Consider the following 57,671-nt stretch of genomic DNA (forward strand, 5'->3'; position numbering starts at 1 on the left):
GTAGAGCGTTGCGTCGTTTTCTGGATCACACCAGCGCACCCGGGCGCAAAAACCCATCTTGCCTTCACCCATGGTATTGCGCGGCAGCTCGACACTCAGCGCCAGGCGAGTATCGGGGGCGTAGGCGGTGTTGCCGATCAACATCATGCCCTCGAGCGTGACATCGACCAGATGCCCACTGAACCAATGCCCCTGATCGTCTTGGGCTTCGGCGCGCAGACGATAGATGAAGCGAGCTCGGTCCTTTCGCCTTGAGTCCATATCAGGCCTTTTGCGATGAGGGGTAGGCCAGCGACAGAGATCCATGCCGCGCTGAGGCCCTGCCTTTGTGGCCCAGGCAACGCCGTACCACCAGCGCCGTCATGTCATCGTCCTGATCCTGCTGATACGCCTTAACACCATCCAGTATGGTTCGGGCGATGGTATCCGGTTCACCCTGAATGCCTTGCCGGAACAACTGCTCCAGGTTCTGTTGGCCGAACATTTCACCACTGTCTTCGCCCGCCTCAGTCAGACCATCGGTGAACAGCAGTAAAGTATCACCCGGTTCAATGGTCAAGGTGAGGGAGTCGATCAGGCCGCGCAGATCATCGGTAATGCCCAGCCAGGTACCGGTCGTTGGCTGAATCTCCAGGCTGTTGCTGGCATAACGGTGCACCAGAATATCCTGATGATGGCCGGCAATTTCGATGATTTCATCACCCAGCTTGAGGATAGTCATCGTCATATAGTGATCTGAGCCCAGGCGGCCGACGTTCTCGCGCAAAGCCGCGTTGATGGTTTCCAGCGCTCGCACTGGCGAACAATCCGGTTCCGCTTTGAGCAGGGTCATTAAGCTGGTTTGCACCATCATCATGATCAAACCGGCGTTCAGGCCATGGCCGGCCACGTCACCAATGGCGACATAACGCGCGCCGGTTTCGGTCTCAAACACTTCGTAATAATCGCCGCCGACTTCCTGCGCGGGCTCCATTAAGGCCGCTATGTCATAACCGGAGATGTTCAGCTGGCGGGGCAACAGCGACATCTGAATGCGCTGCGCCAGTTCCATTTCGCCCCACAACGAATCTCGGGCTTCTTTCAGTTTGATCAACAGAGAAAATTCGTTGGCAATTAAGCGATGGCGCAACTCGTTGATGGACACCGCCAGAATGCCGCTGCTGCATAAGAAGAAGAGGTTGTTGACCAGCAGCCGACCGTCGTAGGGCTGCGGGTAGGCAAAATTCAGCCCCAGATACATGCCAATAATGATCAGCGTGTTCAGCCCGGTGTGCTTACCGCGCCAGGGCAGCAGCAGGTTAACGCCAATGATGACCAGAATCAGACCGACGTAATAGCCGTTATCAAAACCGCCCAGGTGAACCGTCATTAAGGCGATAAAGCCGCCGATCTGGAACGAGGCGAAATAACCGTGGAAGTACGACAGTGTGCCGGGCTGAGTGCGGCTGAGAATAACGAACTGCAGTAAAATCAACGCAGTCGACAAGCCGCGATACAACGCAAAGAGTGGAATTAATTCATGCGGTAACAGAATAACGTCGAGGACAAAAAACAACGGCACCAAACCGGTCGCCAGAAAAGCCACGGTGCGCAGCCATCGGTGGACCAGTTCGGTTTGGTAGGCATCGAAGTCGGTGTGCTTAACTGCTTCGTCGACGTCCGGGCCGTATTGTTTTTCTAAGTCTCGGCTCAAGATTCCCGTTTCCGTATGCGTAGCATCATTTGGACGCCGGTATCGTCAAATTCGATCCAGGTTTGCGCGCCCTCAAGGCCTTCTGCCAGCGCCGTAAAACTGTCTTCGGTGCGGTAGATAATGGGCCAGTCTAGCCAGTAATCCATATAGTAGCGACTCGGATTACTTTCGTGAAAGTTTCCAATCGCCATTTCACCACCAGGCAGTAATAAAGCATAGAGCTTTCTTAAGACGGCGCTGGCGACCGGTGGCGTTAAATAGTCGAACAGTCCCATCGAATAAATAAAGTGGAAATCGCCCCAGCGAGCTTTCAGTTCACGCGTGGATAACAGCGTACGCACCGATTCGCGGATGAAATCCACCGACAGCTTACCATTGAGCTGCGTTTCAATCGATTCTACCGTTTTGCCGGCTTCAAACAGCGCGGCCGGGTCCTGATCGAGCAAGGAGGCGTGAATGTTGTCGGCGTCGTCGGGATTAATATAGATATCTGCCAATTCCCGAGCCGGACCACAGGCCACTGATAGGAACTTGAAAGGCGCTTCGATGTTGCATTGAGGCCAGCGGGGCAGCTGCGCGCGAATTAATTGCGGGATGATTTCGCGCCGGTTGCGCACGGCCTGTGCGCCGGGTGCGGAAACCGGGTGCTTGTGCAATAACTTGCCGAAGGTGGATTCACCTTCATAGGTATTGCGATAGCACATGGCCATCATTTCTGAATCGCCGATATAGCCGCGCGGTTTTAAATTGGTTCGGGCAATAAAGGGCGCACACAATAAGTCGCCCCAGATCAGCTTGCGCAGATAATAGCCATGATGGCTGTGCTGCTCGCCATCAAAGCCCGCAATCAGACCTTCCAGGCGTTGGATGTGGTGGTCAATGCAGTCATGCAATTGCGGCCCCAGGCTGGCGAGAATGCCCGCCTGAATGCGCTCGGCGACTTCGGGAGGTTCGTTGGCGTATTCCTCATCGAGACGGTCGAAGAGGTTGTGATAAATGCTCAGGTCGTATGCGATGTCGGCGACGTGTTCGCGGAACGCCGGGTCGATGTTGTCTTTATAACCCAACACCAACGGCAGATTACGAGCGGTGTTATCGAGCACGTCGATGCGGCCGTCGAACAGCAACTTTTTAAAGTCGTGAATGTTCTCCAGCGCGACCAGCCGGTAATCCGAGTCCTCGTTCTTGGGTGCAATAATTTCACAGCGACCGGTTTCGATGGTGAGAATTTCTGCGTTCAGCGTGAGGTGGTCATACAACCCCAGCGGCGATGGTGGTTGGTCGTCGACAAAGCGCAACCAGAGTGAATATTGGGAGGCATAGCGCAGCTCAACGCGGTAGAGATGATCGCCGCGACCCAATTGGCCACTGAGCGTCGGCCGTTGGCTGTTGTCCACAGTCTGACTGTCCGCTTGTGGCGTGGTCATTAGGCGGCGCCTCCGTCGATGCGAATGCGCTCATCGGGTGTTTTAAAAATGGTCATCGCAGAGAACGACACAGTTTGCCATTTTTGATGGCGGTCGTAACAAATGGTCAACGCCTGCTTACCCAGCCGAGCTTTTTCCAACACCTTGATGACCGGTGCAAACGAAGAGGAATTCATGTAAGTCACTTGACGGAAGTCCAACACCAATCGACGGTCGTTGTCGGCACTTTCTTCCATCGCCGTTGCGAAGATGGGCATCAAGGTATCATTGGCATCGCGAATGATGCATTTGCCAATCAATTCCAGGGTCAGTATTCCGTCTTCGATGATGCGGGAAATCTTCAGGGTGCCATCGTCGAAAACTGCGTCCATTGTACTCATAGCGGAACCTCCGGTTGGCGGTTGAGCGGAGCGCGGTTCAGTGGCGCCAGGGCAGATACGCTCAGTCGGTCGTTATCGTCCAAAATAAAATCAATATTGGCGCGGCCTTCGTAGGCAATGCGCACCAATCCCAAGCAGCTGCGTGCCATGTTGAGCGGTTCACGGGAGATTTCCCGAATGCGTTCCAGGTACGCCTGATAAGGGTCCTGAACGCCGCGGATCCATTGCAGTGTGCGATCCAGTTCGGCCAAGTGCGGTCGAGTGTTGCTGTTCACAGCGTTGTCGACCTGAATGCTGATGTCGGCTTCGGTGATGGTCACACTGACGTCAATGGTTTCACCTTCGCTGCCATATTTGATGCTGTTTTCCAGCAGTTCGCAGATCACCATGGTGTAGGTATCGATGGCTGTTTCCGGCAGATCGGTTTGACGCAAAAATGCCTGCGTTTGATCGTTGATGCGCGCGATTTCGTGCCAGTCCGGCTGAATACTGAATGTCAGTACATCGTTCATAGCGGCGTGGTTCCTTCAGGATCGACGAGCAAACTGTCGCGAGCCGCCAGCTCTGGAATAGCCGTGGCGGGTTCGGGGCGACAAAACAAGAAACCCTGGATATAGCGGCAACCGTATGACTGAAGTTGCGTCAGTTGCTCCTGACGCTCAACACCTTCAGCAACCACGGCCAACCCGATGGCGTCGGCCATGGACATAATTGAACCAACGATGGCGGCGGTGACGGGGTCGGTGGCAATGTCATCGACGAAACTTTTGTCGATCTTCAGACGATCAATCGGCAAGTGTTTCAGGTAGGCCAAAGAGGCGTACTTGGTTCCGAAGTCGTCGATCGATACGGTAACGCCCAACTCGCGTAAACGATGAAGGTGATCGATGACGTCTTCCCGGCCTTCTATCCAGATGGTTTCACTCAGTTCCAAGTCCAATCCATCGGCCGGGTAACCGGTTTCCTTTAGGATATCCTGAACGCGTTTAACAAAATGGGTGTCTCGTAATTGTTGAGCTGAAACGTTAACGCTCAATCGGTCGAAATGAAGACCGGAGCGGCGCCAGGCAGCGCCCTGTTGGCAGGCGCTGCGTAAAATATGCTCACCCAGGGGGCGAATCAATCCGGATTCTTCAGCGATGTCGATAAAGGTGCCGGGTCCCAATAAGCCTTCGCTGGGGGAATCCCATCGGGCCAGCACTTCCAGTCCACTCAGTCGACCGGTTTTCACATCCACAATGCCCTGGAAACGGGTCACGATTTCGCCATCTTCGATCGCCCGGCGTAATTTAGCCTGGCGGGTCAGGCGCTCACCCATGTGTTCGACCAGACTTTCAGAGACACGCTGATAGCCATTTTTGCCATTCGCCTTGGCGGCATACATGGCGCTGTCGAGCAGGCGCAGCAATTTCTCGCTGCTTTGACCGCGCTGATAATCGCTGATACCAATGCTGGCGGTGAGGAAAAATTCCTGGTCTTCCAGCGTGACCGGTTCGGCAATGCGAGCCAGAATTTGTTCGGCAATCTGGTTGGTACTATCGAGGTGATCCAGGTGACGCAGTAACAGTAAAAACTCATCACCACCCATGCGGGCGACGGTATCGCTGTCGCGCACGCAGTCGACAATGCGCTCGGCGACGATGCGCAACATTTCGTCGCCGGATCGATGGCCGAGGTGATCGTTCACCAACTTGAATCCATCCAGATCGATCAACATCAGGCCGATGCATTCACCGCTGCGATCAGCCGATGACATCGCCTGTGACAGACGGTCGTCGAACAATCGCCGGTTGGATAAGCCGGTCAACTGGTCGTAGTGCGCCATCTGAAACAGTTGCTCTTCAGCTTCTTTTTGACGCGTAACGTCCGTGAGTACGGCAATGTACTGACTGAGGCTGGCGTCGTCTGCGCGCACCTCAGTAATGGAGAGCCACAATGCATAACGACTGCCATCTTGGCGCTCACCCCAGAGTTCACCCTGCCAGCTGCCCTTGGCCAGCAAAGACTGGCTGACGGACGCCATAAACTCAGGATTCTCTTCGACTTCGGCGTGAAAGGTTGCGGTCTCGCCCAGTACGTCGCCCGGTTGATAGCCGGTAATGTGCGTGTAAGCCGGGTTCACGTCGATGACCCGCAAGTCCGGGTCCATGATCAAAATGCCTTCCAAAGCCGATTCAAAGACCCGGGCATTGAGCTCAATTTTTTCTTCAATTTGTCGGCGGGAAGTGACGTCGATGCCGATAACACTGATCTGATTTGAGGCGGGAAGGGGCAGAAATAACAGGGCAATGCTGACCATGCCAGCCGAGAGCGTGGCTTCTTGAGTTTCGCCGCTGTGCAGTGCACTCAAGGCGGTGCTTAGCCAGGGATCGGTCAAGCGTTCCCCGGGACTGACCCCCCATTGATGCTGCACCAACCAACTGCCAGCATTGGCGTCGAGCAAGGTGCCGTCGGCGTCAACGAGTAACACGGGGCAGGGATTATTCTGGGCGTCCTGAACAAGACTGACGGGCAACTCATTCAGCCGATTGGCGCCTCTACTCGTGTCCATGCCCGTCCTCCGAACTGGACCATCCAATTACCCAGTTCAATATTGTCAGTTGCTAATAAAAAGTAGCAGAGCTTGACCTCTCCGACAACGATCATTGGTCGAACCCAGCGTCATGTGGGCCGGTCAAAGGTGACCGGCCCACAACGATCAGCGCTGTTGAATGAGCAACTGTTCCATCTCGTTCAGGCTTTCCATGGCAGGCAAGCACTGAGCGACGCTGGCATTGGGTTCACGGCCTTCGCGAATGGCATTAATGAATTCACGATCCTGCAATTCGATGCCGTTCATTGAGACGTCAACCTTGGACACGTCGATGGGGTTTTCGTTGCCGTCCACCAGGTCGTCGTACCGCGCGATGTAGGTGCCGTTATCGCAGATGTAGCGGAAGAAGGTGCCGAACGGACCGTCGTTGTTGAACGACAGCGACAGCGTGCACAGCGCGCCAGAAGGCACCTTCATACCGATGCTCATGTCCATAGCGATGCCCAGTTCCGGGTGGGTTGGGCCTTCCATCGCCTGAACGTGGTTGGCTTTTTCACCGGTCTGGTACTGGAACAGATCGACCGTGTGGCAAGCGTGGTGCCACAGCAGGTGGTCGGTCCAGGAGCGTGGCTTACCCAGTGCATTTTTGTTGGAGCGGCGGAAGAAGTAAGTCTGGACATCCATTTGCTGGACCTTCAGTTCACCGGCCTGGATTTTGTTGTGAATCCATTGGTGGCTCGGGTTGAACCGACGGGTATGGCCGGCCATGGCGACCAGGCCGGTTTCCTGCTGAACTTTCACCAGCTCGCGGGCGTCTTCGATGTTATCGGCCATGGGGATCTCCACCATGACGTGCTTGCCCGCTTTCAGGCACTGGATCGCCTGACTGGCGTGCACCTGGGTCGGCGTCGCCAGTACAACGGCATCGACGGCGTCGTCTTTCAGCGCTTCGCCAAGGTCGGTGTGGAAGTTGTCGATGCCGCGCTCTTTGGCGAACTCAGCGACACCGTCTTGATCACGGCCGACAATGGAATGGACGTCGACACCGTCGATCTTGCTGAGGGCGTCCAGGTGTTTCATACCAAAGGCACCAGCGGCACCGGCTACACAGATTTTCATATCAATCCTCCGTTAAAGGTTGGAGTTTCAAGGCGGAAATCAGGGCGTCGGCGGTAACGCGCACATCGTCGTTCGCCGCCTCGGCCAGGTTCAGCTCACCCAGCCGGCGTTGCCAGCTGACCGTCCGTTCGGACAGTGGCTCGGCCATGCCCAGTTCATTCAGGAAATGACACACTTCGGTCATCTCGGCGGCGCGTCGGCCACCGTGGTTGAGCATGCGCTCAAAGTTGTAGGCGCTGCGTTGAGCCCAGTCAGCACCCGGATGGGATGCGTTCAATGACGCCAGGACATCGTCTTCGACACCCGCCAGCCGTCCTGCCAGCACACATTCGGCGGTCAGCGCTTCCAGGCCTTTAACCATGATCGATCGCACCATCTTGACCGATGAGGCTTTGCCAACCGGTCCAGCCTGGATGCTGGCGTTCAAGTTCAGGCGGTTCAAGGCGTCCAATGCCGAATCACAGTGCTCGCCGCTGATCAGCAGTGGCGTCCGGTTACGCGCGGGCAGTACCGGCGCCATCACGGCGACATCGACGTAGCGGCCACCGGCTGCGGTAATGGCTGCGGCTGATCGTTGCTTGGTTTGAGGCGCGCACGAGTTGCAGTCGAAAAACAACGCACCCGTGCTGAGCAACGCCGCCGCTTCGATGGCCACGGCATTGGCCTGGTCGGCGGTGACGACGGAAATGACCCAATCAGCACCGTTCAGCGCCTCAGCTAAACTGGCGCAGCCAATGACCTGAGCGCGTTGCAGGCGTTCGGTCAGTGCGCCGTCCGACTGAACATCGAAGGCGCGCACGTCGGCCAGCCCACTGCGATCCAGGCTGCTGGCGAAGGCCTCACCGGCTTCGCCGAAGCCGATAAAGGCAAGTGTTAATGCGCGGCTGTCCATGGCGGCGTTCGCTCAGCGCTCCCAGTAGAGGCGCATCGGGTTGTCGATCAGCAGTTTCTGGCGCGCAGCTTCAGTGGTGGCAATGCGTGGAATCACATCGACCAGCACGCCGTCGTCCGGCACATGCGATTTCATGTTCGGGTGCGGCCAGTCGGTGCCCCACAACACGCGATCCGGGAAGCGTTCAACCAGGGTGCGGGCGAAGGGTACGACGTCGTCGTATTCCGGACCGTCGATGGTCAGACGTTCCGGGCAGCTGACTTTGGTCCAGATGTTGGGGTTGTCTTCCAGCAGTTGGATAAACGACTGGAAACCCGTGCCATCGACGCCTTCGCTGACGTCTGGACGGCCCATATGATCAACCACAATGGTTGTATCAAACTGGGCTAACAGCGGCTTCAGACCTTCCAGATCGGGCGCTTCAAAGTAGACAACGATGTGCCAGCCCAGCGGTTTGATCTTTTCGTAGATGGTCAGGAAATTTTCCCATGGTGTGTCGTCGACCAGCCGTTTGACGAAGTTGAAACGCACCGCGCGTACGCCGGCGTCGTCCATCTTCTGCAATTCTTCGGTGGTGACTTCTTTGCCGACAAAGGCGACACCACGCGCCAGCTCGCCAGCGCTGTTCAGCGCATCGACCAGAGCGTCGTTGTTCTTGCCATGGCAGGACGCCTGGACAATGACATTGCGGCTGAAACCGAGGTGATCGCGCAGCGCGAACAGCTGGTCTTTGCCAGCGTCGCACGGCGTGTATTTACGCTCCGGCGCGTAGGGGAATTTATCTTCCGGACCAAACACATGACAGTGCGCATCGACGGCGCCAGCCGGTGGTTGATAGTCAGGTTTTTTCGGGTTGGGGTGAAACGGCAGATAGCCTTCGCTCATAGGCATGCGTTTTTGCTCCTAACCGGACAAGTTGCCGGTTGTTGTATCAATGCTGTGGATCCGGCCCGGTCGGCCATCACTCATTAGGGGTCGGCGTAAATCCGTCCATGGAGCCTAGGCCTCGGCATCCATGCCTCGGACTCCCCCTAATGAGTGATGGTCAACCTGACCTCAGTTTGTGGCGCTTGTTCAGGCGAATACGGTGCCGTCCATCAACTTGCGCGCGGTGCGCAAAATGGCGGCGCTGTCGACATCGCCCTGCTCGTTGCGCTTCAGTACCACCGTGGTTTCGCCACTGGGGTGTTCAATGGCCATATCGTCGCCGCTGATCTGCGCGACTTCGTGCGCGACCGAGCCTTCAATAGCGCAGGCCGTCGCCACCGACACCGCGCCCAGTACGCCAATGGAGGCGTGGCAGCGATGCGGAATAAAGGTACGGGTGGAGATCACACCACCGTTGGTCGGCGCGCTGACCAGACTCATCTTGGGCACGGTTTTTTCGGTCACGTCGCCCAGGTTCATCAGGTAGCCGGCTTGCAGGCGGATTTTTTCCAGACGCGCTTTTAGCTCGTCGTTGGCGTCCATTTCCTCACGGGTTTCTGTGCCGCTGATGCCGAAATCACGGGCGCGCAGCAGCACCGTCGGCATGCCGTTATCGATGCAGGTGACGCGCGTGCCTTCGATGGTGTCGTAGGCGTTGCCCGTAGGCAGCAGCGCACCGCAGCTGGAGCCTGCGGTGTCTTTAAAGGTGATCAACACCGGCGCTGAGGTGCCTGGCACACCATCGATTCGGGCATCGCCGTCGTAGCTGACCTGGCCATTCGGGGTTTGAATATCCGCGACCGCTACTTGCCCGGTGTTGGCCATAAAGATGCGCACCGAGGTTTCATCGCCCTGGGTTTCGACTAAGCCACGTTCAATGGCAAACGGGCCGACGCCGGCGAGCATGTTGCCGCAGTTTTGGGCATCGGTGACGATGGCTTCGTCGATCAGCACGTACAGAAACAGATATTCGACGTCGACATCCGGCTTGTCCGATTGACGGACCACGGCAATTTTCGAGGTCAGCGGGTCAGCGCCGCCCATACCGTCAATCTGGCGCGGGTCGGGCGAACCCATGATCTTCAGCAAAAACGCATCGCGTTCGGCGGTGTCCGTGGGCAGGTCGTCCGCCAGGAAGTAGCCGCCCTTGGAGCTGCCGCCGCGCATCCACATGCAGGGCGCCGACTTAGACATATTTCAGCCCTTTTTCTTTCAGGCGCGGGCGCATGTCGTAAATGTCCAGGCCCAGTTCGCCATTGGCCAGACGGACGCGTTTTTCTTCCTCTTTGGCCATGCGCTCGCGGGATTTTTCCAGTACCTCGGCGGCTTCTTCGCGGCGCACGACGCAGACGCCGTCGTCGTCGGCAACGATGATGTCGCCCGGATTGACCAGCTCACCGGCACAGACGATGGGCACGTTCACAGAACCGAGGGTTTCTTTCACCGTGCCTTGTGCGAAGACCGCCTTGGACCAGACGGGGAAATTCATCTCGGTCAGGTCTTTGGTGTCGCGAACGCCCGCATCGATGATCAGACCAACGCCGCCGCGCGCTTGCATGGAGGTCGCCAAGAGGTCGCCAAAGTAGCCCGCGTTGGACGGCGAAGTGGGTGCCAGCACCAAAATGTCACCGGCTTTTACCTGCTCGATGGCAACGTGCACCATCCAGTTGTCCGCCGGCGGTGCAGAGATGGTGACGGCCGAAGCCGCCAGCATTTTGCCCTTGAAAATGGGTTTCATGTAATCAGCCAGCAGACCTTTGCGGCCCTGGGCTTCATGAACGGTAGCGACGCCACATTCGGCCAGACCGTCAATGATGGCCTGATCGGCGCGTTCGATGTTTTGCACGACAACACTCATCGGAAATGCTCCTGCGTTGAGTTCACCGCGGTCGGAAAATACTCGGGGAGTCCACCCGGCCGCCGGGTGAAAAGAACCGGCGGTGGCCGGTTCGAACTGTCAATAGAAAGGCCGGCAGGCAGCGCCGGCCGGACTCTAAATTAATCCCAGTGCCAACACCGGGAAGGCGATCAGCAGCGCCAGACGAACGATGTCCGACAGTACGAACGGCACTACGCCTTTGAAAATTTCGGTAATGCGCACGTCTTGTGACACCGATTTAATGACGAAGACATTCATGCCAATCGGCGGTGTGATCAGACCCAATTCCACGGTGATCACGGTGACGATACCGAACCAGATCGGATCGAAACCGGCCTGCATCGCCAACGGGTACACAATCGGTACCGTCAGCAGCAACATCGCGATGGAGTCCATCACCATGCCCAGCACAACGTAGAGCGCCAGAATGGCGAGCAGAATCATGAAGGGCGACAGATCCAGGTGCGTGACGATTTCGATCAGCGTCTGGGAAATGCGTGATACCTGCAGGAAGTAACCGAACACTTCGGCGCCGATGACCATAAAGAAAATCATCGTCGACATGATCAGGGTTTCCTGAATGGCATCGACAAAATCTTTCCAGCCCATGCCACGGAATAAGGCAATCACCAGCGCACCGGCGGCACCCACAGAGGCGGCTTCGGTGGGCGTGAAAATACCGCCGTAAATACCACCGATGATCAGCGCAAAGATGGCGCCGAACGGAACCAGACCTTTCAAACCCGCCAGTTTTTCGCGCAGGTTAGTGGCTTCACCCGGGGTCGCCAGTTCCGGCTTCAGCGCCACGGTCACAGCAATGGCCACCATGTACAGCACCAGACCGAGCAAGCCGGGAAGGATACCGGCAATGAACATATCGCCGACCGACTGTTCGGTCATCAGACCGTACAGCAGCAGCGCCAGCGATGGCGGAATCATAATGCCCAGGGTGCCGCCAGCGGCCAGCGTACCGGTGGCCAGCGAACTGGCGTAGCCGTTCTTTTTCATTTCCGGCAGCGCCACTTTGGACATGGATGCTGCGGTGGCCAACGACGAACCAGAGATGGCGGAAAACACACCGCAGGAGGTGACGGCCGCCAAGGCCATGCCGCCGCGCCAGGCACCGAACAAGGTTTTAGCACCGTGGAACAGTTCCGCCGACATCCGTGCTTTGGAGGCAAAGACCCCCATCAGAATAAACATCGGAATGGGGCTGAAGTCGTAGGAGGAAATGGTTTCAAAAGCGCCGTTTTCCAAAATGGAAATGGCCGGTTTAAAAGCAATGATCCAGCCGAAACCGACAAAGCCGGTGATGCCCATCGCCAGGGCGATGGGCATGCGCAGCGCGATCAGGCCGAACATGCCGGCGACGCAGAGGAAGCCGATGATTTCAGAACTCATGACTCACTCCCGTCGGTCAAAAAGAATTCTTCATACGCCAGCGCCAGACCGCGCAGGCCAAGCAGTAACATGCCGACGGATGCCAGGTAGTAGATGTATTGCATCGGAATCAGCAGGTCCTGAGAGGTTTCGCCGTTCATGGCAGCGCCCTGGCCGGACTTGATCAGCAGCCAGACCATCAGCATTCCAAATACGCCAAATAACAAGGTGTAGAGCCCTTTGAGCCGTTCTTTGATCCACTCGGGCAGGTTGTCGGTAAACAGATCGACCACCACCTGAGCGCGCGGCAGGGTGTAGGGCATGCAGTAGGCCAGAGATAGCAACATGCCCCAGCGCACCAGTTCAAAACTGCCGGTAAAGGTTAAATCCAGGCGGCCACCGGTCAGGCCAAAGAGAGAACGCAGTAAAATTTCAGCGAGCACGACCAGCATGGTCGCGATCAGGATGACGCCAGCAGCCAAGTTCAGGCCGTAGGCGGATTTTCGTATCCAGTCAATCAGGGTTCGCACGGGAAGTCTCCGATCAGCACGAGAGGACGATGTTAAAGGGGCGGCCGCAGCCGCCCCTTGCAACGTCGAGCTGGTTTCGTCGCCTTAGAGGGCGCAGTCGCCGCCAGCCAGTTCCAACGCACGCTCATAGGTAGCGCGTGCCGGCAGACCACGGGATTCCAGGTCGTCCAGGTAGGCCTTGCGACCCGCTTCGATAGCCGGAGCCCAGGCCGGGTTAGACGTGCCGCCTTCGATTTCGATGATTTCATCACCCAACTCAACCGCTTGCGCACGGCCACGAACGTCGAGGTTGTCAAAGACCTGACCGGCTTTAGTCGCCCAGTCCATACCGGAAACCGCATCGATCACGGCTTTGTTTTCAGCCGACAGGCTGTTGTACACGTCCTTGTTCATGGTGACCACGAACGACAGGGTGTACAGACCACCGATTTCAGTGTGGGTATCGGCCAGTTCGTTCAGGCGGAAAGACAGCGCGCCTTCCCACGGCAGAGCCACACCATCGATCACGCCACGCTGCATGGACGTGTAGGATTCCGGCGCGGCCATACCGACCGGCTGGGCACCCAGTTCACGCAGGATGTTTGCAACCACGGTGGTCGGACGGCGAATGCGCAGACCTTCCAGATCGCTCGGCTCACGAATGGTGGTGCCGTTGATGTGGAAACCGCCCGGGCCGTGAGTGAACAGGAAGACCGGGTGAGTATCGGCGTACTCATCCGCGATCAGACCTTCATCCAGCAGGCTTTGCACGACGCACGCGCCTTGCTCGCCACTGTCGACCACGCCCGGCAGTTCAACCACCTGGGTCAGCGGGAAACGGTTGGCGGTGTAGCCTTGAACGGTGGCGGTCACGTCCATAATGCGGTTAGTGACGGCATCGTACTGAGCCGGCGGTGCTGCCAGGGCGCCGCCCGGGTAGACTTCGACTTCGATACGGCCGTTGGACTCTTCCTCGACGGTATCCGCCCAAACTTGCATCAGATCAACGTGCGGGCCTGCAACAGAAGGCCACAAGTGACCAACGCGCAGGGTGACATCCGCTGCCTGGGCAGAAACGGCGGAAGCGGCCAGCAGGCCGATGAGGGTGGTGTGCTTAACAAACTTCAGCATTGTCAGTTACCTCATTGTTCTTGTTATAGGAGCAAGCTCCTACAGTGCTTCGAATGCGCTGTTAACGAAAAAGACGACTGCGACGGTTGGTCGGTTCGGCTGACAATCATCCTTGCTGCCACGTCTAACGACTCCGATCCGGATCAGGCCAACACAGCTACTGCCTTGTCTTAAGAACTCGTTTAAAAGTCTTTCGTTGCCAGCGCCTGCAGTTCCGATTCTTCAGTATTGTCGAAGGCAAGGCAATCAGCCATTTAGTTTTCCTTTAGAAGGTATTAGTTTCTGTTATAAAGTCAGTTTTTGTTCAGTTTTGGGGCAGGCCTGAAAGCCGCTTAAGCAGTGGCGCCTGTCCGATCCGGAGATGTTGGAATGCTCGATCATTTGCCCAACTTGCGCCATTTAAGGGCTTTTAGCGAAGTGGCGGCTAACGGCAGCATCAGTGCGGCGGCCGCACAGATCTTTCTGTCGCAGTCGGCGGTGACTCAAGCGATCGGGAAGCTGGAATCCAATCTGGGAACGGCGCTGTTCTTGCGGCGCCACAACGGCATGTTTCTGACCGATGCCGGGGAACTCTTTTCGACCCGGGTGAATCGGTGTATCTCATTTTTACGGGCGGGTCTGCGCGATGCGGTGCGGATTGGTGAGCGTAAAGACGCCGCTGAACGCCACACCAGCCATCCGCTGTATACCCTGATCACCAACGCTCATCTGCGGGCGCTGCTGGCGTTACAAAATGCCACCAGTTATTCCATTGCCGCCCGTCAGATCGGTATTTCCCAGCCGGCGCTGTATCGTTCGGCCGGTGAGCTGGAGGCGTTGCTCAATACCTGGCTGTTTGAAAAAACTAGTGTGGGCATCAGCCTGACGCGCGCCGCCTTGCGTCTGGCACGGGCCGCGCGGTTGGCCATTAAGGAAGTCGATCAGGGTATTGAGGAGCTGCACGAACTGGAGGGGGCCGATTCGGGCAGTATTCAGCTGGGTTGCATGCCGCTGGCGCGCACCTATGTCGTGCCCGCGACCATTACCCAGATGGCGCAGTTTAAGCCGGACGTCAGTGTCGGAGTGATTGAAGGGGCCTACGACGACTTGCTGGGCCGCTTGCTGCATGGCGAACTCGATATGCTGATCGGCGCCTTGCGTGACCCGGCGCCGAGTCCGGACATTCAGCAGGAACAGCTGTTCATTACCTCCATTTCGGTGGTGGCGCGCTCGGGTCATCCATTGGCCGGGCGCCAGAAATTGACGCTCAATGATCTGCACGGTTATGGCTGGGTAGTGCCCCGGCCGGGTACGCCAGCACGGGGCTTGTTTGACCAGGTGGTCGCCGATCAGGATCCGTCGGTCTTGCGCGGGGTGGTGGAATGCAGCTCGCAGATTGTCATCCGCGAACTGCTCACCGACTCCAATCGGCTGACCTTTATTTCCTCGCATCAGGTTCAGCACGAAATCCAGGAAGGCATTTTGAGTGTACTCGACACCCAACTGCCATTGACCGAGCGGCCCATCGGTCTGACCACTCGCACCGACTGGCGGCCGACGCCGACGCAGCAGTTGTTTTTGTCGATGCTGCGTGAGCTGAGCCGACCCTTGGCCGCCGCCGAAGCGGGCTAACTCAATGGCAGTGTGTGGTCGAGTTGCAGGGCGGCAATAAAGTCCGGGTCGTGTGACACCACCATCAGCGTGCCTTGATAGTCTGCCAGCGCCTGTTCCAGCAACAGTCGCGACTCCAGATCCAAATGGTTATCCGGTTCGTCGAGCAGCAGCAGGTCGGCCGATTGTTCACCAGCGGTGACTGCCAGCAATGCCACTTTTAATCGTTCACCGCCGCTGAGTTGCCCGACCGGGCGCAGCGCATCATCACGACGCAATCGCATGCCCGCCAGCAGCGTGCGCAGATCGCTTTCGCGGCGGTGTGGATGCAGCCGCAGCAGATTCTCGGTGGCTGATTGCTGTGGGTCGAGCAGCGAGAAGTGTTGGTCGAGGTAGCGCACTGTACCGTGTCGGTCGCACTGTCCGTTCTTCGGCTCCAACTGACCGGCGATGATTTTCAGCAGGGTAGATTTGCCGCTGCCATTGGCGCCGTCCAGGTGCCAGCGCTCGCCTCCGTGCACGCTGAGTGTGATGGTTTCATCGCACCCGAAGGGCAATTGCAGGTGATCCAGATGCAATCGCAACCGACCGTCGCTGCTGGCTGATTGCAGGCTGACTCGCTGGGCTTTGATCTGCTCCACCTCGGTTTTTGCTTCCTTCAGTTGATCGCTTAATTGATCGCGGCGTTCGCCTTGTCGACGCTTCAATGAACCCAGGCTGGTTTCGGCGCGGTTCTTTTGGGCGTCGAGTAACAAGGTGCTCTGGCTGCCGGATTTACGCTGCTGTTCGCCACTGCGTCGTCGTTGCGCTGCCTTTTGCAGCTCGGCTTGTTGGGCGCGTTGCAGCTGTTTCTGTTCATTGCCGAGGCGCTCGAGGCGGGCTTCAGCAGCAGCGCGCTGGGCGTCGGTCTGAGCGCGATAGTGATCGTAGTTGCCGCCGTATTCGGCCAGCCCCAGGTTGGTCAACTCGAGAATGCGGTCGACCTGGCGCAACAGCGTTCGGTCGTGACTGGCGATGAGTGCGCCGCCCGGGTGCTGGGCCAGGGCGTCCAATAACCAGGCACGACCGGCCCGATCCAGATGGTTGGTGGGTTCATCGAGCAGCAGATAATGATCGGGACGCAGCAGCGCCCGGCACAACGCCAGACGGGTGCGTTCGCCGCCACTGAGTTCGTCGATGCTCGCATCCAGCGCTTGATGGAGCCCGGCGCGATCGAGCAAAGCGCGCCAGTCGGCCGGTTCGTGCCAGCGATCGGCAAGCCGGTCGAGATCCTCTGGGCTGCCTTGGCCCGCTTCGACGCGGGCGAAAGTATCGAACAGCGCACCGACGTCCAGTGCATCGACCAGGCGCGGACCATTGAGGCGATCGAGTTGTTGCAACCAGAGTGTTGGCACGTTCCAACTGACCGAGCCGCTCGTGGGTCGACGTTCTCCTGCAAGCATCGACATCAAGACCGATTTTCCCTGACCGTTGCGGCCCACCAGGCCGGTCAGCCCCGGTTGCAGGCTGGCGGAAAGATCGGCGAACAGGGGGGTGTCGTCGAAGTTGACGGTGAGGTGGTCACAGTGACCGAGTGTGGATGGCGTAGGCATAAGCGATTCCTGTCAAAAGCGACAGATCGCGTTTAAGCAAGCACAACGGAAAGATAGCAAGGCAGAGCGAAACCGACGCGACCTGTCATCACACAACAACCCGGTGGTGTCACCGGACGAGAGCGAAGATGAGCAGGCTTAGTTCATGGGCGTCGGGGCCTCAGTGATTCAAAACACGCGGCGATACTAGCACAGCCTGGTGATGGCGACGAACTAGAGCGCCGACAGGGTTTGGTATTCCTCCAATGCAAACTGATCGGTCATGCCGCTGACCATGTCTTGCAGCAGCCGGCAGCGACAGTAGGCTTCCCACAATTCAGCATCGGTTTGGGGGTGCTTACGCAGCTGGTGGTAGGCGGCGACGTGCTTGTTGGGCAGTCGCTTAAACAACAGCGATTCGACCAGCAAGCCTTTGCGTTCGCCCTGGCACAACCGATCAAAATCGGCCATGGGCAGCATCAGCAGCGGCCGGTAATGATCGAGCAGGCCGTTAATGATGGTGTAGCCCTGCAGCTCGAGCGTTTCCACTTCCGGCACCGAGAAGATCGATTGTGCGGCCACGGTTTTGAACGTTTCAATCACCGCATGACAGGGCGAATCGTCTTCCAGCAACGCCCGGTTTAAATGGCCGTGATAGATGGCCTCGATGTGATCGACAAAGGCTTGGGCGGCGTGTTTGACCAGCGGGTGAATCAATTGCACGCGCAGCCACAAAAAGAACTGGTGGTCTTTGTTGATGTCTTCGTCATCGGCGCGCTGGACCGCGTAGTCGACGATGTTGCGGAAGGATTTGTCGCCAAAGGCCGACTGGCGGTAGTCGGTGGGTAAGCGCTCGCCAAAGGCGTCGAGCAGTTGGTCGGCGACCTGACGGTAGCTGAGAATGCCTTTGTCGACGCCGTCTTCGATGTCGGCCAGGCAATAGGCGATGTCGTCGGCCGCCTCCATCAGATACGCCAGTGGGTAGCGATGCCCCGGCTCCAAATTCAGCGCGTGTTGCAGCGCTTCGACGTAGGGTTGTTCCGATAAGTAATAGCCGGGTTTTTTCTTCAGGTACGACAGCGGATCGCCAATTTCTGGGCGCTCATCGGTGGCGCGGCGGGTGTATTTCAAAATGCAGGCGGCCTGGCTGTAAGTCAGGTTGAGTTTGAGCAGGTTGCTCACCAGCCGAATCGCCTGAGCGTTGCCTTCGAAGGAACTCAGTTCCGTGATTAAGGCCTTCGCTTCGCTCGCTTCCAGCCGGAAGATCGGCACCGCCTCAAGGTTGCGGGCAAACCAGTCGGAGATAGCCGCCTCGCCAAAGTGTCCGAAAGGCGGATTGCCGATGTCGTGCATCAGACAGGCCATTTCAGTCAGGCTTTCCAGCGCCCGTTCCAGCCCAGCCAGACCGTATTGCTCGGCGTCTTTACCGAGCAGATCGAAGACGGTGCGCACCAGAAAACGGCCGTTCTGCTGCACTTCCAGTGAATGCGTCAGACGCGAGCGAACGGCGGCATTGCGCTCCAGCGGAAACACCTGCGTCTTCTGTTGCAGTCGCCGTACCGCGGCCGACTGAATGATGCGGCCGCGATCGCTTTCCAGTGCGACCTCAAACTGAGCAATGCTTTTGGCGTCGACGCCTTGGTGATCAATACCGGGCTGTTGGCCTTTTTGCAGAAAAGGCCGTTCCTGAGAAAGTTTGTCGCGAAAGTTGATCATCGCACGCTGCCATCAACGGAAGAACCGCCAAGATACCGAAGCTGCTGTCAGAACAACACCGTGCCGGCGTGGATTAAAACAACAGCCACAACACCACGGTCAGCGACAGGAAGGAACTCAATGTCGCCACCACCAGCGTTGCGGCGTAACGGCCGCCCGCCACGTAATGCCCAGCGAGCACCGGATAGATCGACAGCATGGGCATGGCCGCCGCGAGAATGGCGATGGTTTGTAACTGCCCATCGAAGGGCGGTAGCCACCACACCATCAACGCAACCAACGCTGGATGCAGCACCAGTTTGGCCAGCGTAATGATGGCAATGGCGCGTCGGTCCCCTTTTATCTGCGTGCCGACCAGCGAGCCACCGATCACAAACAACGCCACACCCGCTGCGGCTTCGGCGAGAAACTCCAGACTGCGGTCAATGACGCCCGGCAGGGTTAAACCGGTCAGACTGAACGCCAGGCCCGCGAGAATGCCCAGCAGAATGGGCTGAGTGAACAGGCGGCGCACGAAGTTGATCAATACCTGGCGCGTCGAACCGCCTTCGGCCAGTGCCCGGTTCAACTCCAGAATCATCAGCGTCAGCGGCATGATCAGCAGATTCTCCACCAACAGTGTCATGGTGAAGGCCGCTGCTGGCAGGGTTCCGAATACCTGCAGCAAGACGGGGTAACCGATAAAGGCCGAGTTACAGATAGCGCTGCCCAGGGCATTCAGGGTGGCGGCGCTGGTTTGGCTGCCGAACGCGCGGCTTAGGCCAAATACCAGAGCGAACGCCAGTAAGGAGCCGCCGCCATAAGCGGCCAGGTAGAGTGGTTCGATCACTTCCCGAATGGGCGTATGCGCCAGGGTCGAGAAAATCAGCGCGGGCAGGCAGAAGTAGAGAACGAAGCGTCCCATACCCGGAACAGCACTTTTGGGCAGCAGTTCGGTTTTAACGGCGGCGAAGCCGATGGCGATGACAATAAAGATCGGGCTGATGATGGGTAGAACAGCAAACATGGTGGCTCCGCTGGGTCTTTAACGGCGCTCAAAGCAGGCGTCGAGGCCCGGCAGTCTAGCGTAACAAGATGTTAAAACCAGAGGATGAACCGATCGATTTAAAACGACCCTCATTTTTCAAAACGTGGAATGTTATTGAATTGGTTCGCAAAACTGTCTAGCGTTCGCATCGCGAAATGTCGAATCACATACAATAAGAGGACAACAACAATGACCCGCATTTCTGCCCAGGCTGCTGTTGCGGCCATCGCACTGACCACCATCGGCGCTGTTTCGGCCGAAACCATTCGTTTTGCCCATGTTGACCCGGCGGAATGGACGCAATCCAAAAAGGGTGCGGCCAGTCAGGTGTTCAAAAACCTGGTAGAAGCGGAAACCGACATCAGCGTTGAGCTGTATCCGGCTGGTTCTTTAGGTGGTGAAACAGAACTGATCGAAGGCGCTCAGGACGGCAGCATCACCGTTGCCATGGTGTCCGGTGCTTATGCCAATTTCTGCCCGGCTGCGGCCGTCACTGATATTCCCTACACCTTCCCGAACGCGCCTCTGGCCTGGGAAGTCATGGACGGTGAATTCGGTGATGCCCTGGCAGCGCACTGCCTGGAACAAACGGGCTTGCGTACCCTGGCCTACGGCGAAACTGGCTTCCGTAATTTCACCAACTCGGTCCGTCCGGTCGCTGAACCTGCTGATATGGCTGGTTTGAAGTTCCGCGTACAGACCATCCCGCTGTACCTGGAAATGGTACGTGGTTTGGGTGCTGAGCCGCAGGGTATTGCCTGGGGTGAAGTCCCGACTGCTTTGGCGACCGGTGTGGTTGACGGTCAGGAAAACCCGATCTCCGTTATCTACAGCAACAATTTCTTCGAATTTCAGGATTACCTGACGCTGGATCGTCACGTTTATGGCGTCGACCACATCCTGATTAACGATGAATTCTTCCAGTCACTGGACAGTGAACAGCAAGCCGCAGTTCAGCGTGCTGCCATTGTTGCCGGAACCACTGGCCGCGCGATTCAGCAGTTCGGTTCTGCCGATGGTATCGCTAAGCTGGCGGCTGAAGGCATGGAAATCACTCAGCCAAGCGCCGAGCAGATGGATAAATTCCGTGCTGCAGCGCAACCGGCTGTGCAAGCCTACCTGCGTGATGAGCTCGGCAGCGATGCGGTCTGGATTGATCGCCTGGCTGACGCAGTTGACGCTGCTCAAGGCAACTGATTATTTGATGCTGTCTGGGTCGCCCAACGGGCGACCCTTATTATCACTGCCTACTCTCGTTGCGGGAAAATCTGACTCATGTTGAGTGTTTTAACTTCGCTTAGGCGCTGGCTGATGCGCATCAATGCCTTTGGCGCAGGCTTGATGATGCTGCTGGTGTTCGGCATCGTTTTCGCCAATGCGGCCTGGCGCTATGGCGCAGGCAAATCCATTGTCTGGGGTGAAGACATTGCTGTCTTTGCGATGATTTTCGGCATCATGTTCGGCATGGCACTGGCGTATCTTGAAGACGGCCATGTGCGCTTTCACTTTGCCAGCTCACTGGTGCCAAAACGGTGGCGCCTTGGCCATCGTGTATTAATCGATATTCTGGTTTTGCTGGTGGCCATTGGCCTGACCTGGTCGGCGTTTGAGTTTATCGCCAGCCGTGGCGGTCGCATGTCGCCAAGCACCGGTATTCCCATGGGTGTGTTTCAGTCGGCCGTCTTGATTGGCGGTGTATTGTTATCGTTGTCAGCGCTGACTATGGGACTGTGGCGCTTCGTTGAAACGGAGGCCGCGTCACAATGACTTACGCTATTTTATTGCTCACCTTGCTGCTGGGTGTGCCCTTTGCATTCGCCATTCTGGCAGCACTGCTGTATTTGATGCTGACCGGAGATTTTCCGTACCACATTCGCATCGTCGCTCAGCAAACTTTCTCCGGTTTGAATTCGTTTCCGTTGTTGGCCGTGCCGCTGTTTATTCTGGCGGGCGAGCTGATGAACGAAGCGGGAATTACCCGGCGCATTATTAACCTCGCCAATGCCTTGGTCGGGCGCATGAAAGCCGGCCTTGCACAGGTGAATATCTGGGCGTCGGTGATCTTTGCGGGTCTGTCCGGTTCGGCCATTGCCGACACCTCGACGCTGGGGCGTGTGTTTATTCCGTCGATGGAAAAAGAAGGCTACCCACGGGCGTTTGCAGCGGCACTCACGGCGGCGTCGTCGGTGATCGGGCCAATCATTCCGCCCAGTATTCCGATCATTATTTATGCTCTGACGGTTACCGGTGTTTCGGTGCCGGGCCTGTTTATGGCGGGTATCGTGCCGGGCTTGTTACTGGCCTTGGCGCTGTCGATTTATGTCTGGTTGTTTGCCGGTAGAATCGGTGCCAGCAAAACCTTGCAAACCGGTTCGCGTCGCAAGGCGGTATTGTCAGGACTGGTGCCATTGTTTATGCCGATCTTTGTGGTTGGTTCCATTCTCGGCGGACTGGTGACACCGACAGAAGCCGCGTCGTTTGCGGTGGTGTATGCACTCATCGTTGGCGTGGTGTTCTACCGCTCTATCACCATAGGCAGCTTGCCGCGTATTTTCTCGCGCGCCATGCGTGACAGTGCCGTCATCATGATCATCATGGGCGCGGTTTCCGCGGCGAACTGGGTGCTGACATTCAATCGTGTGCCCAACATGATCACTGAGTGGGCATTGGCGACGGTCGATGCACAGTGGACCTTCCTGCTGGCGGTGATGTTGCTGTTGCTGGTCGTGGGTTTATTCCTCGAAGGCATTGCCGCCATTTTGGTACTGGTGCCGATTCTGCATCCGATTGCAGTGGGGCTGGGTATTGATCCGCTGCACTTTGCCATCGTCGTCGTCTTTAACCTGATGATCGGTTTGATTACCCCGCCTCTGGGGCTGTGTTTGTTTGTCTCCGATGCCATTGCGCGAACTGGGTTGGCTGCGATTATTCGCCATTTAATGCCGATGTTGCTGGTGGAAATTCTGGTGTTGCTGGTCATTGTCTTTGTGCCTGATCTGGTGACCTTCCTGCCTCGTCTGGCTGGCTATTGATGCCTTTTATTTTGGATTGGAGCTGACATGAAATGAGCGATTTTCCCGTGACCACTGAAGAAGAATTGCCGCTCTACGAGCAGATGCGTAATGCGCTGATTTATGGCAGTTATGAACCTGGCCAGAAACTGAAAATCGATGTCTTAAAACGTGATTTTTCCGCGGGTCAGAATGCCATTCGCGAAGCCTTGGTGCGTCTGAGTGTTGAAGGTTTGGTGGTGGCGGAAGACCAAAAAGGCTTTCGTGTCGCCCCCGCGGGTTTGAACGAACTGAAAGACCTGGCTTACATGCGCAATCTGTTGGAGAGCGAAGCGGTGGGTCATTCCATCGATGTTGGTGACTTGGAATGGGAAGGCCGGGTTGCCGCGGCCATGCGCAAGTTGCATCGCACCGAAGAAGCGTTATTGAACAACGAAACCAGCGTCGAATTATGGACGCGTTATGATCAGGAATTTCATCTGGCGTTGATGAGCGCCTGCGGTTCAAAACTGATGATCCGTACCTATCAGGATTTGTTTTTAAAATACCGTCAGTACGTGGTGCGCGAACTGAAAACCCAGGGCTTTCGCGGCCGTGAAATCATTGCAGAACATCTGGCGATTGGTGAAGCGGCTCTGGCGCGCGACAAACAACGGTGCCTGGCACTGCTGCGCGATCACGCCAATACCTATCTCAACCGCCAGTTAAAACAGGAGCGGCACTGAGATGTTTCCTTCCATCGCCACGGTTTGCCTCAGCGGTGCGTTGCCGGAAAAACTGGATGCGATTGCGCGCGCTGGTTTTGAAGGGGTTGAGCTGTTCGAGAATGACTTAACCGCCTTCGACGGCAGCGCTCGTGAAGTGGGTGAACTGATTCGTGAACGCGGTTTGAAATTAGTGACCTTGCAGCCGTTTCGAGATTTCGAAGGCCTGGAAGGGGACGATCGCCGGCGCGCCTTTGATCGCGCTGAGCGCAAGTTTGATCTGATGGAAGAACTGGGCACGGACTTATTGATGGCCTGCAGTTCAGTGCATCCGCGTGCCCTGCCGGGCATTGCGCGTGCGGCGGACGACTTCCATGAACTGGGTGAACGCGCCGCCAAACGAGGCTTGCGCGTCGCCTTTGAAGCGCTGGCCTGGGGTCGGCACATTCATGATTATCGCGACAGTTGGGAAGTGGTGCGTCGAGCGGACCATTCGGCGGTCGGTCTGGTACTGGATACGTTCCATATTTTCTCGCGCGGTACCGAACTGGGTACTTTGGCGGGCATTCCCGGTGACCGGATATTTCTGGTGCAGACTGCCGATGCGCCACGCCTCTCGATGGATCATCTGTCCTGGAGTCGTCATTACCGCTGCTTCCCGGGTCAGGGCGAATTGCAGATGCGCGACTTTATGACTGCGCTGGCGGAAACCCGTTACGACGGTCCACTGTCGCACGAAATTTTTAACGATGTATTTCGCACCGGTCGCAGTCGCCAAACCGCTCGCGATGGTCTGCACTCCTATAAATTATTGAAGACCATGACCGGTACGACCGACGTGCCGGCGGAACAACCAATTGAAGCGGTGGAGTTCATCGAGATTGTCACGACGGACGATAAGATCGACGGACTGCGTGATACCTGTCGCGCCCTGGGCCTGGCACCTCTGGGCCAGCATCCGACCAAAACTGCCGAACGCTGGGGTGTCGAAGGTGTCAATCTGGTGCTTAATACCGAGCGCGATTTTGCCGAGCGTTTCCACGGCGGTCGTCAGACCGCGGCCGGTGCTTTTGGTCTGCGCGTGGGCAACAGCTACAACACCATTCAGCGTGCCCGTGAGTTGGGTTACCCATTGATTGAAGCGGCTGACGACAGCACCAGTCATGGCATGACCGCGCTCGACAGCACGGAAGGTTCGCTCGCCTATTTACTCGATGCGCCTCTGGCCAGCCGAGTTTGGGACACCGAATTCAGTGTGGATCGTGCCGCTCCGCAAGCCGGTTTGCTTAAGGCTGTCGATCACCTCAGTCTGTCGTTGTCCTATCACGATTACCTGTCGTTGCTGCTGCAATATCGTGGGTTGTTCCAGTTGGAAACCACGGCCTCTTTTGACGTCGCCGATCCGCGTGGCTTGATTCAAAGTCAGGTCTTACACAGCGCCGGTGGTGACTTCCGTCTGGCTCTGAACGCCAGTGCGTCGCCCGACACTACGAGCAATAAATTTGTGCGCCGTCACGGCGGTTCGGGTGTGCAACACATCGCCTTGGCCAGCAGTGACATCATCGCCAGTGCCGAACGGTTGCAAGCGGCGAACGTTCCGGTGCTGGAGATCCCCGATAATTACTATCGTGATCTACAGGCTCGCTTCGACCTGGACGATGCCAGTCTGGCTGATCTGCAACGGCTGAACATCCTGTATGACGAAGACGACGCCGGTCGTTTCTGGCAGCTCTATACCCAGCCGATTCACGACACCTTCTTTTTTGAAATCGTCCAGCGCGATGGTTACCAAGGCCTTGGCGCTCCCAACGCCTTTGTCCGGGTGGCCGCGCAACGCCGCGCCGAACGCGCGACCATGACTGAGGAACTGTAAGCATGTTGAAGTTGGGATTGATTGGAGAAGGCATTGGCCAATCCAAGTCCCCAGATTTACACCAGCGACTGGGTCGGTTGGTGGGTATCGATACGGACTATCAATTGATCGACTCGCTCAATGAAGCGGATTTCGAGTTTGTCTCGACGGTGGCGCGTGTGCGTCAGGCGGGTTTTCGAGGGGTCAACGTGACCTTCCCGTTTAAAGAGGCGGCGCTGAAACTGGCCGATCATGCGGGCGAAGGTGCGCGTCGAGTTGGTTCGGCGAATACGCTGTTGTTTGAAGAGTCTGGTATTCGCGCTGAGAACACCGACTACACCGGTTTTGTCAGTGCTTACCAATACAGCTTGGGTGAACGCCCGGTGGGAAAGGTGCTGCTCGTGGGTGCCGGTGGCGTAGGCCGTGCTGTGGCCTGCGGATTGGGTGAGTTGGGTGTCGAAGAGTTATTAATCGCTGAGCGTGACAGCACGCGTGGCGAAGCGCTGGTAGCGCATCTGGTTGGCCTGGGCATAAAGGCCCGTTTCGTCAGCGCGGCCGATGGACAGGCCGCGCTGGCGCTTTGTTCCGGCTTGGTGAATTGCACGCCAGTAGGACATCGTAACCATCCGGGGTGTCCGGTGGACCCGAGCCCATTGACGGCGAATCACTGGGTGTTTGATGCGGTGTATATTCCCGCCCACACCGAACTATTAAAGGCGGCCGAGGCTGCGGGGTCAGCCGTGCTCAGCGGTGTGGATTTGTTCGCCTTTCAAGGCATTGACGCTTACCGCTTCTTCAGCGAAGGCGTGGTCGACCCGGCACAGCTCAATAACGCGGCACGCGGCATCCGCGATCATTATTATCAGCAATTAGTGCTGAGCAAGGATCACTCGTAAGGTCGAATCTTGGCCGATTCAAACCGGTATCCGGCGGTGCCGATGTCGGTCTCGGTCTGGGCGATGGTCAGAGTGCCTTCGGCCCAGTAAGGTTCGAACAGATTGTCGAAGGGAATCGCTTCGTCCAGAACCACATGCACGATCTGGTTAGATGGCGGTGGCGGGGTGTGAATGCAGGCGCCGTAGTAAGGCACCAGGAAAAATTCGCGCACCGCGTCACCGGCGTTTTCTAACGGCACCAGGAAGCCCGGCAGTCGACTGTCTTGACCATCGAGACTGGTGACCAGGGGGACGCGTGACATGGCGTCTTGCAGGTCAGAGAACAGCCGTTGCGCTTCCGGATCGTCGTCTTCCAGAGATTGAATATCGTAGCTGTCCAGGTCGATCTGATCGCGGATGCTTTGGAAGTCGAAATCCGCCGGTAATAAGTCATCCCAACTGAGTTCGCGATACGCCAAGTCTTCCGGATTGGCGATGGGCTCGATGGTTTCGCGGGGTTCCAGATCGCGCTCTTCTGCCGATAGCTGAGAAGGTGTCGTACCCAATTCAGGTTCAACGGCGGGCTGATTGGCTTGAGCCTGAATCTCAGCGTCGACGTCGTTTGCCGACTGGCCGCAGGCGCTGAGCAGCACCGTTAAAAATGCCAAACTCATCAGGGAAGAACGGATCGACATCGCACACAACCTGTCTGTGAATATGGGCGATACAGTATAACATTGGCGCTTAGGCGCAAGTCATCACGCCGGCCAGTTGGAGGGTTTACCCGGCCTTGACTGTTTAAGACCGGGTCCGGCGCAAACCGGCTCAGTTGGCTCTGGGGTGATAACGCCAGCCTTGCAGGGAGGACTGGTTGGCCAATTGTAGGTCGAACAATACACGACCGTCGGCATTGGTCAGCTCGGTGATCTCAACGACGCGAGTATAAAGACCTTTTTCCACTCGAATCATCTTAGGCAACGTCACTTCGCCCGCCGCAACGGTGAAGTGTCCATCGATCTCTTCCAGACGAATGCCACGCGCATCGCGACGAATGTCTTCGCGTTTCACAAAGCGGTATTCGCCATTGGGCAAGCGACCCAGAACAGCGTAAGTCTCTCCTTCCCGCACCACCATGCGCATGCGATCCACCTCGCCAGTGGCGACGTTCTCAACGCTGAAAATGTAGTTGTATTCGAGTTCGGCATCGCCTTTAACAACGATGTCGGTACCGAATACCACCAGACCTTCCTGCTCGCCTTCATAAGGCGAGACCGTTGGGCTGATACTGCAGCCGGTGAGAAATAACACCGATACGGCAGCCATCAGGCTGAGTGATTTCAAAGCAGACATAGGGCACTTCCGACAATGGATTAAACGGTGCCGCAGCATAACTCAGGCGCTGGCTGCTGTGCACCTTCCATCAGTCACGATTGCGAAGGGGGTGGCAGGGTCACGACATCGAACCAGTAGGTGTCCATGGTACAAATCAATTCGCGCAGGCTGTCAAAACGCAAGGGGTATCGTAAAACACTGTTGGCGCCGAACTGGTAAAGCATGCGGGTTAAGGCCGGGTTGTCTCCATCAATCAGAACCACCAGTGGAATGCTGCGCCAGCGCGGCAAGAGACGAATTTCTTCGACAGCACTGCGCGCCCGTTCTGAATCACCTAAATAGGCAATCAAACACAGGTCGATGCGTGCCATAGGCTCTGCGGTAACGCCCGGTCCCAGGGCTGCTTCCTGATATTGGTCGATGCTACTGTAGCTGTGGAGATGATGGCTGAGTTGATAGCCGGTTAGCGCCTGCTCAATGTGCTCCGCTAGCGCTGCGTCATCCGTCAGCAGCAGGAGATGGTGATTGCGATAAGCAGGCATGGGCGCTCACCTTGCAGGTGCCGGTAGCCGGGGCTCAAGCTCTGCCAATGGCATCGGGCGATAGTAGTGGTAGCCTTGAAAATACCGGCATCCTTGCTGGCAAAGTAAGTCAACTTGTTGCTGTGTTTCAACCCCTTCGGCGACCACTTCCAACTGTAAGCCTTGCGCCAGTGACAAAATCGATTGGGTGATGGCGGGTTCGGATAATCCAGTGCCATCTTTTCCACTGACGAAACTGCGATCGATTTTAATGCGGTCCAACGGCAAGTCGCGCAGATAGCGCATCGACGAATAACCGGTACCAAAATCATCGATGGCAATGCGAATGCCGGCATCTTTCAAGTGCTGCATCATTTGACTGTACACCGAGCCGCTGTCGATAAAGACCTCTTCGGTCAGCTCGATCTCCAGAGTGCCATCGACGAGCCCATGCTGTTTAACGCAGTCAATCAGATGGTCGGCAAAGCCGTTAAATTTCAGTTGGCGCGGTGAGACGTTGATGGACAGGGGCAGATGAATACCCGCTTTCTGCCACCTACCGAGCAAGGCGCAGGCGGTTTCGATGACCCATTGGCCGATGGGAACGATCAGCCCACTGCGCACGGCAACGGGAATAAATTCATCCGGAGCGATCAGTTGGCCGTCTGGTCGATGCCAGCGAATTAACGCTTCCAGGCCGGCAATCTGTTGGGTTTGAATATCAATTTGAGGCTGAAAATACAGCTCAAACTCATTGTCTACCAGAGACTCGCGTAGCGCTTTTTCCAGTTCCAGGCCGCGCATCAGCCGTTGCTGAAGATTCTCAGTGAAAAAGTGATAGCGACCCGGGCCGAGTGCTTTGGATTCATACAGAGCCATGTCGGCTTTTTGCATCAGCTCGATCGGCAACTCGCCATTTTCCGGATACAGCGCCACCCCAATGCTGACCGATACATCTAAAGTGGTGTTGCTGATGGGGGCGGGGCGACACACTTCGGCGCAAATTTTTTCAACAATTTGCGTTAGGTCATCCGGTGAATTGATGCCATCCAGTAACACCGTGAATTCATCGCCACCGATGCGCGCAACAAAATCACTTTTGCGTACGGATCGTTTAAGGCGGTCGCCCACCAGTGTTAACAGTAAGTCGCCAATGTGATGCCCCAGGCTGTCGTTTACGTCCTTAAAGCGATCGAGGTCCATAAACAAAACGGCTAGCTGAGCGTTGCTGCGTGATGCCCGAGCGATGGCCAGCTCCATGTGTTCCTCAAACAGCACGCGATTGCCCAAACCAGTTAGGTGATCACGTCGTACCAACTCAGCGATTTCTCGCTCAGACGATTTTCGTTCAATGGCATGGCGAATGGTGCGATCAAGAAACGGGGTGCTTAAATCGTCTTTAGGAATAAAATCGGCCGCGCCTTCTTTCATCAACATGTCATCAAGCTCGGCGGAGTTTGTACCCGTCATCACCACGATGGGTTTGGTGCATCGAATTTCCCGCGCCTGACGCAAAATATCTAAGCCCGAATATTCGCCGAGAAAATAGTCGAGCAAAATAATATCGTAGTCGTCATCGATCAGCGCTTGAGTGGCTTGGGCTAAGTTGGTCAGGTGTCGAATATCATAGTGGGCTCGCTCACTGGCACGCAGCGCTGTTTTAATCAGCAGAAAATCCTGATTATCGTCTTCAACAATGATCGCGCGTATGCGTTTCGTTTGTGCTCCGCTCATGCCTGACTCCTGTCACCAAACCAGTACTGATAAACAGAGCTGAGTATGGTGTCTAAGGCTTTTGGGTCGTCGGGTTTGCTGATGTAGGAATTGGCGTTCAATTCATAGCAACGTCGAATATCGTCGGGTGCATCAGAGGTCGAAAAAACCAGAATTGGGAGATCGACCCAGTTGGGGTTTTCTTTTAATCGCTGTAAACATTTACGCCCATCCAGCCGCGGCATGTTCAAGTCTAAAAACACAATCAGTGGCGGTATCTCAGTCGGCAAAACACCTTCCGTGATGGTCTCGTTCAAATACTCAAAAAGCGCATCTCCGTCGTACAGGCTGATCACTTCCAGAGGAACCTCTGCACGGCGAATGGCTGTTTTGACGAGCAGAATGTCCTCAGGATCATCATCAACCATGAGCAGCTTGTGTTTAGTCTCTGTCATCATCAACAACCTCAGGTGGTGCTTCGATGTTTTGTTGCCGCACTGGCAGGTCAATGATGAAGGTTGTGCCTTCATTTTGTCGGCCATTGGCCATAATAATGCCGTTGTGGCGGTCGACGATTTTGCGGCAAATCGCTAAGCCCATACCGGTTCCGGGGTGTTCAGAGCGACCATGAAGCCGTTTGAAAACCTCAAATACCTGTTCGTTGTAACGTGGATCGAAACCAATGCCGTTGTCGCTGATGACCAGTCGATAACGCGATTCGGGTAACGACTCACCTTGAATTAAAATGTGCGGTGGCCGCTCCGGATGACGATATTTCAGCGAATTACTGACCAGGTTTTGCAGCAGTTGTCGAAGTTGACTGCTGTCGGCGTCGATGCGTGGAAGATCGCCAGTGTCGATACTCGCACCGGTTTCTTCGATGGACAGCTGTAGGTCGGCTTTAACCTGATCGACGACCTGGGCAACGTCTGTTTCAGTAAAGTGCCGACCTTGGGATGTGATTCGACTGTAGGACAAAAGGCTTTCGAGCAATTCACGCATGCGCTCGGCGGCACTGACAATGTAGTTGGTAAATTCCTGGCCTTCTTTGGTGAATTTTCCGTAGTCATTGCTTAACAATAGACGTGAAAAAGAGATGATCTTTCGCAGTGGTTCTCGTAAATCATGAGAGGCAATGAAGGCGAATTCTTCCAGTTCTTTATTAGAGCGCTCTAAAGCCTCATTGTGCAGTTGAATGCGTTGCTCATAACTGCGTCGTTCGCTGATGTCGACAATGGATGCAATGATCTCTCCACCATCGCTGCCACTGACGGGGTTAAGGCCGATTTCAAGCGGTACCATGGAACCATCCAGGCAAAGACCGAATAAATCTTTGCGATCGCCCATCATGCGTTTTGAAGGTGATTCTGTGTAACTGACACGACGATCACGGTGATCCAAACGATCCTGTCGGGGTACCAGATCTTCCACAAAATGCCCAACCAGATCGGTGTACCGAAAGATGCTATTGGCGGTGGCGTTTGCCTGTAGGATATGGCCACTGGGAGACACGACGATCATGCCATTGGGTGCAGATTCAAAAATACTTTCCAGTCGTTGTCGAATTCGATGAGCGGCGAGCACTTCCATTTCCAGCGCTTCTTTTGCGTTTTCGAGCTCCCGGGTTCGTTCACTGACGGTCCGCTCCAGGGACTCATTGATGCTGACAACTTCTTGTTCGGCACGCCGGCGTAATTGCATTTCTTCATTGAGTGCCTGATTGCGCTCAGACAAAACGTGAGGACTGGGGATTTGCCGTAATTTCGGCAAGAGTGGCCACAGTAGAATAGCGGTCAATACGGAAATAAGTGCGGTGATTAACTTCACAAACCCTTCGAAATAATAGTTGCCGTTCCAGATATTCCATATCGCTATAAAGTGCGTCGTTCCGCAGGCAACGATGAAGAGCGCAAATAATTTAAAAACCCAGCCGTACTCGATGTTTGGACGCTGACGCCACAGTACCAACAACGCCAGTGGAATGGAGTAATAAGCTAAGGCGATTAATAAATCGGAGCCAGCGTGTAGCAATAGCAAGTCAGGACGCCATAGAAAACACATGCCATGTGGCATGAATGCTATGTCCTGGAAATACGTTGAGAGACTGGACATCTTTACTCCTTTGACGCCTAAAAAAGACGCGACCTGCCGGGCTATCTGTGGCAGTTCCTTGTGGCTTCCGGATGCTATTCGCGGTGCAGAAGCTAAGGCACTGCAACCCTACAGTGCCTTTCGCAGTCTAGTCAGTGTCTGGACGCTTTTCCAAAGTCGGCTTAAATTCCTTTCGTACGGCGATCAAAACCGGACGACCGGCTGCGTGCATTGTTATATGATCACGCGCGGTGAGGATGAACTGGAATTAGGTAGAGGATAATGTCGAAAAACCGAATTTTTGTGTTGGTTTATGCGCTGACGCATCTAGCAATGGCGTTTGCCCTAGAGCGGTCACTGCATTCCGGCGATGTGCAGTTGTATTACCGTTTTGCCTTGGATACCTGGCAGTCGATAACGAATTTTTCTGCCTTTAGCGGTGGCTTTGCTATTGAATACCCGCCGCTGACTGCCTTTTTTGTAACCTTGCCATTGGCGGTGGCAAAGGTATTTGGTAGTCAGGTTGAATTTTCAGTCTGGCATCTTTTTTTTAAATCATTTTATTGGTTGATCGATCTGAGTGTCATGCTGGTGCTGTTAAAGTACCTGGCGCAAAACCCGCTTAAGAAAACCGATCGTTGGTTATGTTTTGCTTCGCTGTATTTGGTGTCATTAGTGTTGACACCCGTCTATTTTGATCGCCTGGATGTGTTGCTCGGTGCGCTGATTTTTGTAGCCCTGGTGTCCACATCATCCGCATCAAAAAACGGCGTCTGGCCCTGGTTCTGGTTATCCGTCGGGGTGTGTTTTAAGTTAATACCGGTACTGCTTGGGCCTTTATTTTTAATCTACTTTATTGCCCAGCGTCAGGTACAAAGTAACGACCTGACATTGGGTCGTACCGTTGTTGCTGAAACCGTCCGAGCCGGTGCTTTCTGTGTCGCTGTTTGCGTTGCGTTGGTGTTGCCATTTTTGTTGTTGTGGGGCGCTGATCTTTTTGCGTTTTTAGGCTACCACAGCGAACGCGGATTGCAGGTTGAATCGGCTTACAGCAACTTGATTCTGTTATTGCATCACTTGGCTGGGTTGCCGGCGACTGTTAGCTTCAACTACGGTTCGTTCAATATTAATGCGCCTTTGGACGAAGCTTTGCTGAAGTTAAGTTCGGTATTGCTACTGACCGTGCTGTTCGGTTGTTATGGCTATGCGGGTCTGGCGTTCTATCGTGCGGGTCAGGCAGGCAAGCTCGATGACCGGCGTAATGCCATTGAACTGCTGGCGGCGCTGGTCTGTCTGTTATTGCTTGGCGCCATTCTGACCGCCAAGGTATTTTCACCCCAGTATATGCTGTGGTTGTTTCCCTGTTATGTGTTGGTGGGCAATCGTGGTCGGGCGGCAACGCTGTTCCAGGTCATGCTGCCGTTGGCTTGCGCATTGACCACGCTGATTTATCCGTTGACGTACGGGAGTGATTTTGTCAAAGACAGTTTGGCCTGGCGCCAGAATGGCCAAACCTTCTGGCCGGCTCCCACCGTGTTGGCGACGGTATTACTGACCTTAAGAAATCTGGTGTTGGTGATTGCCGTGGTTGCTTTGTTAGGCGTTGTCCGGCGCCATGCATGGCAAGCTGAGCGTCCTTCTTAAACGCAAAAAAAAGCCCCGGTACTGTGCCGGGGCTTTTTGGTTTTGGTTGGTTTATTAACCGTGATCTTCCGCTGATTTTGGCAGGAAGCGTCGTGCGAAGTGACCAAACTGTTCGATGTAGGTAACCACAACCGGCACCACCACCAGGGTCAGAATCGTCGAGCTGATCAGGCCGCCAATCACGGCGTGGGCCATCGGTGCATTCTGACCCGCGCCTTCGTGAATGTTCAGCGCCAGTGGCAACATACCGAAGATCATCGCCAGGGTGGTCATGATGATCGGACGAAAACGGGTCATGCCCGCTTCGACCAGTGCATCGTATAAATTCAAGCCGTCTTTGCGACCCTGGTTGGCGTTATCCACCAGCAAGATGGCGTTCTTGACCACCAGGCCCATCAGCATAATAAAGCCGATGATGGAGTAGATGTTCAAGGTACTGCCGCCCACCAACAGACCCAGCATCACACCGATCAGCGATAACGGCAGTGACGCCATAATGGCCACCGGCTGCAGGAAACTGCCGAACTGAGACGCCAATACCAGGTAGATAAAGACGATTGCCAACAGTAAGGCCTGACCGGCAGAGGCGGCTGTTTCGGCCAACTGCTCAGCATCGCCGCCCATGGAAATGCGATAGCCGCTGGGCAAGGTCATATCGTTAATGGCTTGCTGAATGAGCGGCGTGACATCACCCAGCGGCACACCCGCCAGATTGGCACTGAGCGTGACTCGCCGCGACAGATCCATCCGGCTGATTTCCGACGGGCCGGTCGATTCCACAATGTCAGCGACCTGGTCCAAACGCACCACAGATGAACTGCCCGTAGCGCCGCTTTGGCTGATCGGTAAACGCGCCAGGCTGTTGACATCGCTGCGGAATTCTTCGGGCAAACGCACCACCATGGTGTGGTTTTCACCATTGGGTGCGGTCCAGTCAGTGACTTCTTCACCGCCGACCAATGGCCGTAAGGTGGCACCGATTTGCTGCAGGCTGACGCCCAAGTCACTGGCCGCTTCGCGGTCGATGCGAATGCCGATGATCGGCTGGGCAGCGTTCAGGCTCGACTCAATATCGGTAATGCCTTCGATGCTGGCCATGCGTGATGCCAACTCGTCGGACAGCCGTTCCAGGGTGGTGAAACTTTCACCATACAGATTGACCTGAACCGGTGCGGTGACACCGCCACCAAAACCGCCGGCTGCACCCACACGGACGGTGATACCGGCAACCTGTTGCAGAGCCTCGCGCACCGGAATGGTCATTTGTTGCGGTGTGCGATCGCGTTCACCCGGGGCCGTCATCGACACCAGAATGGTGGCGCTGGTTTCACCCTGAGCACCGGCACCGGCGTTGATGGTGGTGTAGGTATCGGTGATCTCCGGGAACTGACGCAGAACGGCATTCACCTGACGCACCTTAGCGGTGGTGTAATCAAGATTGGAGCCATCCGGTGTTTCCAGGTCGACCTGGAATTCGCTGTTATCCACTGACGGTGAGAATTCAAAACCGACGTGAGGCGCCAGGAAAAAGCTGCCAATAAACGCGAAGAAAGCAATCACCAGAGTGATAACGCGATGACGCAAACTCCATTGCAGAACCGTGCGGTAGTGTTGGCGCAGTTTGTCGAACCAACCATCGAATTTTTCCACACCGCGACCGATAAAACCGCGCTTGGCGTTAGTGTCAGTTGAAGGATCGTACCAGACGCTCGACAGCATGGGGTCGAGGGTAAAGGCGACAAACATGGAGATGGCAACCGCGACCGATACGGTAACGCCAAACTGCAGGAAGAAGCGGCCGAGAATGCCATCCATAAAGGCAACCGGCAGAAACACAGCGATGATCGACAGCGTGGTTGCCAAGACCGCCAGACCGATTTCGTTGGTGCCATCGAGCGCGGCCTGTTTGTGGTCTTTATTCATGTGCAGATGGCGCATGATGTTTTCGCGCACCACGATGGCGTCGTCAATTAACAGCCCGACCGCCAGCGACAACGCCAGCAACGTCATCATGTTCAGCGTAAAGCCGAGGAAGTGGAGCGCGGTCATGGTACCGATGATGGAAATCGGCAAGGTCAGACCGGTGATGACGGTGGAGCGCCAGGAATTCAAAAACAGGAAGACGATCACCACCGCCAGTACGGCGCCTTCGATCAGCATGTTGCGCACGGTGTGGAAGGATTGTTCGACCGGTTCGGCGTTGTCACGCACCACTTCAATGTGGACGCCATCGCGCGCCAGTTCCTGCTCCAGTTTGTCGATTTCCTCGCGCACCGCTTCGGCCACGGCCACGGTGTTGGCGCCTTGGGTTTTAACGATGTCGATGGCCAGAGCCTGTTCGTCGTCGAGCAGTGCCAGACTGGTCAGTTCAGAAACACCGGGCACAATGGTGGCGACGTCACCAAGATACACCGGCTGGCCACCCTGACGACCGATGATCAGGTTGAGGAATTGATCCAGCGATTGAATGCGGCCCTCCACCTGAATGGACGTGACTTCGCGGCCTTGGCGAATCGAGCCCGCAGGCAGGTTCATATTCTCCTGATTCAGTGCTGAGACCACCTGGCCAATGCCAACGTTAAAAGACGCCAGCTTGTCCGGGTCGACCAACACATTCAGCTGGCTGGCCTGGCCGCCGACGACGGTGGTATTGCCCACCCCCTGAATGATCGATAACCGTTGGGTGATGGTGTCTTCGGTCAGACTGGTCAGTTCACCGGTGGTCAGTTCGGAAGAGCTGACCGACAGTGACATGATCGGAAATTGCGCCGGATCGAAACGCCAGATGAGCGGATCATCGGCGCCGTCCGGATAGGATGCGGTGACGGTCGACATCCGGTCGCGCACGTCCTGAGCGGCACGGTCGGAGTTCACCTCCAGATCGAACAGAATCACCACCAGCGCCTGGCCCTGACGAGCCGTTGATTCGATGCTGTCGATGCCGTTGATGGCGTTCACCGAATCTTCGATGGGTTTGATGATGTCGTTTTCGACGGCCTCGGGCGAGGCACCCGGATAGGACGTTACGACGGCCACCACCGGCACGTCGATGTCGGGCATCTGCTCAATGGGCAGGCGTTGGTAAGAATAAAAACCAAACACCATGATGGCGACCATAATCATGGTCGCAAAAACCGGTTGGTTGACGCTGATTCGTGTCAGAAACATCAGTTCGACTCCATCAGGCGGACCTTATCTCCGGCCTTTAATTCGGGCAGCGGCGCGGCAACGTATTGTGTGCCCGCGGTCAGTCCGGCGTTGATTGCAACGCGCTCACCGCCGTTCCATGGTTCACCGGCTTCGACGGCTGTGCGTTGCAATTCGTCGTTGTTAAGCGTCAGGACAAAGGTGCCTTCAGCGTCCTCACGCAATGCATCAACTGGGATCGACAAGGCGTCGTCGCGCTGGGCGATGATGATTTCAACACTGGCGAACATGCCGCCACGCAACCGCTCTTCCGGGTTGGGGACGCGCACATAAACCGCTGCCGTCCGAGTACCGCTTTGCGCCACCGGATTGACCCGATCAACGGTACCGTTAAAGCGTTCACGGTTGATGCCGTCGATTTGAATCAAGGCGGTTTGGCCCGGCTCGATGCGGTCAACCGCCCGCAGCGGAACATTGGCTTCCAGCTCCATGGACGACAAATCGACCAAGGTCATTAACGGCGTTCCGGTAGAGACGTACTGACCGGCTTCCACCGAGCGACTGGCAATGCGGCCGGCAACCGGTGCTGTCACCGTGGCATTGGCCAACGCCCGCTCGGCGGTTTGCACGGCCAATTGCTGTGCTTCCAAATTGGCTTCTAAGGCGGTGACCTGAGCGCGCTGTGACTCGATGGATGATTGCGGTGTCAGACCACGCTCACCCAAAGAGCGGTCGCGTTCCAGCTGATTGCGAGCGACCGCCAGGTTCGCTGCGGTGGACCGAACGTTAGCGCGTTGCTGATCCAGGGTTGAGGCCAGATCATCGGTTTCCATGCGCAGCAACACATCGCCGGCTTCAACCGCATCACCGGCACGGACCAGCACCTCAGCGATCGGCGCGTTCACTCGGGCGGCCAGTTGGGTGGTGGCCAGCGGGCTCAGCGTACCGTTGACGCGCACACTTTGGCGGACCGGGCCGCGTTCGGCCGTGGCCACCTCGGTGGCGTTCAATTGCATGATGGAGACGGTATCCGCGTCTTCTTCACTGGCGCCGGTGTCATCACCACCGCCGAGCACGACCATCAGCAGCAGCGCCACAATGACGACCGCAGCGACGATCCAGGGCCAGCGGCGGCGTGGTTGGGGAAAGCCTTGCCGCCGTTGATCGGCCTTGCGTTTTTCACGGCGGCTCATTGCCCAATCGGGCTTGTCGTCGAGGTGTTGGTTGGACATGACGAATGACCTTAATTCAGTGTTTGTTTGCTGACGACCGTAATCGTCAGTCCATTTCCGGCAGCTGATCGAAAATCTGCCGTGCAGTTTCTGCGGAGACCCGGTAACACTGGGCCAAGCCATGGATGCGTTGTTTCACCTTGGAGGGGCCGTCGTCCGGCAGCAGCGACACCATGTTTTCAATCTGCTCCGCACGGACCAGAAAACGTTCGGTCATGGTGAGGCTCATTTGGCGATACAGGTCGGGCACCAAGGCGTAGCTGTCTTGTCGGTGAGAACTTTTGATGTGTTCAATGACACCGATACTGGCCAACCGGCGCGCATTAGTACTGGCACTGGCTTTGCTGATTTCCAGGCGCTCGGCAAAGTCGTTCAGCGTCAGCGCGCGACCTTCCACCAGCAACAGACCGAACATGCGGCCGCCAATGCGAGGTTCGCCGTCGGCCTGGCTGATCAGGCCCATCAGTTCAACGAAATCATCGTAGGTGTTTGTCATAGGGGTTCCTCAAGACTGGCAAAGGTAGGCGCGCGCTATCGTTCAGTCAAGACTGAACGATGAAGCCATAAGTCATGACTTTGCAGGAGCGCGTGAGATGAGCGCAGGCTTTCGAGCTCAACTGGGCGAAGTTGGTGGTTGTGATATCCATGGTGGGAGTGATGGTGCAGATCTGAGTATTGCTACCGGCGAGGTGTGAAAGCAATGCATGGATGATTATCGGAAGATTTCTGGTTGATGGTTTTATACGACGGGATAGAAATTTCCACCAACATAAATTGCCATGTTTTAAGGTTGTTGCTCATCAATAATGTTTACTGAAAGCGGATAACGCGTGAAGGTTGATTCGGAAATGACTGGTCGTGTGATGATACTCTTGCGTGGGTAATTGATTTCAGTACGGCCATTTAACTTTTAACGATAGGCCAGGGAGGCTTACGGTTTGTACGATTTTAGAAAAGGATGCATTAGTGCTTCTGCCATCGCACGCGCGTTAATTTCAGCAGTGATTATGCTGATGTGCGTGGAGGTTAAAGGAGAATTACCCAAACCTGAACAAGAATCGCTCGATCAGCAGCGTCGCTTCGAAGAATGGCAGCGACAACAGAACGAACGCTTTCAGCCTGACCCGGATGTCTTTTTTGATACCCCAGAGTTCCCGTCATTGGATGACGATCAGTTGCTAGACGGAACCTGTTTTCCTATTGCGAAAATTCAGTTGGTATCGGCTGAGAACAAACAATTTCGTTGGCTGGAAAAACATCTCAATAGCCGCTTGGAAACAGACGGATGTCTGGATGCCAAAGACATCAATCGTCTGATGGCTGAGACTCAGAACGATGTGATCAGCGCCGGCTATGTCACGACCCGTCTGGTTGCTGAAGCGCAGGATCTGAATTCGGGGTTGCTGACTTTTACGCTATTACCCGGATATGTTGAGGATATACGCTTTGCTGATGGCGCGCCGCGCCGGGCGACAGTCTGGAATGCACTGCCAATTCGCTCAGGTGATGTGCTGAATTTACGTCACCTGGAGCAAGGTCTGGAGAACCTCAAAAGGGTTCCTTCGGTTGCAGTGAATATTGATATTGAACCGGGGGAACAACCTGGCTACAGCGATTTAGTCATTCAGTGGCAACAGCAAAAACCGCTACGCGTGACCGAAACCCTGGATAACAGTGGCAGCGAAAATACCGGACGCTATCAAAGCAGCGTGACCCTGAGTTATGACCCTTATTGGGCGTTCAATGATCTTTCCTATGTGACCTATGTGCAGTCCATTGTCTTCGCCGTAGGGCAGTTGGGATCGCAAAGCTTCAGCGCTCATTACTCCGTGCCTTATCGCTATTGGCTGCTGAGTTTGAATGGTGGTTACAGCGAAAATTTTCAGACCATAAAGGGCGAGACTGGATCCTACAAATACGCCGGGACCAGTTCGAATCAGAGCGTTAAACTTGAGCGAATCATGTTCCGCAGTGGCCACCAAAAAGTGACCGCTTCTTTCAGCGTTAAAGCTAGCCAATCGGAATCTTTTATCAATGATGTAGAGATAGATGTACAGCATCGGCGGCGCCGAAAAATGGAGTTGGCATTACAGCATCATTGGTTTCTGAGCAAAGCAACCCTGGACGCCAGTTTGATTTATAAAAGAGGCATTACGGCCTTGGGTGCCTCCGAAGATCCGGAAGTGAAAGCCGGATATGGCGTGAAAAATCCGCAGTGGCTGATGCTCGATATAAACTACAGCCAGCCATTTAAGTTCGTGAAGCACAACTGGGTATTAGGCAGTCGTCTTCAGGTACAAGGCAACCTAACCCCATTGATTCCGCTCGATCAAATGCTACTGGGCAGCGACTACAGCGTACGAGGCTTTGACCAGGGCATCAGTGGCGAGTCTGCTGCCTATCTGCATAACGACCTGGTTTTTGTCGTACCAAAGATTTCCCAGCAAATCACCCTGGGTTTCGACGCTGGGACGGTATTTGATCATGGAGCCGTTCTGGCAGGAGCGAGTCTTGGTTTTAAAGGGCAGGTGCTTGGTGTGACTTATGAAGCCAGCATCAGCCGCCCCTTGCTGAGCCCGGCGGGTTTAGAACCAGAATCTTCAATCTATGCTTTCCAGCTATCGAAGGCATTCTGAGTAACCTTGTTGGTCCGGTTGTGAAAATAAGTTGTTACTGGACCCGAATTCAGATCGGTATATTGCGATAAATCTATTATTGATCTGGCATTGTGACGTGCATCTCAAAATTAGATTTCGTACTTGTCAATAAATTGACGGTCGTCTGACAAAGAGCTTATCAAAGGGGGGCTGAATATTGACACTGCCAACCAGGAAGGAGGCAGTGTTCCAGCTCTGAATGGGTGCAACCAAGGGACTGCAGCGATGAACAAGCAATGCTATCGCGTTATTTTCAATGCCGCGCGCGGCCAACTAATGGTGGTGGGTGAGGTAGCCGGGTCGGGTGATTGCGCCAAGGGTACCGCAACCGCAATGCGACCATCCGTCCCATTCCACTTATTCGGGCTGCTAACCCGAGCCCTGGGTAAAGGCCTGATTTTGTTGATTGGCTGTGCCACCCTGGCACAGGCCGAGACCCAGATTATCTCTGATCCCAGCGCCAACCAGGCACAGCAGGCTATTGTGACCGAAACCGCCAGCGGCATGGTCCAGGTTGATATCGCCAAGCCAAGCGCTGGCGGTGTATCGCATAACGTATACAGCCAGTTCGATGTGGGCGCCGACGGCGCCATTCTCAATAACAGCCAGCAAGCGGTACAGACGCAACTGGCTGGCTGGGTAAGTGGCAATGCCAATCTGAGCCAGGGCAGTGCTCAGGTAATTCTCAACGAGGTTAATAGCAACGACCCTTCTCTGTTAGAGGGTTATATTGAGATTGCGGGCCAGCGCGCCGAACTGGTGGTCGCCAATCCGTCCGGCATTCAGGTTGATGGTGCTGGCTTTATCAACGCTTCCAGCGCCACTCTCACCACCGGACTGCCCATGCTGCAAGACGGGCAACTAAGCCATTACCGGGTTACCGATGGCGGCATTGCTATTAACGGCGCGGGTCTGGATGGCCAGCAGACGGATTACACCCAGTTGATCGCCCGTGCCGTCGAGGTCAATGCAGGTATCTGGGCGCAGGATCTATCGGTGGTGACGGGTGTTAATGAAGTAGACGCTGCCAACCTGAATGTCACGGCACTGGAACTCAACGACACCGGCGTTGCACGTCAAGAAGGTGCCGCTATTGATGTCGCAGCGCTGGGTGGCATGTATGCCGGAATGATCCGACTGGTTGGAACCGAAGCTGGCCTGGGCATTCACAATCAGGGCATTTTGGCCGCCAGCAGCGGCGACGTAGTGATCACCGAAGACGGCCAGTTGCTGAATGCCGGTGTTATTCAAGCCGAGCAAGGGGAGGTCAATGTCACGGCTGAGACGCTGACCAACGGCGGTGAAGTAACAGCTGAATCCGCTCTTGTCGCCCGCACCCATACCTTGGACAACACCAACGGCACCCTTCAGACCAACCGCTTTGATATCGAGACAGAAACCCTGGTGAATACCGACGGAACCCTACAGCAATTGGGCAACCGCAAGCTGGAATTGGCTTTGGCCGAAGTGGACAACACCGCAGGCTGGATTGGCCAGTTGGAGCAAGAAAGTGAGCAAGACGATGATCTCGACGTTCCTGATGATATAGATACGCCAACCTCAGGTGATGGTTCGGGGGAAACACCGGATGAAGACGAGGCAGAGGGTGGCGAAGTAGAGCAACCACTAGCGGGCCGTATTGAAGTAAACGGTCAGACCGATAACCAGAACGGAACCATTTCCAGCTCGGGACTTATGAGTTTTTCCGCCCAGGCGTTGGGCAATAGCGAGGGTGAAGTTCAGGTAGATGTCTTGACGTTGTCAGGCACCCAATTAAATAACCAAAATGGCAAGATCCAAGCCCGTCAGGCTGATCTGACATTGGAAGATTGGAATAACCAGATTGGTCAATTTGAAGCGGATAATCTGAATGCTCAGGTTGCAAGTCTTAACAACGACACTGGTCAAATCCAGGGAAATGAATTGACCGCCTATCTGGATACTCTAAGTAACGACGACGGTGATATCCGAGCTGATGCCAATTTGCTACTTGATGTGGATGGTTATTTTACTAATAAAGGTCGACTGGAAGCGGCAGAGAATTTGAAACTCAACGCGACCAATTTGAACAATGCAGCAGTAGGTAAAATCAACGCCGGATATACCTTTATTAACGTGGATAACACATTCAACAATCGCGGCCTAGTGGATGGTGGTGGTACCTATATAAGTACAAATTCTCTGACCAATATTGGAACAGGACGGATTTATGGCAACCTTGTTTCCATAGATGCCTATCGCTTGGGGAATTATGCGGAGTCGACGAATGGATCAAATAATAAAGCCGTGATAGCGGCCCGAGAGCGCTTAGATATTGGTGCTAGTTATATATATAACACAGGTGGATCTACCCTGATGAGCATGGGTGATTTGAATATCGGTGGCGACTTAGACGATAACCATAGAGCCGTGGGCGTAGCGAGCTATATCCGTAATGGCAGTTCTACGATAGAAAGTTATACGGACATGTACATCAGTGCTGATCGAATTCTTAACTATGATGCAGTACGTACTTGACTACGAAACTTATTTGGCCGACGTAGAGCACGTTTATGAGAAAATAAATAGCCACGACTATCTTGATTATTATATTTATGGATATGACGCAAAAATAACCAAAAAATCTCCAGGCAGGATTATCAGTGGCGGAGATATGGTTATTGACAGTCGGGATGCTTTGAATATGGATAGCCATATCATCGCGGGTGACACTATTTATATCAAAGGTAAAGCCGTTGATAACAAGACCACGGAAGTAGTGGTTACGGATAAGCATACTGGTACCTATCGTTGGCGTGAAGAAGATGAAGACTGCTACTGGTGGTCGTTCGGTTTGATTTGCGATACTGAATACAAATACCATTATGAAAATTACTACAAAGAATTTAATAAAACTAAAAAACTCGCGACAACAAGATACGAGGACAATGTATCTGTCGGGTTTGGCTCTGGCATACAAAATAGGACTGCTTATGAAGGCGATACAAATAAACCACAGGCTTTAGCTGAGTTAACCAGCAGTGGTTTATTCAAAACGATGCCTGATAGCTCCAGTGGCTATCTAATTCAGACTGATCCTGACTTTTCAAATTATAAAGATTGGATGAGTTCTGAATACATGCTGGAAATACTGGGCATTGGTGATGATGAAGAAGCGCCAATATTATTAGGCGATGGATTCTATGAGCAGCAACTGATCAAAGATCAAATTATATCCCAGACTGGTCAGCGTTATCTAAATGGCTATACGGATGATGACGCTCAGTACCAGGGTTTAATGGCAGCGGCTATCGATTTTGCTCAAGGCAAAGATCTGAAAATAGGAATAGCCTTAACTGACGAACAAATGAACTCTCTAACAAGCGACATTGTATGGCTGGTTGAACGAAAAGTGACCATGCCTGACGGTCAAATTGTGACGGTACTGGTTCCTAAGGTCTATACCGCAGAAAGATCAGATAACGACGCAGTGAGTGGTGCAGTGTTGGCTGGCCGCAATATCAACATCGATGTCGATGGTGACTTCACTAACACCGGTACCGTCCAGGCCACAGAAACCGCCAAAGTCGATGCCGAAAACATCAACCACGAAGGCGGTGCTATAGCCGGTGAGCAGGTTCAACTCTCGGCTGATGAAGACATCAATGTCATTGGTGCTAGTGTTAGGGCTGACGATCTGTTGGCACTTGATGCGGGCAATGATGTCAACCTAGTTACCTCAACCAACCAACAAGGGGATTGGAACAATCGAAACTGGTACTCAGGTGAAGGCGCCGGCCCGGTGCAAGAATCCACCAAACAGATCGACCAATTCGCCAGCCTGACCGTTACCGGGGAAGGTGGTCAATTGGTGACCAGTGCAGGTAACGACATCAATCTAACCGCAGCACAAATCGAAAGTGCTGGCAGTGCTCAGTTCAATGCCAAGAACGATATCAACCTGAATACCGTTACTGAATCTTCATATAAAAAAGTTGGTTCGGACCATAACTATGTGGAAACAGAAGCAAGCCGTGAGGTAGGTACCCAAATACTAGGCGACGGCAATGTAGTTATGGTCGCTGGGAATGATATCAATGCTCGCGCCGCCGAAGTGCATGCCCAAGAAAATCTGGCGCTGCAAGCGGGTGGTGACATTGCCATAACAGCAGGGGAAAGCACCTATTCACGAGAACAGGAAATCAGGATAAAGAAAAAGGGGCTCTTCAGTTCCAGTACCTACAAGGAGAAAAACAGCTACTCCAGTACCGAGTTGCAAAGTTCTAATCTTTCCGGGGGAAACGTTTCCATAGTATCGGGTAACGATATACTGGTAGCGGCATCTTCGATCAGCAGCCAATCCGATACCCTGTTACAAGCGGAAGGCGATATTGATGTAATCGCCGGCCATAATACTGAGGAAGCCAGTCGGGACGTTTACAGCCGTTCAAAAGGTCTTAGCTTTTCCTTCGACTCGTCGTCCTTTGGTATCTCGTGGACGGATGAAAAATCATCCAATGGCAATGATCTGAACGCTAAAACCTCAGTTGGCAGCACGATAGATGCTGGCGCAGGTAATCTTATTATCAATAGCGGTGGCAAAGTCTCGCAGATAGGTTCCGATTTACTTGCGGGCGCGAAGCAAGACGGTACCGCTGGAAACATATTAATAGCTGCACAGGAGGTTGATGTTCAAGCCAGCTATGACACCTTCGAAAGCACCAGCTACAGCGACAGCAAAACCTATACTGTTGGTTTAACTGTCGATGTATCTACTGGCCTGCAAACGGCCTACGAAACAGGGCAAAAAATTAAAGGTACGAATGCCAATTTTGGCGCGGCTTTGGATAATGGACAGAGTATTTCTGCCACTCTGGCGGGGCTCACACTGGCCGATCAGGCACTAACGGCAGCAGGGAGTGCAAAGGGTGCAATTGGTAATGCCATAGATGATCCACTTTCAACCATAACACCAACAGCTAGTGTGGGTTTGAGCGTAGGTTACAGTGCCAGCGAGTCCAGCAGCAATACAAGTGGCAGTACCGCCAGGGCTAGCAGTATTAAAGCCGACGGCCAAATCAGCATAGTGGCCAGCGGTGCGGGCGAAAATTCCAATGTCAGCCTGATCGGTGCAAAACTCGATGCCAGCAGTATTGGCATAGCGGCCGACAACGATATTCTGCTGCAGGCGGCAGAGAATACCTATCAGGAACATTTGGAATCTTCGAGTGTAAGTGGATCAGTCGGTGTCAATGTTTCAGCTGCGGGCTATGGTGGAAATGCATCGGCGAATAGCTCGGAATATGAACTGGAGCGCAACCGCACTTCCTATATGCAGACCAGTTTGAACGCTGACAACATTACCTTGAACAGTGGCAATGATTTGACCTTGATTGGCGCCGACGTCAACGCTGATCGCATCGCCGCACAGGTAGGTGGAGACTTACATATAGAAAGCGTCCAGGCATCATCCACATACAGCGAACGCAGCCAGAGTTATGGTGCCAGCGTTAGTGCTGGAGGTGGAGCACCTGGCGGTGCAAACCTCAATGCCAATACCAGTCGTCTAGAAGCCACTTATACCAGCGTTGAAGAACAAAGTGGTCTCTTTGCCGGTGATGGCGGCTTTAACGTGAATGTTAAAGGCAGCACCAACCTGGTCGGTGCTGCCATCAGCAGTTCCCCCGAAGCGGAACAGAATGGCAGCAACAGCCTAGTAACGGCAACCCTCACCACCGAAGACCTACACAACGAATCTAGCTACAGCGTCAGCAGTAACAGCGTCGGCATAGGAACCGATATGCTTTCACAAGGTGCCTACAGCATGATGACAGGTATTGGCGGTAACGTGGCTGGGCACGGTTCCGCTAGTGACTCAGATGTAGGCACGACCAGCAGCGCCATCTCGGAAGGAAGCGTCACCCTGACGGATGCTTCAGCTCAACAAGAACTGACTGGGGAATCTCCAGAAGATTACTTGGCGGCTTTGAATCGGGATGCCGACAGCAGTCACAACTCAGTAAAGTCGTTTGAGGACACGGCGAAATCCGAACTCAAGCAGGTCGAGGAAGAAGTTGAAGTGCGTACCACTGCCTTTAACAATTTCGACTTAGAGCTTGCTAGCGATATGTACGCCTCCGGTGTATCGAAGAAAAAGGTATTGAATCAAAAGTGCGAGGCTAAGGGGCGGAACTGCACCAATTCAGGCCCGGTCATTATAGAAGATATAGAAGCAGGGGAGGATGGTGTCATCTATGTCTTCAACCATGGCATCAACCAGACTGAAGAGGAGGCGCTACAAACTGCCGCTCAGCAGAGTTCAGATGAAGCCAATGCTGATGGTGTCTATGTTGTAATCAATCGAAAGACCGACAGCTTTGTGTCGGAAGTGTTGTATGCGGGTTACGACAAAATGAACGAGCTAATTGGAGCCCCCATGCCACTGACCAATGCCGGCAATGCGAACGTGGACATCGCCAATGTGGCAAGTGGACAGGGCGCTGAAATCAGAAGCGTCAACCACAGCCGCGGTGGCATGACTCAAGCCAATGCGACACAGAAACAACTTAATAATGGTGAGGCTGATATCCCGTTATCGAGTGTTGTGTTCAATGGGTCGGCAGCCAACTCACAAGGGATGGCCAATCGCTTAGACGAAGCTACAAGCGGAGAGGGTGAGATGTATCAGTCGACACATAGAAGTGATTTTGTGGGTCGGGTCTTAGGTTGGAATGACGCTACAGGTGATAAGATCTTATGGGCCCCAAGGGATTGGTTTGGTGATGCGCATAATAATTATGGGCCTAATGCGCTTGAGCAAAATCAACAGGATATATGGGGCGGACTTGGAGTGAATATACCTGTTCTAGTGGTACCGGACTCAAATAAATAAAAAGATGGATAATGTCATATTGGTGTTGGCGACGGTAGTGACTATCCAAGGCTGTGGATTGCAGTATTTTGGAAGAGTCCCTCCCCCCGAAGGAAGTCAGTGGAGCAAGGACGGCTTTCAACTCCAGGAGGCCCAAGATTTTATGTTTGAGTTTTGTTGGGCCAGTGGGACTGAAGGAATTCGTACAGATCAAGACATGATTAATACACACGAGTGCATGTTAGCGCACGACTTTCACTTTCTTGAGGATCCATATGATGTTGTTGAGCTTGGCTACGCACCATTTAATAAAAGTATATGTACTAAGAACCCCGATAGATTTATGTATAGTACTCCAGGATGCAAATCATATCGTGAAAAACACCCGGATAGTTTGAATTGGTTGCGCCGACTACTCGATTAGTAACGATTTAATCTGATCTGTGATTTTAAAATTTATGGTTTGAGTTTCATGTGTTTTATATTTCAAGGAGGTTATAGTTAATTTCAATTTAAAAATTCGATTTATGGAGATAATTGATGCATTGTTTCCAGCCCTTAAATAAGGATTTTTAGGTTGCTGGTAAGAGACTTTGTTTAAAGGTAAAGACTTCAAAAAAGGAGAGTTGAAGTATGAAAGTATACGTCCCGCATTTGTTTGCCCTTCTAATAATACTCTTGTCTGGCTGCAATGATTAATCTGGCGGTGGTGAAAACGATGGCGGCGGTTCTGTGCCAAAAACCGATGTTAATGTAGCTGCCAATGCAACGGTTACAACGTCTTTTAATCCAGATGATGCAAATAATCTTGTAGATGAAGACACTGCCACTTCTTTAGTGAGTGCGCCAGGTACTCCGATTATTGTTGATTTAGGGCAAGTTGAAACTATTAAGAGCTTCACTCTTAGTCGGGTTTCATCTTCGGCAAATTTCGGTACTTTAAGTGCTACGACACCTGAAATCTTGGTGGAACTTTCTAGTGATGGAATTGCATACGAAGCCTCGAACATTTCAGTTATTGTTGGTGATGTTGATTGCATTAACTCAACAAGAGGCCAGACAACGATGAAGTGCGAAATGGCGAATGGGTATGATGTAAGTCATATTCGAATTACTACACGAAATGGTAAGAGTTATCAGTTTACTGAGTTGGAAGCTATTGCTGAAAAGTGAGTTTTGGTGTTTGCCACGTCTGACGCAGTTTTAGATGTGGCAATTTTGATAGTCGGCCCGTGAGATTACCTTATAGCGGTTTATTGTCATCTTGAGATTATATGGTTACAAGTGAGTCGGTCATAATGCTAGGCCAGTTGAGACCTGAATTAAATAATATAGGGGTATATTATGAAAGTCATCATCATGAATATTTTTATGTTACTTCTGCTTTCGGGATGCGCAACTGTTGGCGGTATGGATCGCCGGGAAGCGGATATTAAAGAAATCCGCTCCATGTATGAGACGATATATATTTTTGAAGTGCCAAACACTGATACGGTTATCAGTGATACTTTGTTGGTTGCTACCATTAAGCTGGCTTCGTCAAAGCCTTCTGACGACTTACTAGTTTATATGCAATCGATTTCTGCAAGTGACCCTATCGTCGTATACAGTGACTCAGATGCGGTTGCTGCTGCCACATTGGAGCGCGCAATGAAAGATGGTATTGGAACCATCGATGGCAAATTGGTGTACTTTCTTGGGGCTGAAAAGTATTGGGAGAGTTTGACCGACGTTGCTAAAGAAGCCGGTGTTAATCTTCGATTCTCCAACAGTACGCTTTGAGCAGTCGTATGGCAGCACATAAGAAGGGTTAAGGTCGTAACCTCAGTTGGAAAGAGTGATTCAAAAGATGCAGCTGCGACGTTAGTAAGGGAACTGCCGAGAGAGCGGATCTTTTGACTATATCCGCTGTAGCACTACATCCACTATCCAGGCCGCAGCAGCCACCCATACAATCAGAATCAAAGCTGCCCCTGCTTTACTGGCGGAGGGGGGCTTTAGTTCCTTAGCCCGTTCCATACACTCCCGCCGCACTTGCGCTGGTATCATTCGATCGACCAGCCACAATCCAATCGGTACTAACAGCAGGTCATCGAGCAGGCCGAAGACGGGGATAAAATCGGGAATCAAATCGATCGGTGACAGGGCGTAGGCCACGACCAGTATGCCCAATGCCCGGGCGTACCAGGGCGTTCTTGGGTCACGCACGGCCAGATATAAAACCACCAGCCGGGTTTTCATGGCGGTGGCGAACTGTTTCAGTTTTTCGAACATGGCTATAGCGCTCGTTGTTTAGTCGTCACCGCGGCTCAATTGCACGCGCCGTTTTAAGCTGAATAAATCCTTGCGGCGATCTTTCAGGTTGGTGACTGAGCCTTCATTGCGCACGATTTTCAAGCGTGAAAAATCCACATCCGAGAAGAAAATCATCTCGGTATTGGGCGTGGTTTCGTTTAACACCGCATCGTGTGGAAAGGCAAAATCAGACGGGCTGAATACCGCCGACTGGGCGTATTGAATATCGAGGTTTTCAATCGATGGCAGGTTGCCGACGCTGCCGCAAATCACCACATAACATTCGTTTTCAATGGCGCGTGCCTGAGCGCAATGACGCACGCGCAGGTAACCGTTTTTGGTGTCGGTCCAGAACGGCACGAACAGAATGTCCATGTCATCATCTGCGAGCAGACGTGACAGCTCGGGGAATTCGACGTCGTAACAAATCAGCATGCCGATGCGACCGGCATCGGTCTGGAAGACGGCCAGTTCGTCGCCACCTTCGATCACCCAGTCGCGTTTTTCCTGCGGCGTAATATGCAGCTTGGCCTGGCGCTCGGTGGTGCCATCGCGACGGAATAAATAGGCGACATTATAAACCCGCTGATCGTCGCCTTCTTCGATCATCGAGCCGCCAATAATATTGATGTTGTAACTCACTGCCATACGCGACATTTCGCTTTTGAAGGCCTCGGTGTGTGTGCCTAAATAACGAATGGCAGCGACCTGATCGGATTGATCGGTCAGGCCCATTAAGGGTGCGTTAAAGAGCTCCGGGAAGACGGCGAAATCACTTTGATAATCGGATAGTGCATCGACGAAATATTCGACCTGTTGCAACACATCCTCGACCGATTCGAACACCCGCATCTGCCATTGCACCGCACCGACGCGCGCCTGCGTCCGAGTGTTTTCAATCACTCTGTCGGCGGGTTCATAAAGGATATTGTTCCATTCCAGCAAGGTGGCGTAGCCGTGTGATTTTTCATCTTCCGGCAGGTATTTGCGCATCAGACGTTTCACCTGAAAATCATTGGCTAACTGGAACGATAAAATGGGGTCGTGGATTTCTTTGCGGGCAACCTGATCGATGTATTCGGTCGGTTTCAGTTCGTCGGAATGTTCGTGGTAATTGGGAATGCGACCGCCGGCCAGAATGGCGCGCAGGTTCATCGAGCGACACAGTTCTTTGCGGGTGTCGTATAACCGCCGGCCCAGACGATGGCCGCGATAATCCGGGTCGATCAGCACGTCCAAACCGTAGAGTGCATCGCCTTCAGGGTTGTTCAGAATGATCTCGCGGTGACCGATCAGGTCGTCGTATTTGTGCGGGTTGGAAAAGGTGTCGTAATCCACCAGCAGGCTGAGTGCCACACCCACCAGTACACCATCGTCATCGATGACGATCTGGCCATCGGGGAAATCGGCGACCAGGGTGTCGATGGTTTCTTTGTACCAAGAACCACCGATGTCATCATAAACGCGGTCCATCAACCGTTTCAGCTGAGGGTAGTCCTCACTGGTCAGGTTGCGCAGGTTCAGGTGAGCGTCGTCCTGTTGCAGCATCAATCGGCTCCGCGGCGTTAAACTGGAAAGTGGAAGGCCGCCATTGTAGCAATGAAAGCGGGTGGACAGCGATGTTCAGTGCGCGAACAGCAACCACAGCAGCGCCATTAACTGAGCGGCCAATAGAAGGCTGGCGAGTCGATTGGCCCGCAGGGCGTAGCCTTTGTAGAGCGCATGCCACAACACGCCGAACAGTGCGATCAGCATAACCGGCACAATCCAGAACAGCGCAAATAGCAATATGATGGCTGGTGGCGGGCCCTGGTCGTAGTTCGCCAGGAGCAGTGGACTGAAGATCAGCGCAAACACCCAGAACGGCACGGTGACTATGAGCATCAGGTGCGCCAGCAGCGGCAATAGCCAGGGGCGAGAGGTTGGCGGCATAACGGGTACCCAGCAACGGTCATTGCGGCAGATTAGCCAGCCTTGCTCGGGGCAGCAATAGCGCTGTTCGCCGTCCGGTGTGGCCGCTACACTGCGGACCATCGCCCCCCATCTGACTGTGCCATGACCGATACTGTGATTACCGACGTACCCGACATCGAACACTGGCCCACCTGGACCACCGATTTGTTCCTGTGTACCAACCCCTACCACGAGCTGCTTAAAGCGCCCGTGCTTCAGGCAATAAGGTCGCATCGTGAACAATCGCAGGTCGCCATTGCCAGCCAGGTTGCGGTGAGCGCTAAACATGCGTTGTTTGAAAGTGAGCTGGATTTTCTGGAAACCGACGACGCCGACCTGCAAACGTTAAGGCAGGTGCTAACCGACCTGGTGTTGGAATGCGCCGCCAGCGTGAACGAACCCTACTGGACGGAAGGCGCCGAACCTGATGCCCAGATTATCGAAAGCTGGTATCACCTCACCGGTAATGGCGGTTATCACGACGCCCACTCACACCCGAACTGTTCCTGGTGCGGTATTTACTGCCTGGACCCGGGTGAATCCGATTTGCAGACACGAAATGGCGTAAACCGTTTTTACGACCCGCGCTACAATGCCGCTCATTATATGGATGCCGGTACGGCCTATCTGGATGGCACCGGCTTTTGGGATGTGGCGCCGGTAGCCGGTCAGGTGGTGATCTTCCCATCCTATTTAAAACACTCGGCGTTGCCGTATTTTGGCGATAAAGAGCGAGTGGTACTGGCCTTTAATGCACGGGTCGATTTGCTGTGATAAAGAACACAATCGAATCACCCACCGGGTTTCTGGCGGGTTATGAAAAGGCATTGTCGTCGCAACGTTGGTCAGCGGTTGAACCTTTTTTTCACGACGATGCCTGTGTGACGTTTGCCAACGGAACCTTCAAAGGTAAGGCGGCGCTGAGCGATGTTTTTCAGCAAAATTTTGGCAGCATTGAAGACGAGCAATACACCATCTCTAATGTGCACTGGGCCTATCAATCAACCGCTTCAGCCGTCGCGCTCTACGAATTTCACTGGCAAGGAATGATTGATGGCAAAGCGGCATCGGGCAGCGGTCGTGGTACTAGCGTCTTGATCTTCGAGCAAGAGCGCTGGTGGATCATCACCGAGCACCTCGGCCCGTTCGCTGATCAATAAAACAGTTTCCGAAAGAACACCCGCTAGTAACCCCGATTCAAACGTCGGTCGGTTTCCTGAAAATCGGTCGCCTTTGCTTGTCTTCCTCCAAACGTATTGCCAATACCAAAACCGGCAACGGCATCCGGATCAGGGCGTTGCCTTCCAGAAATCAGCAGGAACCGGGACGCGGGCATTTAAAACGAGACTGTATTTTCTGTGGTGCCGGGCCTGCCTGGGTTTGTTATCCTTGACGTTCTATCAGAATCATTAAGTTCGAACATGATCAAATGGATTGCTGGATTTCTCGTTGTTCTTTTTGTCGGTTTAATGCTTGTCACCATCAGCTCTCAGGTTGCCGACAGTTGGCGAGCCCATCAAAACGCGATGATTGCGATGGAAGAAAATCTGGCGACACAGAGCAAAAAACGGAGCGAAACGGCTGAGCGCATTGCGCTTATTCAGAGCAAACCGGAACTTGATGATCATGACCGCTGGCTGATCGATCATTTAAGTAAAACCTTGGCGGGTCTTGATAAAGCATTGTTAACGATCGATGCAGGTCAAGAACTGCTGCACAGAAGCCTGTTACGAACCTGGGTAGGCAATACGGTTCTGCTGCTGACTCTGTTGATTTTTGGGCTTGGTATGCTGGTCCGGCCCGCTAAGATATTGACTGCGGAAGAAAAACGCTGGTTAACCAGTGATCCTAAAACCATCCCGGGTCTTACTTTCAGTCCAAGCTCCTTTAGAAAAACCATCGCACCCACTCAAAATTCCAGTAATTTTGTTACCGGCCGAGTCAAAGCGGTCAATAAGAACGTACTGAAAGTCACTAACAGTGGAATACTGCGTCGTATGGCGCTGATGTTTATCATTGCACCTCAAGGTGGACTGATAATGGAAATCTATTTTCTCGTCGGCGATTTATTTGTTGAACCGATTCCCTTCTCCCAACTGCAGTGGGACAACATAGCGCGCAGTCTGTTGTTATCGATTCCGTTTACATTGGTCGGTCTATATTTGTTGGCTTCGGGCACCAGTAATGCGCAGCTTGATAGAAATCAGCAACGCATTATTTTCCCAGGAAATAAAGAAAATCTGTCGTTTAAAGACGTGGAATCAATACAGCTCAATGAGTTTCTGACGACCGGTAAACGCAGTTATATCAACAGCCAGATCCAACTCAATTTACGCAATGGTGATTGCCTTTCTCTGCTAAGCCACGCCGGCAAGGATCACATTTATGTCGATTTGATTCGTACGGCATTATTTATGAAAAAGCCGGTGGTATTGCCGGAGTCTTGATGGGATCACTCAACAAAAGCTGAGTCAGTTTTGCCAAGGTGGCTGTTACGTTACGGTTTTAACATACAGCATGGTGGGCAGTCCGTTCCATAAATCCTCGGTCTGGAACAACTTTCTGAAACCATAGCTTTCATAAAATGCACGGGTGTTTTGGTAACCCGGATGAGGCAATGTATCGCCCAGTGTTTTGACATGCAGGAATGAACAATGACGCCGCTTGGCGAGGGCCTCAGCAGCCGTCAAAAGTTGCGTGCCAATGCCTTGGTGATGATGCGCCAAGCTGACCGCCATTGAGTAGATTTCTGCTGTTGTGTCGTAGTGATACAGCAGCGATATAACGCCTTCGACGTTATTGTCGATCAACCCGACTAGGGAATTCGCTTCACACAATTGCTCAGCGTACTCGTTATTCAGTTCTTCACTGCCGAACCAGCCATCGAGCTCGGCAAAGATGTCAAAGCACCTCGTCCTATGGCTGTTCTGAAAAGGCTGAATCGATAGCATCTGCGTTGTCGGCATGGACGGTTAATCCCGCTCTTCATGCTGTGGCAGGTCATCGGTAATGTCGTACCAGGCCGCTTTGGAGCCCACAAAAATATGTTCCGTGGGCCGAATGCCAGGATCGCCGTCTACCGTTCCCAATGCAATGCTCGTTAAACGTCCATCAGCACCGGGCATACCCAAACTGGATGCGCAGGTTTTGCAGAATGCCCAGCCTTTACCCGGGTTCGGTTCGTAGATGCCAAGTTGATCTTCACCCTGTAACCATTGGAAATGCTCAGGATCAAAATCGGCATAGGTTGAAAAGGCGGTACCGTGAAAGCGACGACACATTGAGCAGTGGCAATGTTCTGCGCTGATCAAAGGACCACGAATTTCATAGCGGATGGTACCGCACAGGCACTGCCCTTGAATCGTCATTGATCGATCTCAGTCTCTTCGATGCTCATCAAGATGTGTGCTGGATTTTTGAGCAAATCGGGCGCCACGGACATCACCTCAAAAAACTTTATTAATGGAATGTGCCTAGTGATTTTCTTTGGGTTGGTAGTGAATGATTTCGTCAACATCGCCAAGCCCACCAAATTCGACGGTCACCTTGGGCAGACTCAGATAATGACAAATCCGAATCAGGATCGCGCCGATGGCAATCGTCAGCATGGCGTTAAAGCCAACCATCAGCGTTTGAAAATTTTCGACATCGGCCGGTCCGTGAAGCGTGCTGGCGCGGGCCAGTGGCAACTCGGCCATAAAGAGTGTCATTAAAATCAGGTTGATGACTTTCCAGGCCAGACCGACGATCAGCACGTTGATAAAGAGTTTGCGCGACCATTCGAATCGGTTGAGCACACCAATGGCTGCAATGAATAAGGTGGCCGACAACGCGGTGAATAGGCCAACCAGCCAGTCGAGGTGCGCCGCCAGAAAGCGCGCCAGTGGCGGAGCACTTTCAAGGTCGCGGCTGAGCTGTAACAGAAAGTCTGGATACAGCCAGTAAATGAGCAGGTTTTGCGCGATGCCAATTAAAGTCATCAAGGCGGCAAGAACAATAAAGACCCAGGCGAGCAGGGTAACAGAGTCGGATCTCAGTTCCCGTTCGGTCATGGACGGCGTCTCCTGTGTGATGCGTCGAGCGGGCGTCGTGTGTCGACGCCTCGGTGTTATCAGTGCTTATTCTTTAATAAAGCCGCGGCTTTGTAAGAACGGCAGCATATGCGGCCGCGCTTCTTTTTGCAGCATGCCGGATATTTGTTCCGTCCAACTTTGGCTGCGCGGGTTGCCGGTGCGTGTCTGATAGTACTGGCGCACCGTCGTATCATAGTCAGCTAATGCCTGTTCGTCGCCTGCATCGCTGTAACTCTCCTGTTTGAGCACCACCGATAATGGCAAGCGCGGTTTGACTTCCGGATTCTGGTCCGGGTGGCCGATGCACAAACCAAACAGCGGATAGGTCAGCTCTGGCAATGCCAATAGCTCGGAAACCGCAACCGGATTGTTGCGCAACGCACCGATGTAGCAGATGCCGAGTCCCTGACTCTCAGCAGCCACAACGACGTTCTGGGCGAAGAGTGCGCAGTCGACCGAGGCGGTCAGAAACTGTTCGGTAAAACCGCTTTTCATGGGCGCATTGTGCAGGTTGCATGCAATTTGGTGGCGATGCATGTCCGCGCAGAACACCAGAAAAACCGGCGCATCATTCACATAAGCCTGGTTGTTAGCCAGCTCGGCCAGTTGTGCCCGGCGTTCGCCCTGACTGATTTGAATGACGGTGCAGGCCTGAATAAAGCTCGACGTCGCGGCAGCCTGGCCCGCACGGATCAGATCTTCGACGGTTTCCTGATTAACCGGTTCCGTGGTGAACTTGCGGATGGAACGGTGGTTTTGCAGTTGGTTAAGAAGGTCGGTCATCGGGGACTCCAACTGGACATGATCGGTCTATTTTATCATTGATTACGACGCCTGGCGGCGCTCGGACCGGTATTTCTGAATGCGCTTGTTTTGCGGTGTTCTGCGCGGTACAAAACCGCCTTGCTTTTTTTGGGGGGCAGCGGTGTCTTCGTCTTCAGTTTCTCATCTGCGTTTGTGGGCATCGGGTGTCGCTGCGAGCACGTCGTTGGCGGTGGGTTATTTTCCCGTCGCCTTTTCGTTTGGTGTGGTGGCGTTGCAGGCGCAGTTGTCGGCGGGCCAGGCGCTGCTGATTTCGTTGATCGTATTTGCCGGCGCGTCGCAGTTTGTACTGGTCAGTCTGGTGGTCGCGGGTACGAGTTTCTGGCCAGCCCTGTCGGCGCTCTGGATGTTGAATTTGCGGCATCTGTTTTACGGCCCGGCCTTGGTGGCTCAGTTGTCTCGCCCGCCGGGGAAATGGTTGCCGTTTATCGCCTGGGGGCTGACCGACGAAATGTTCGCCACTGCCATGGCGGAGTCGTCCCGTCGTTCTTTGCCACCAGCTTGGTGTCTGGGCGTTGGCTGTGGTGCCTACGGTTCCTGGGTGCTCGGAACCCTGGTTGGCGTTTGGCTGGGCATGGAATTCGGTGGCGGTGAGGGGTGGTTTAATGACGCCCTATCGTTTGTTTTGCCGGCGCTCTTTATAGCTTTGCTGGGGCAGGCATTTGAGCGGTCATTGTGGCCGGTCATCGTGTCGACCGTCGTGGTGACAGCCGTGGCGTTGATCTGGTTGCCATCGCATCTTGCGTTGATGGTTGGCATGGTGCTGGGTGCCTGTACCCGGCCATTAACGGTAGCGAGGTCTGCCCAATGACCGATCATGAATTGTTGTTGCTGATTGTGCTGGCGGGTCTGGGAACCTATCTGATGCGCCTGTTGCCGATGCTCTATGGTCAGCAATTGGCGGCGGGTCGCGGGGCGTTTGCCTGGGTGTTAAGCGCGTTGGGTGTGGCGGCAATCACGGCGTTGATTGTGGTCTCGCTGGTGGGGCTGGTCATCGAAGAGGCTGGGTTGTTGCGCCTTCTGCTGGCCTCGCTGGTGGTCCTCGTGGTCTTAAAGTGGGTGCGCAATGTGGGCGTGGCAACCTTGTCGGGTGCCTTGGTGTATGGCCTGTTGGGCTTGGCGCTG

At 54.2% G+C, this 57,671-nt stretch carries 51 protein-coding genes (2 of these 51 cut by a window edge); 18 read left to right on the forward strand and 33 right to left on the reverse strand.

Translation table 11 applies throughout. The features are described from left to right. From BGP77_RS06370 to BGP77_RS06435, 14 genes are all read right to left on the reverse strand, one after another. Positions 1–261, reverse strand: the 5' portion of a protein-coding gene (locus BGP77_RS06370; RefSeq protein ID WP_158269291.1) for a PilZ domain-containing protein. Its footprint begins 159 nt before the window's first position; 261 of the gene's 420 nt are visible here — the first part of the coding sequence; it begins with the start codon at positions 259–261; its stop codon lies beyond the left edge, outside the window. A 1-nt stretch (position 262) separates the two neighbouring features. Continuing rightward, complete coding sequence (locus tag BGP77_RS06375; protein ID WP_108163877.1) at positions 263–1,693, reverse strand: PP2C family protein-serine/threonine phosphatase; 1,431 nt, start codon at positions 1,691–1,693, stop codon at positions 263–265. Then, positions 1,690–3,120 (reverse strand): class I SAM-dependent methyltransferase, encoded by a 1,431-nt coding sequence (locus tag BGP77_RS06380; RefSeq protein ID WP_108163878.1) that lies wholly within the window; start codon positions 3,118–3,120, stop codon positions 1,690–1,692. Before BGP77_RS06380 ends, BGP77_RS06375 begins: the two co-directional genes overlap by 4 nt. Continuing rightward, positions 3,120–3,500 carry a hypothetical protein gene (locus BGP77_RS06385; protein ID WP_146171204.1) on the reverse strand — a complete coding sequence of 127 codons (381 nt, stop codon included), beginning with the start codon at positions 3,498–3,500 and terminating at the stop codon, positions 3,120–3,122. Before BGP77_RS06385 ends, BGP77_RS06380 begins: the two co-directional genes overlap by 1 nt. Further along, positions 3,497–4,012 (reverse strand): hypothetical protein, encoded by a 516-nt coding sequence (locus tag BGP77_RS06390; protein ID WP_108163880.1) that lies wholly within the window; start codon positions 4,010–4,012, stop codon positions 3,497–3,499. The genes BGP77_RS06385 and BGP77_RS06390 overlap by 4 nt, the downstream gene beginning before the upstream one ends. Beyond that, on the reverse strand, positions 4,009–6,051 hold the full coding sequence (locus BGP77_RS06395; protein WP_108163881.1) for a bifunctional diguanylate cyclase/phosphodiesterase: 2,043 nt from the start codon (positions 6,049–6,051) through the stop codon (positions 4,009–4,011). The genes BGP77_RS06390 and BGP77_RS06395 overlap by 4 nt, the downstream gene beginning before the upstream one ends. A 147-nt stretch (positions 6,052–6,198) precedes the next feature. Beyond that, complete coding sequence (locus tag BGP77_RS06400) at positions 6,199–7,152, reverse strand: Gfo/Idh/MocA family oxidoreductase (RefSeq protein WP_108163882.1); 954 nt, start codon at positions 7,150–7,152, stop codon at positions 6,199–6,201. Position 7,153: 1 nt separating this feature from the next. Beyond that, the gene (locus tag BGP77_RS06405; RefSeq protein ID WP_108163883.1) at positions 7,154–8,044 is read right to left on the reverse strand and encodes an NAD(P)-dependent oxidoreductase; all 891 of its coding nucleotides are present in this window, start codon (positions 8,042–8,044) and stop codon (positions 7,154–7,156) included. Positions 8,045–8,056: 12 nt separating this feature from the next. Further along, positions 8,057–8,935 carry an amidohydrolase family protein gene (locus tag BGP77_RS06410; RefSeq protein ID WP_370446828.1) on the reverse strand — a complete coding sequence of 293 codons (879 nt, stop codon included), beginning with the start codon at positions 8,933–8,935 and terminating at the stop codon, positions 8,057–8,059. Between the two features lie 183 nt (positions 8,936–9,118). Then, positions 9,119–10,165: a 4-oxalomesaconate tautomerase gene (locus tag BGP77_RS06415; RefSeq protein ID WP_108163885.1), complete on the reverse strand. Its 1,047-nt coding sequence runs from the start codon at positions 10,163–10,165 to the stop codon at positions 9,119–9,121. Then, on the reverse strand, positions 10,158–10,829 hold the full coding sequence (locus BGP77_RS06420; protein ID WP_108163886.1) for a 4-carboxy-4-hydroxy-2-oxoadipate aldolase/oxaloacetate decarboxylase: 672 nt from the start codon (positions 10,827–10,829) through the stop codon (positions 10,158–10,160). Before BGP77_RS06420 ends, BGP77_RS06415 begins: the two co-directional genes overlap by 8 nt. A gap of 135 nt (positions 10,830–10,964) precedes the next feature. Beyond that, positions 10,965–12,251: a TRAP transporter large permease gene (locus BGP77_RS06425; protein ID WP_108163887.1), complete on the reverse strand. Its 1,287-nt coding sequence runs from the start codon at positions 12,249–12,251 to the stop codon at positions 10,965–10,967. Then, positions 12,248–12,760: a TRAP transporter small permease gene (locus BGP77_RS06430; protein ID WP_108163888.1), complete on the reverse strand. Its 513-nt coding sequence runs from the start codon at positions 12,758–12,760 to the stop codon at positions 12,248–12,250. Before BGP77_RS06430 ends, BGP77_RS06425 begins: the two co-directional genes overlap by 4 nt. 84 nt (positions 12,761–12,844) lie before the next feature. Next, on the reverse strand, positions 12,845–13,870 hold the full coding sequence (locus BGP77_RS06435) for a TRAP transporter substrate-binding protein (RefSeq protein WP_108163889.1): 1,026 nt from the start codon (positions 13,868–13,870) through the stop codon (positions 12,845–12,847). 369 nt (positions 13,871–14,239) lie between these two features. Here BGP77_RS06435 and BGP77_RS06440 point away from each other — a divergent pair, with 369 nt between their 5' ends. Then, complete coding sequence (locus tag BGP77_RS06440; RefSeq protein ID WP_108163890.1) at positions 14,240–15,481, forward strand: LysR family transcriptional regulator; 1,242 nt, start codon at positions 14,240–14,242, stop codon at positions 15,479–15,481. Here the strand turns inward: BGP77_RS06440 and BGP77_RS06445 are convergent. The 3 genes from BGP77_RS06445 to BGP77_RS06455 all read right to left on the reverse strand — a co-directional run bounded on the left by BGP77_RS06445 (position 15,478) and on the right by BGP77_RS06455 (position 19,753). After that, positions 15,478–17,052, reverse strand: coding sequence for an ABC-F family ATP-binding cassette domain-containing protein (locus tag BGP77_RS06445; protein ID WP_108163891.1), 1,575 nt, complete (start codon positions 17,050–17,052; stop codon positions 15,478–15,480). The genes BGP77_RS06440 and BGP77_RS06445 overlap by 4 nt on opposite strands. Before the next feature lie 213 nt (positions 17,053–17,265). Beyond that, entirely contained in the window at positions 17,266–18,747 is a 1,482-nt protein-coding gene (dgt, locus tag BGP77_RS06450; RefSeq protein ID WP_108163892.1) for a dGTPase, read from the reverse strand. A gap of 73 nt (positions 18,748–18,820) precedes the next feature. Continuing rightward, complete coding sequence (locus BGP77_RS06455) at positions 18,821–19,753, reverse strand: AEC family transporter (RefSeq protein ID WP_108163893.1); 933 nt, start codon at positions 19,751–19,753, stop codon at positions 18,821–18,823. A gap of 210 nt (positions 19,754–19,963) precedes the next feature. Between BGP77_RS06455 and BGP77_RS06460 the strand changes: the two genes are divergently transcribed. From BGP77_RS06460 to BGP77_RS06485, 6 genes are all read left to right on the forward strand, one after another. Beyond that, entirely contained in the window at positions 19,964–20,971 is a 1,008-nt protein-coding gene (locus BGP77_RS06460) for a DctP family TRAP transporter solute-binding subunit (protein ID WP_108163894.1), read from the forward strand. A gap of 78 nt (positions 20,972–21,049) precedes the next feature. Beyond that, positions 21,050–21,541 (forward strand): TRAP transporter small permease, encoded by a 492-nt coding sequence (locus BGP77_RS06465; RefSeq protein ID WP_108163895.1) that lies wholly within the window; start codon positions 21,050–21,052, stop codon positions 21,539–21,541. Further along, complete coding sequence (locus BGP77_RS06470; protein WP_108163896.1) at positions 21,538–22,806, forward strand: TRAP transporter large permease; 1,269 nt, start codon at positions 21,538–21,540, stop codon at positions 22,804–22,806. The genes BGP77_RS06465 and BGP77_RS06470 overlap by 4 nt, the downstream gene beginning before the upstream one ends. 32 nt (positions 22,807–22,838) lie before the next feature. Beyond that, positions 22,839–23,510: a GntR family transcriptional regulator gene (locus BGP77_RS06475; RefSeq protein ID WP_108163897.1), complete on the forward strand. Its 672-nt coding sequence runs from the start codon at positions 22,839–22,841 to the stop codon at positions 23,508–23,510. Between the two features lies 1 nt (position 23,511). Continuing rightward, on the forward strand, positions 23,512–25,362 hold the full coding sequence (locus BGP77_RS06480; protein WP_108163898.1) for a bifunctional sugar phosphate isomerase/epimerase/4-hydroxyphenylpyruvate dioxygenase family protein: 1,851 nt from the start codon (positions 23,512–23,514) through the stop codon (positions 25,360–25,362). A gap of 2 nt (positions 25,363–25,364) precedes the next feature. Further along, complete coding sequence (locus tag BGP77_RS06485; protein ID WP_108163899.1) at positions 25,365–26,237, forward strand: shikimate dehydrogenase; 873 nt, start codon at positions 25,365–25,367, stop codon at positions 26,235–26,237. On the opposite strand, the gene BGP77_RS06490 is transcribed toward BGP77_RS06485, so the two are convergent. The 6 genes from BGP77_RS06490 to BGP77_RS06515 form a co-directional block, all read right to left on the reverse strand. Then, entirely contained in the window at positions 26,228–26,911 is a 684-nt protein-coding gene (locus tag BGP77_RS06490; protein WP_108163900.1) for a DUF3299 domain-containing protein, read from the reverse strand. The genes BGP77_RS06485 and BGP77_RS06490 overlap by 10 nt on opposite strands. A gap of 130 nt (positions 26,912–27,041) precedes the next feature. Beyond that, positions 27,042–27,566 (reverse strand): hypothetical protein, encoded by a 525-nt coding sequence (locus BGP77_RS06495; protein ID WP_108163901.1) that lies wholly within the window; start codon positions 27,564–27,566, stop codon positions 27,042–27,044. A gap of 74 nt (positions 27,567–27,640) precedes the next feature. Then, positions 27,641–28,090, reverse strand: coding sequence for a hypothetical protein (locus BGP77_RS06500; RefSeq protein WP_108163902.1), 450 nt, complete (start codon positions 28,088–28,090; stop codon positions 27,641–27,643). 6 nt (positions 28,091–28,096) lie between these two features. Then, positions 28,097–29,803, reverse strand: a complete 1,707-nt coding sequence (locus BGP77_RS06505) for a bifunctional diguanylate cyclase/phosphodiesterase (RefSeq protein ID WP_108163903.1) — start codon at positions 29,801–29,803, stop codon at positions 28,097–28,099. Next, positions 29,800–30,240: a response regulator gene (locus BGP77_RS06510; protein WP_158269292.1), complete on the reverse strand. Its 441-nt coding sequence runs from the start codon at positions 30,238–30,240 to the stop codon at positions 29,800–29,802. The genes BGP77_RS06505 and BGP77_RS06510 overlap by 4 nt, the downstream gene beginning before the upstream one ends. Next, on the reverse strand, positions 30,224–31,894 hold the full coding sequence (locus BGP77_RS06515; protein ID WP_108163905.1) for an ATP-binding protein: 1,671 nt from the start codon (positions 31,892–31,894) through the stop codon (positions 30,224–30,226). Before BGP77_RS06515 ends, BGP77_RS06510 begins: the two co-directional genes overlap by 17 nt. 261 nt (positions 31,895–32,155) lie before the next feature. Here BGP77_RS06515 and BGP77_RS06520 point away from each other — a divergent pair, with 261 nt between their 5' ends. After that, the gene (locus tag BGP77_RS06520; protein ID WP_108163906.1) at positions 32,156–33,517 is read left to right on the forward strand and encodes a hypothetical protein; all 1,362 of its coding nucleotides are present in this window, start codon (positions 32,156–32,158) and stop codon (positions 33,515–33,517) included. 54 nt (positions 33,518–33,571) lie between these two features. Here the strand turns inward: BGP77_RS06520 and BGP77_RS06525 are convergent, their stop codons facing one another. Genes BGP77_RS06525 through BGP77_RS06535 form a run of 3 tightly spaced genes read right to left on the reverse strand, consistent with a single transcriptional unit; the run spans position 33,572 to position 38,392 of the window. Then, complete coding sequence (locus tag BGP77_RS06525) at positions 33,572–36,685, reverse strand: efflux RND transporter permease subunit (protein WP_108163907.1); 3,114 nt, start codon at positions 36,683–36,685, stop codon at positions 33,572–33,574. Then, positions 36,685–37,896, reverse strand: coding sequence for an efflux RND transporter periplasmic adaptor subunit (locus BGP77_RS06530; protein WP_158269293.1), 1,212 nt, complete (start codon positions 37,894–37,896; stop codon positions 36,685–36,687). The genes BGP77_RS06525 and BGP77_RS06530 overlap by 1 nt, the downstream gene beginning before the upstream one ends. Positions 37,897–37,942: 46 nt before the next feature. Next, the gene (locus tag BGP77_RS06535; protein ID WP_108163909.1) at positions 37,943–38,392 is read right to left on the reverse strand and encodes a GbsR/MarR family transcriptional regulator; all 450 of its coding nucleotides are present in this window, start codon (positions 38,390–38,392) and stop codon (positions 37,943–37,945) included. A gap of 442 nt (positions 38,393–38,834) precedes the next feature. Here BGP77_RS06535 and BGP77_RS06540 point away from each other — a divergent pair, with 442 nt between their 5' ends. The 5 genes from BGP77_RS06540 to BGP77_RS06560 all read left to right on the forward strand — a co-directional run bounded on the left by BGP77_RS06540 (position 38,835) and on the right by BGP77_RS06560 (position 49,185). After that, positions 38,835–40,532, forward strand: a complete 1,698-nt coding sequence (locus BGP77_RS06540; protein ID WP_146171205.1) for a ShlB/FhaC/HecB family hemolysin secretion/activation protein — start codon at positions 38,835–38,837, stop codon at positions 40,530–40,532. 246 nt (positions 40,533–40,778) lie between these two features. Beyond that, positions 40,779–43,070: a filamentous hemagglutinin N-terminal domain-containing protein gene (locus BGP77_RS06545; RefSeq protein WP_108163911.1), complete on the forward strand. Its 2,292-nt coding sequence runs from the start codon at positions 40,779–40,781 to the stop codon at positions 43,068–43,070. Beyond that, positions 43,030–47,424: a hemagglutinin repeat-containing protein gene (locus BGP77_RS06550; protein WP_146171206.1), complete on the forward strand. Its 4,395-nt coding sequence runs from the start codon at positions 43,030–43,032 to the stop codon at positions 47,422–47,424. Before BGP77_RS06545 ends, BGP77_RS06550 begins: the two co-directional genes overlap by 41 nt. A 711-nt stretch (positions 47,425–48,135) precedes the next feature. Further along, positions 48,136–48,576 carry a hypothetical protein gene (locus tag BGP77_RS17925; protein ID WP_146171207.1) on the forward strand — a complete coding sequence of 147 codons (441 nt, stop codon included), beginning with the start codon at positions 48,136–48,138 and terminating at the stop codon, positions 48,574–48,576. 171 nt (positions 48,577–48,747) lie between these two features. Further along, positions 48,748–49,185: a hypothetical protein gene (locus BGP77_RS06560; protein ID WP_108163914.1), complete on the forward strand. Its 438-nt coding sequence runs from the start codon at positions 48,748–48,750 to the stop codon at positions 49,183–49,185. Positions 49,186–49,302: 117 nt separating this feature from the next. Here the strand turns inward: BGP77_RS06560 and BGP77_RS06565 are convergent, their stop codons facing one another. The 3 genes from BGP77_RS06565 to BGP77_RS06575 form a co-directional block, all read right to left on the reverse strand. Beyond that, a complete protein-coding gene (locus BGP77_RS06565; protein WP_108163915.1) occupies positions 49,303–49,677 on the reverse strand; it encodes a YkvA family protein in 375 nt (124 codons plus the stop codon). An 18-nt stretch (positions 49,678–49,695) separates the two neighbouring features. Continuing rightward, positions 49,696–51,246 (reverse strand): GNAT family N-acetyltransferase, encoded by a 1,551-nt coding sequence (locus BGP77_RS06570; protein WP_370446829.1) that lies wholly within the window; start codon positions 51,244–51,246, stop codon positions 49,696–49,698. Positions 51,247–51,321: 75 nt separating this feature from the next. Then, complete coding sequence (locus BGP77_RS06575; protein WP_108163916.1) at positions 51,322–51,732, reverse strand: hypothetical protein; 411 nt, start codon at positions 51,730–51,732, stop codon at positions 51,322–51,324. A 21-nt stretch (positions 51,733–51,753) separates the two neighbouring features. On the opposite strand from BGP77_RS06575, the gene BGP77_RS06580 reads away from it, so the two are divergent. From BGP77_RS06580 to BGP77_RS06590, 3 genes are all read left to right on the forward strand, one after another. Next, positions 51,754–52,425: a putative 2OG-Fe(II) oxygenase gene (locus BGP77_RS06580; protein WP_108163917.1), complete on the forward strand. Its 672-nt coding sequence runs from the start codon at positions 51,754–51,756 to the stop codon at positions 52,423–52,425. After that, positions 52,422–52,811: a nuclear transport factor 2 family protein gene (locus tag BGP77_RS06585; RefSeq protein ID WP_233252316.1), complete on the forward strand. Its 390-nt coding sequence runs from the start codon at positions 52,422–52,424 to the stop codon at positions 52,809–52,811. The genes BGP77_RS06580 and BGP77_RS06585 overlap by 4 nt, the downstream gene beginning before the upstream one ends. Positions 52,812–53,072: 261 nt before the next feature. Continuing rightward, entirely contained in the window at positions 53,073–54,098 is a 1,026-nt protein-coding gene (locus BGP77_RS06590; protein WP_146171208.1) for a hypothetical protein, read from the forward strand. A gap of 45 nt (positions 54,099–54,143) precedes the next feature. Here BGP77_RS06590 and BGP77_RS06595 read toward each other — a convergent pair whose 3' ends face one another. From BGP77_RS06595 to nfsA, 4 genes are all read right to left on the reverse strand, one after another. Then, a complete protein-coding gene (locus BGP77_RS06595; RefSeq protein ID WP_108163919.1) occupies positions 54,144–54,617 on the reverse strand; it encodes a GNAT family N-acetyltransferase in 474 nt (157 codons plus the stop codon). A 6-nt stretch (positions 54,618–54,623) separates the two neighbouring features. Further along, positions 54,624–55,019, reverse strand: a complete 396-nt coding sequence (locus tag BGP77_RS06600) for a GFA family protein (RefSeq protein WP_108163920.1) — start codon at positions 55,017–55,019, stop codon at positions 54,624–54,626. A 105-nt stretch (positions 55,020–55,124) separates the two neighbouring features. Beyond that, positions 55,125–55,703 (reverse strand): hypothetical protein, encoded by a 579-nt coding sequence (locus BGP77_RS06605; RefSeq protein ID WP_108163921.1) that lies wholly within the window; start codon positions 55,701–55,703, stop codon positions 55,125–55,127. Positions 55,704–55,769: 66 nt separating this feature from the next. Continuing rightward, entirely contained in the window at positions 55,770–56,507 is a 738-nt protein-coding gene (gene nfsA / locus BGP77_RS06610; RefSeq protein ID WP_108163922.1) for an oxygen-insensitive NADPH nitroreductase, read from the reverse strand. Positions 56,508–56,649: 142 nt separating this feature from the next. Between nfsA and BGP77_RS06615 the strand changes: the two genes are divergently transcribed. After that, positions 56,650–57,357, forward strand: coding sequence for an AzlC family ABC transporter permease (locus BGP77_RS06615; RefSeq protein WP_158269294.1), 708 nt, complete (start codon positions 56,650–56,652; stop codon positions 57,355–57,357). Next, positions 57,354–57,671, forward strand: partial view of an AzlD domain-containing protein gene (locus BGP77_RS06620; protein ID WP_108163924.1) — the 5' portion only. It continues 6 nt past the right edge of the window; the window shows 318 of its 324 coding nt (coding positions 1–318); it begins with the start codon at positions 57,354–57,356; its stop codon lies off the right edge, out of view. Before BGP77_RS06615 ends, BGP77_RS06620 begins: the two co-directional genes overlap by 4 nt.

The organism is Saccharospirillum sp. MSK14-1 (genome assembly GCF_003054965.1).
Taxonomy (GTDB): Bacteria; Pseudomonadota; Gammaproteobacteria; order Pseudomonadales; family Natronospirillaceae; genus Saccharospirillum.

Excerpts from the sequence above, each read along its gene's own strand:
- BGP77_RS06400 (WP_108163882.1), bottom strand. The coding sequence starts at position 7,152 with ATGAAAATCTGTGTAGCCGGTGCCGCTGGTGCCTTTGGTATGAAACAC.
- BGP77_RS06490 (WP_108163900.1), bottom strand. The coding sequence starts at position 26,911 with ATGTCGATCCGTTCTTCCCTGATGAGTTTGGCATTTTTAACGGTGCTG.
- BGP77_RS06520 (WP_108163906.1), top strand. The coding sequence starts at position 32,156 with ATGTCGAAAAACCGAATTTTTGTGTTGGTTTATGCGCTGACGCATCTA.
- nfsA (WP_108163922.1), bottom strand. The coding sequence starts at position 56,507 with ATGACCGACCTTCTTAACCAACTGCAAAACCACCGTTCCATCCGCAAG.
- BGP77_RS06575 (WP_108163916.1), bottom strand. The coding sequence starts at position 51,732 with ATGGTCCGCAGTGTAGCGGCCACACCGGACGGCGAACAGCGCTATTGC.
- BGP77_RS06600 (WP_108163920.1), bottom strand. The coding sequence starts at position 55,019 with ATGACGATTCAAGGGCAGTGCCTGTGCGGTACCATCCGCTATGAAATT.
- BGP77_RS06480 (WP_108163898.1), top strand. The coding sequence starts at position 23,512 with ATGTTTCCTTCCATCGCCACGGTTTGCCTCAGCGGTGCGTTGCCGGAA.
- BGP77_RS06465 (WP_108163895.1), top strand. The coding sequence starts at position 21,050 with ATGTTGAGTGTTTTAACTTCGCTTAGGCGCTGGCTGATGCGCATCAAT.
- BGP77_RS06560 (WP_108163914.1), top strand. The coding sequence starts at position 48,748 with ATGAAAGTCATCATCATGAATATTTTTATGTTACTTCTGCTTTCGGGA.
- BGP77_RS06510 (WP_158269292.1), bottom strand. The coding sequence starts at position 30,240 with ATGATGACAGAGACTAAACACAAGCTGCTCATGGTTGATGATGATCCT.
- BGP77_RS06525 (WP_108163907.1), bottom strand. The coding sequence starts at position 36,685 with ATGTTTCTGACACGAATCAGCGTCAACCAACCGGTTTTTGCGACCATG.
- BGP77_RS06500 (WP_108163902.1), bottom strand. The coding sequence starts at position 28,090 with ATGCCTGCTTATCGCAATCACCATCTCCTGCTGCTGACGGATGACGCA.
- dgt (WP_108163892.1), bottom strand. The coding sequence starts at position 18,747 with ATGATCAACTTTCGCGACAAACTTTCTCAGGAACGGCCTTTTCTGCAA.
- BGP77_RS06410 (WP_370446828.1), bottom strand. The coding sequence starts at position 8,935 with ATGCCTATGAGCGAAGGCTATCTGCCGTTTCACCCCAACCCGAAAAAA.
- BGP77_RS06415 (WP_108163885.1), bottom strand. The coding sequence starts at position 10,165 with ATGTCTAAGTCGGCGCCCTGCATGTGGATGCGCGGCGGCAGCTCCAAG.
- BGP77_RS06395 (WP_108163881.1), bottom strand. The coding sequence starts at position 6,051 with ATGGACACGAGTAGAGGCGCCAATCGGCTGAATGAGTTGCCCGTCAGT.
- BGP77_RS06445 (WP_108163891.1), bottom strand. The coding sequence starts at position 17,052 with ATGCCTACGCCATCCACACTCGGTCACTGTGACCACCTCACCGTCAAC.
- BGP77_RS06565 (WP_108163915.1), bottom strand. The coding sequence starts at position 49,677 with ATGTTCGAAAAACTGAAACAGTTCGCCACCGCCATGAAAACCCGGCTG.
- BGP77_RS06535 (WP_108163909.1), bottom strand. The coding sequence starts at position 38,392 with ATGACAAACACCTACGATGATTTCGTTGAACTGATGGGCCTGATCAGC.
- BGP77_RS06580 (WP_108163917.1), top strand. The coding sequence starts at position 51,754 with ATGACCGATACTGTGATTACCGACGTACCCGACATCGAACACTGGCCC.
- BGP77_RS06515 (WP_108163905.1), bottom strand. The coding sequence starts at position 31,894 with ATGTCCAGTCTCTCAACGTATTTCCAGGACATAGCATTCATGCCACAT.
- BGP77_RS06420 (WP_108163886.1), bottom strand. The coding sequence starts at position 10,829 with ATGAGTGTTGTCGTGCAAAACATCGAACGCGCCGATCAGGCCATCATT.
- BGP77_RS06475 (WP_108163897.1), top strand. The coding sequence starts at position 22,839 with ATGAGCGATTTTCCCGTGACCACTGAAGAAGAATTGCCGCTCTACGAG.
- BGP77_RS06435 (WP_108163889.1), bottom strand. The coding sequence starts at position 13,870 with ATGCTGAAGTTTGTTAAGCACACCACCCTCATCGGCCTGCTGGCCGCT.
- BGP77_RS06460 (WP_108163894.1), top strand. The coding sequence starts at position 19,964 with ATGACCCGCATTTCTGCCCAGGCTGCTGTTGCGGCCATCGCACTGACC.
- BGP77_RS06425 (WP_108163887.1), bottom strand. The coding sequence starts at position 12,251 with ATGAGTTCTGAAATCATCGGCTTCCTCTGCGTCGCCGGCATGTTCGGC.
- BGP77_RS06390 (WP_108163880.1), bottom strand. The coding sequence starts at position 4,012 with ATGAACGATGTACTGACATTCAGTATTCAGCCGGACTGGCACGAAATC.
- BGP77_RS06485 (WP_108163899.1), top strand. The coding sequence starts at position 25,365 with ATGTTGAAGTTGGGATTGATTGGAGAAGGCATTGGCCAATCCAAGTCC.
- BGP77_RS06605 (WP_108163921.1), bottom strand. The coding sequence starts at position 55,703 with ATGACCGAACGGGAACTGAGATCCGACTCTGTTACCCTGCTCGCCTGG.
- BGP77_RS06440 (WP_108163890.1), top strand. The coding sequence starts at position 14,240 with ATGCTCGATCATTTGCCCAACTTGCGCCATTTAAGGGCTTTTAGCGAA.
- BGP77_RS06495 (WP_108163901.1), bottom strand. The coding sequence starts at position 27,566 with ATGTCTGCTTTGAAATCACTCAGCCTGATGGCTGCCGTATCGGTGTTA.
- BGP77_RS06380 (WP_108163878.1), bottom strand. The coding sequence starts at position 3,120 with ATGACCACGCCACAAGCGGACAGTCAGACTGTGGACAACAGCCAACGG.
- BGP77_RS06470 (WP_108163896.1), top strand. The coding sequence starts at position 21,538 with ATGACTTACGCTATTTTATTGCTCACCTTGCTGCTGGGTGTGCCCTTT.
- BGP77_RS06595 (WP_108163919.1), bottom strand. The coding sequence starts at position 54,617 with ATGCCGACAACGCAGATGCTATCGATTCAGCCTTTTCAGAACAGCCAT.
- BGP77_RS06455 (WP_108163893.1), bottom strand. The coding sequence starts at position 19,753 with ATGTTTGCTGTTCTACCCATCATCAGCCCGATCTTTATTGTCATCGCC.
- BGP77_RS06530 (WP_158269293.1), bottom strand. The coding sequence starts at position 37,896 with ATGTCCAACCAACACCTCGACGACAAGCCCGATTGGGCAATGAGCCGC.
- BGP77_RS06405 (WP_108163883.1), bottom strand. The coding sequence starts at position 8,044 with ATGGACAGCCGCGCATTAACACTTGCCTTTATCGGCTTCGGCGAAGCC.
- BGP77_RS06505 (WP_108163903.1), bottom strand. The coding sequence starts at position 29,803 with ATGAGCGGAGCACAAACGAAACGCATACGCGCGATCATTGTTGAAGAC.
- BGP77_RS06385 (WP_146171204.1), bottom strand. The coding sequence starts at position 3,500 with ATGAGTACAATGGACGCAGTTTTCGACGATGGCACCCTGAAGATTTCC.
- BGP77_RS06545 (WP_108163911.1), top strand. The coding sequence starts at position 40,779 with ATGAACAAGCAATGCTATCGCGTTATTTTCAATGCCGCGCGCGGCCAA.
- BGP77_RS06590 (WP_146171208.1), top strand. The coding sequence starts at position 53,073 with ATGATCAAATGGATTGCTGGATTTCTCGTTGTTCTTTTTGTCGGTTTA.
- BGP77_RS06570 (WP_370446829.1), bottom strand. The coding sequence starts at position 51,246 with ATGCTGCAACAGGACGACGCTCACCTGAACCTGCGCAACCTGACCAGT.